A 57,671-nucleotide genomic window follows, 5' to 3' on the forward strand; every position below is an offset into this window, starting at 1 on the left:
GGAGTTGTGCCCTGAAAAAGGAAATCGTTCAAATAGTAAACTGAATCAGGGTTTGAAGCTCAAACTGGCCGCTGGCGCGGCCTTGATTGCGACGGAGCTGGGTATTGGTGAAACATCCGGGCTAGTCTGTTGCGCTGCCTTGTTTATCGGTCGCTAAAATTCTGTGCGGAAACACAAGCAGATTAAACACAGAGAGGCGCTTTAAAAGCGCCTCTCTGTTTGGTTCATCCGCCTGGTTCAGCGGACGTTAGTTTGATTCGCCTGAACGCTTACTGCTCGTCGATGAAGCCGCGCAGGTGATCGGAGCGCGAGGGGTGGCGCAGTTTGCGCAGCGCCTTGGCTTCGATTTGACGAATACGCTCACGAGTGACATCGAACTGCTTGCCCACTTCTTCCAGGGTGTGGTCAGTGTTCATGTTGATGCCGAAACGCATGCGCAGCACTTTGGCTTCCCGAGCGGTGAGGCCGGCCAGCACTTCTTTAGTAGCTTCTTCCAGACCCTGAGAGGTCGCGGACTCCACGGGTGAAGTGATGGTGTTGTCTTCGATGAAGTCGCCCAGATGTGAATCTTCGTCATCACCGATCGGGGTTTCCATGGAGATGGGCTCTTTGGCGATTTTCAGTACCTTGCGAACCTTGTCTTCCGGCATTTCCATCCGCTCGCCCAGTTCTTCCGGAGTCGGCTCACGGCCCATCTCCTGAAGCATCTGGCGGGACACTCGGTTCAGCTTGTTGATGGTTTCAATCATGTGCACCGGAATACGGATGGTGCGCGCCTGATCCGCAATGGAGCGGGTGATGGCCTGACGAATCCACCAGGTGGCGTAGGTTGAAAACTTGTAACCGCGGCGGTATTCAAATTTGTCGACGGCCTTCATCAGGCCGATGTTGCCTTCCTGAATCAGATCGAGGAACTGCAGGCCGCGGTTGGTGTATTTTTTCGCAATTGAAATCACCAGACGCAGGTTGGCCTCGACCATTTCTTTCTTGGCGCGGCGGGCGCGAGCTTCGCCAATCGACATGCGACGGTTGATCTCTTTGATTGAGCTCAGGTCCAGTTGTGCTTCTTCTTCCAGCTGCTTCAGCTTGCGCTGCGCACGGAGAATTTCGTCACACACGGTTTTGATGGAATCGGAGTAGTCGCGTTTTTTGGCGATGATGTCCGGGATCCAGTCTTCATTGATTTCGTTGCCAGGAAACTCTTTGATGAAGGTTTTGCGTGGCATTTTCGCAGTGCGAACACACAGGCTCATGATGCGGCGCTCTTCAGTGCGCACACGATCCAAGACGCCGCGAACACGGTTGTAAAGTGGATCAAACTGACGTGGCGGCAGCTTGAAGAACTTAAACACTTCGCCTTGCTCTTCCAGCGCCTGAGCAGCCTGCTTGCTCTCGCGGCCGTATTTTTCGAAGGCCTGGTTGGCCGCCTCAACAACTTTCACCAGTTCGGCAACGCGGGCTTTGGCTTCTTCGGGGTCTACGCCGCCGGTGCTTTCTTCATCGTCGTCGGCATCGGCGTCATCGCTCTCGCTTTTCTCCGCGGCCGCCTTGCTTTGGTCCAGGGCGGAAGGAACGTCTTCAGCAGGATCGAGCCAGCCAGCAATCACGTCCGGCATGCGACGTTCTTCTTGCTCGATCAGATTGTACTCATTGATAAAGGTTTGCACGGTGCCTGGCCAATAGGACATGGCGTGCATCAATTCACGGGTGCCTTCTTCGATGCGCTTGGCAATGGCGATTTCGCCTTCACGGGTCAGCAGCTCAACGGTGCCCATTTCACGCATGTACATGCGCACGGGGTCGGTGGTGCGGCCGGCTTCAGTTTCTACGGCGGCCAGGGCGGCTGCGGCTTCGGCTGCGGCGATTTCATCGGCGGAGGAGTCACCGTCAGCCATCAGCAGGGTGTCTGCGTCCGGTGCGGTTTCAAAGACCTGAATGCCCATGTCGTTGATCATCTGGATGATGTCTTCGACCTGATCCGGATCGGAAATGTCCTCGGGCAAATGGTCGTTCACCTCGGAGTAAGTCAGGTAGCCTTGCTCCTTACCGCGGGCGATCAATTCTTTGATGCGAGACTGTTGCTGCTGAGCGTGTTCAGACATTCGAGAACCTGTAAGCTTGCTTGATGTTTAAAAGACGGGAAAACATGAAATTATAGCCTATATGTTGAGCCATGTTCTAGAAATTCAACCTTGAGGTGTGAAATTTACCGATAAAACAGCTCTTTGTTCGGACGCCGGGCATTTTCCTGATCATTTTTACAGAGTTAGGTCCGATTCGGGGCTGGATTGGTGTGCAATTCCCGAATCTGTTGTTTCTCTGATTCGCTCAGCTCATTAAAGTTCTTGGCGCTGAGCTTTTCCAGTGTCTGCTTCTGTTTTTGTTTGGCCAGATGGCTTTCGAGGCGGGTCAGGCAGTCCAGGTATTCCTGTTGGGCGTTGTAAGCGCCTCTCTGGCGAGCATCGTTGAGCAGCTCCACGGTGGCCAGCTTGGCGAGCTCATCGGTGGCTTCAGCCCCTTTGGTGCCGCGCCAGTGGCCCAAAACCCGCGGCAGGCTGTAGCTGGGGCGCTGCCTGAGAAATTGCAGCAGTTCCAGGTAAAGCTTCAGGTCGCGGTCCTCACTCTTCTGGATGTTGGGGGTGTCCGGGGTTGTGGGCACCAGCTCCGGGTGTTGCAAGATCAGGGCGCAGAGTAATTTGCTGGGCGGCAGTTTGATGGGGCCGCGGTAGCCCATAGCGGGTTTTGGTGTGAGCGATTGCGTGGGTGTGGCGTAGTAGCCCGGCTCTTCATGGGGAGGGGGGGCATTGTCATCGTCAGGGCCAAGGTCAAAGCCATAGTCGTTCGCGTCTGGGAATGCCCGGTGCACGGGCGGGGTGGGGGTGTGACGACCCTGCGCTGCGGGAGTGACGGCGGGAGGCTCGTCATGGGGCGCTGAAAGGTCATGCCCGCGTTGCGAGCTGGGGTGCCCGGGGTATTCTTTAGGCTGGAGGGGCGGTGCGGGCCTTTCTGCCGGCGCATCGACCAGCTCCATGAGTGTGTCTATGGGCAGCCCGGTGCGCTGGGCCAGGTTGGCAAACATCAATTCCCGAAACACCCCGGCGGGCAGTTTGTGCAGCAGGGGCGCCGAGCGCTTGCTGAGGCGCGCGCGTCCTTCCATGGATTGTATGTCAATGCCGTCGGCCACGCTGTCGAACAGAAAATCTTCCAGCGGCACGGCCAAGTCAATCATGGCCGTGAACTTGTCGGTGCCGACCTGGCGCACCAGGGTGTCCGGGTCTTCGCCGTCGGGCAGAAACAGGAATTTCACCTGGCGCCCGTCCTGCATCGAACTGAGGCTGTTTTCCAGTGCGCGTCTGGCGGCATTGCGACCGGCTTCATCGCCGTCGAAACAAAACACCACTTCCTGGGTGTATTTGAAGGCGAGGGCGAGGTGATCTTCGCCACAGGCAGTGCCGAGTGTGGCGACGCCGTAGCGGATACCGAACTGGGCCAGGGCCACCACGTCCATATAGCCTTCAACCACCAGCAGGCGCGGCAGCTGCCGATAGGCCTGGCGGGCCTCAAACAGGCCGTAAAGCTCCCGGCCCTTGTGGAACACCGGGGTCTCCGGGGAGTTCAGGTATTTGGGTTTGTCGTCTCCCAGTACCCGGCCGCCAAAGCCAATGACCCGCCCGCGAGTGTCGCGAATGGGGAACATGATGCGGTTGCGGAAGCGGTCGTAGCGTCGACCGTCTTCGGGGCGTTCAATCAGCATGCCGCCTTCGGCGAGCAGGTGTTTATCTTCGTCGGTCAGGCCAATGGCCTTGAGCAGATTGTCCCAGCCGGGTGGCGCGTAGCCGATGCCGAAGTCACGGGCAATCTCACCGCTCAGCCCCCGCTGTTGCAGGTAGTTGATGGCGTGCTGTCGCGCCGGACTGTGACGCAGTTGCTGACGAAAGAACTGGTCGGCTTTTTCCAGCAACTGATAAAGGTTTTTACGCTCTTGCTGGCGCGGTGAGTCATCGCGGGCTTCACGGGGAACTTCCAGCCCCACCATCTTGGCCAGCTCTTCGACGGCGTCGGGGAAGTTGAGGCGGTCGTGTTCCAGCACAAAGCCCAGTGCGGTGCCGCTGGCGCCGCAGCCAAAGCAGTAGTAGAACTGCTTATCGGGGCTGACGGTAAAGGAGGGGGTTTTTTCTTCGTGAAAAGGGCAGCAGGCGCTGTAGTTTTTACCGGTCTTTTTCAGTTTGACGCGGGCGTCCACCACATCGACGATATCGATGCGATCCAGAAGATCGTCAATGAATGTTTGGGGAATTAAGCCGGCCATGTACCGAGTTTACCGTGTCTGCGAGAAAGCGGATACTGTTTAGAAAACTCGATTTCAGTCAATCGGGCGGTATTTGTGGTCGGTAGAGAGTGGCGCTGTTGTGGTGGTGGCCATGCGGGCTTTAGCCCAGCTTGGCTTTGACCAGCTTGCTCACTGCGCCGACGTCAGCGCGGCCTTGAACCTGAGGTTTGATCAGCCCCATCACCTTGCCCATATCGCGAGCGCTTTCCGCGCCGCTGTCGGCAATAGCTTTGACGATGATCTGATCCAGTTCTTCATCGCTCAGGGCTTCGGGGAGAAACTCCTGAATCACGACCATTTCGGCGCGTTCGATGTCTGCCAATTCTTCACGCCCAGCGTCTACATACTGGGTGATGGAGTCGCGTCGCTGCTTGCACATCTTGTCGAGAATGACCAGCAGGCGGGCGTCATCGACTTCAATGCGCTCATCTACCTCAATGCGTTTGATCTCGGCTTGAATCATGCGGATGGTGCCCAGGCGCTGTTTTTCTTTCGCGCGCATGGCGGCCTTCATGGCATCTTTAAGCTGATCTTTCAGGGCAGTTGACACGTTTTTGCTCCATATTTCACACGGCTGTGCCGCGAGAGGTCTCGCGGCACACGGTGAATTGCAAGGGGGTTCGAGTGGAAGTCCGGGCTTAACGTTAAAGCTGTATCAGGCTTCGTGTCTGAACCGATTTACCAAGCGCTCTTAGTACAGGCGCTGGAACTTGCGGGATTCGCGCTGAACCTTTTTGGCGTGACGCTTAACAGCGGCAGCGGCAGCACGCTTACGAACAGTAGTTGGCTTCTCGTAGAATTCACGACGACGTACTTCGGCCAGAACGCCGGCTTTTTCACAAGAACGCTTGAAGCGACGCAGTGCAATATCAAATGGCTCGTTTTCTTTAAGTTTTACTGAAGGCATCTTTTTACCTGTTAAGTTGTCAATTCACCGAGAGAAACACCAGTATCCGGACAGCCCGAACAAAGGAATATTTCTCATAATCCAAGGGGCGCAAATTCTATACACTTCACTTTAAGACTGCAATACGAATATGTGCTTGAAATTGATGTTTTGACTGGCTCTTGGGCCTCAGGCTGATTATCATGCCCGCCTTCGAGAGGCATTTTACGATAATGGGGCAGTGAAAACCGCCCAGAAGCCGCAAAAAAGGCCTCAAAACGACTATCGACGCGATTCTCACGATGAAGCGCGATCAAACTCTTTGAAATAGGCATTTTCCATGCGTGTGTTGGGCATCGAGACCTCCTGTGATGAAACGGGCATAGCACTCTATGACAGCGAACAGGGTTTGTTGGGGCACAGTCTTTACAGTCAGATCGCCGTCCACAGTGAGTACGGCGGTGTGGTGCCAGAGCTGGCGTCACGGGATCATGTGCGCAAAACCCTGCCTCTGATTAATGAGGTGCTGGCCAATACGGGTCTGACCAAGCAGGATATTGACGCGGTGGCCTATACCTCTGGCCCCGGACTGGTGGGGGCCCTTATGGTCGGCGCCTGTATCGGTCGGTCGCTGGCCTATGGCTGGAACGTCCCCGCGGTGGGTGTTCACCATATGGAGGGACACCTGTTGGCCCCGATGCTGGAAGCTGAGCCTCCCGAATTTCCGTTTGTGGCCCTGCTGGTCTCTGGTGGTCACACCCAATTGGTGCAGGTGGATGGCATTGGTCGCTATACCTTACTGGGTGAATCACTCGATGACGCCGCCGGAGAAGCCTTCGATAAAGCGGCTAAAATGCTCGATCTGGATTACCCGGGGGGGCCCGAGGTGGCCAAATTGGCCGAACAGGGTAATCCTGAGCGATTTACGTTCCCACGACCGATGGTGGATCGCCCGGGGCTCGACTTCAGCTTCAGTGGGCTGAAAACGTTCACCCTCAATACCGTGGCCGAGCACGCCCTGGAAGATGGCCTGCCGGACGATCAGACCTGTGCGGACATCGCCTGTGCGTTTCAGGAGGCGGTGGTGGACACGCTGGTGATCAAGTGTCGCCGGGCGTTGCAGCAGTCCGGTTTCAAAACCCTGGTGATTGCCGGCGGGGTTTCCGCCAATACCCGCTTGCGGGAAAGGCTGGAAGCGGCTTTGGCAAAAATTGGTGCCAAAGTGTTTTACGCACGCCACGAATTCTGTACCGACAATGGCGCCATGATTGCCTATGCCGGCTGTCAGCGTTTGCTGGCGGGGCAGGGCGAGGCGCTGGGTGTGACCGTGACGCCGCGCTGGCCGCTGGACACTCTGCAACCCGTCGAGACGTCAGGGGATTAGGTTTTGCGAAGGCGTTTGTTCGGGTATTCCGAGCATCGCCTGGCTGGCCCGGGGCACTGCCTTGCGGTCTCTTTTTAATGGCTCCACTTAACGCTTCCGGGGATCATCACTATGGACATCGTTTTCATCAACGACCTGCGCATCGATACCATTATTGGTATTTATGATTGGGAGCGAGAGGTTCGGCAGACGGTCAGTCTGGATCTGGAGATGTCCTCGGATATCCGCCAGGCGGCGGCGACCGATGATATACAATACGCACTCAATTATAAGTCCGTGGCCAAGCGCTTGATCGAGTTCATTGAGGGCAGTGAGTTTTTATTGGTCGAAACCATGGCGGAGCAGGTCTGCGACATTGTTCGCAGTGAGTTTGGGGTGGCGTGGGTAAAACTGTGTTTGCGAAAGCCCGGGGCTTTGCGCCATTCCCGCGATGTGGGATTGATCATTGAGCGCGGAGAGCGGTTCTGATGGCCAGGGTATATTTGAGTTTGGGGAGCAATATTGAGCCCCGGACTTACATCGCTGCCGGTTTGGATGCGCTGGCGGATCGGTTTGGCGAGTTGGTGATTTCGCCGGTGTACGAGAGTGAGGCGGTGGGATTTGATGGCGATAACTTTCTTAATCTGGTGGTGGGGGTTGAGACCGCCCTGTCCGTGGGGGAGTTGTCGCTGCAGCTTAAGGCCATAGAAGACGCCAACGGGCGTGAGCGCAGCGGCCCCAAGTACAGCGGACGGACGCTGGATATTGATATCCTGACTTACGACGACGTTTGTGGTGTGGTGGACGGTATTACCCTGCCCCGTGGCGAAGTGCTGAGAAACGCCTTTGTGCTGCAGCCCTTGTCGGACATTGCTCCGCAACAGAGGCATGCCAAAACCGGAGAGTCCTTTGCCGATCTGTGGCAGAGGTACGACCGGGATCAAAAATTATGGAAGATCGATTTCCACTGGCAACGCCAACAGATTTCTTGCGCTGACTGAGTTCTTGACTTGAAGTTGTCCCCCGCTCACATTCTTGTGTTTGATTCCGGCCTGGGCGGTTCCACCGTTATGCAGGCGATTCAGGCGCGCCTGCCATATTGCCGTTTCAGTTATGCGCTGGATGATGCCTGGTTTCCTTTTGGTGAAAAAAGCGACGCACAGTTGCTGCCCCGTATTCTCGCCTATTTTGAGGCGTTGCTTGAGCAGGCTCGACCCGACCTGGTCGTGATCGCCTGCAATACCGCCAGCACTTTGGCCCTGGATCATTTGCGACAGCGCTTTGAGGTGCCCTTTGTCGGGGTAGTGCCTGCGATCAAGCCTGCGCTTGAGCTTAGTCGTTCCGGTGTGGTGGGCTTGCTGGCAACCCCTGCGACCGTCAGGCGAGATTATGTGGATCGCCTGTGGGCGGAGCTGGCGTTAACCCAGTCGGGGCTGGAAGCACAGGGGCGCCGCCAGTTGATTAAATTTTCCTGCCCGGCATTGGTGACGCTGGCGGAGGCCCGCTTGCGAGGTAAGGCCTTTGATGAGCTGGAGTTTGAGCGAGCGGTGGCGGCCATCAAAGCTCAGGCGGGGGCTGCCGGGGTCGATGTGTTTGTCCTGGGTTGCACGCACTTTCCGGCGTTAACGGATCGCTTGTCGGCCTGCTGGCCTGAAGACGTACAATGGCTGGACTCTGGTGACGCCATTGCTCGGCGAGTGGAGTTTTTATTGCGCAGCGGCGGGTTGCCGAATGGGGGGCTGTATCACGAAAGCTTGAGGCCGCAGCCGGGCCGCGCCGCATCAATGGGGGCCGCATCGGGGGTGTTGTACCAAACCGGTCGACTCGATGTTGAAGGCGCGGGCAAAAACGCGGCCCTGCCCGAGGTGCTGGTACAGTCTGGCGTAAAACACCGCAAGCCATTATGCCTTCAGGCAGTGGCGGCAGCGTTATAGCGTTCGGTATCAAGCCTTTCGAGAGAGCGTGTTCTTAAACTCTGGCCAAAACTGGCTCTGCTGGCCGGTGACGGCTTGCAAAGCCAGTTGGCGCACAGTTATCAGTGGATATCGATGCGACGACTGCTGGCCGTTTTGGTTTCGGATTTTGGCACGGTAAGCGTCAAAATACCGTTCTTGAAGGTAGCATCGATGTCGCCTTGTTCAATATCACTGCCCAAATTGAAGCTGCGAACAAACTTGCCATAGCGCCTTTCCTGGCGAATGATCCGTCCGTCTTTTTCTTCTTTATCTTCCTGGTGGCTTTCGGCTTCAATGCTCAGTACCCCGTCTTCCAGTGTCACCTGTACATCGTTCTTGTCGATGCCCGGAAGCTCGGCGCTGATGAGGTATTGATTGTCCTTTTCCCTGACTTCAATGCGGGGCGAGAAGGTACTCCCTTGCTTGCCATTAAAGGTGTCACTTAACAGCTCGGGTGTGCGGAAACGTTCTAACAGATTGTCAAAATCAAATATGGAGTTGCGTGGTATTAAGCTCATGGTAGCCTCCATTATCTGCGGTGTATGAGCATATTGATTATAGAACCGAAATCGTATTTCTACAGCCTGCCTCGCAATGCTCGTTGAGCTGGCCTCTCAGTGCATTTGATTGGCGCAGCGAATACAAAGTTCGGCACTGGGCAGGGCTTTCAGCCGTTGCTGGCCGATGGCTTCGCCGCAATTGCTGCAGGTGCCGTAGGTGTTGGCGCCCAGTTTTTTCAGGACGTGCTGTATCTGCAGCAGTTCGTTGGCGGTCTGGTTGGCAATGCGCAACAGCACTTCATCGTTTTCCCGCTCCTGCGCTTGTTCCTGCCAGTCGCGGCTGTGCGATTGCTGCAGGTCCGTTTCCAGCGCGGTGAGCTGCTGGGAGAGTTCCATTTGTCGACGCAGTAATTGCTTGCGTGCTTGTAGCTGGTTCATACGCCCTTCCTGTCTGCAGTGCTTTTGTCATAGTGTTTGTCGAGGTGATGAGGCCGCCTCTCAAGCTGCCTATCAGGCGTCTACACCCCTGTTTAGTTAAGTATGTAAGGAAAAATGGAAATGACTATTGAGCCAGATCAATAAAATGTCGGGATGTGGGGGTATTTGTCAGCGGGTGGGGCTAATGATCAGTGGCTGGGAGAGCGGTTGCGTGGGATCGTGGGGAAAAGGGTCGAGAGAAATGATCGTTATAAAACGTGGCAAAAAACGGTAGCCGGGCGGTCAGATACGGGGTCAGCTCACACCGCCGGCCGGGTCGGCCGCTGTGTGAGCTGATGTCTTTTAACTCTTCATTAACTCTTCAGTTTTTTATACTGCATCCGGTGTGGTTGAGCGTCATCCCCTTTGCGGTCCACCAGGTCTTCGTGGTATTCCGTGTAGTTGCCTTCAAAGAATTCGATGTTGCCGTCATCTTCGTAGGCCAGGATGTGGGTGGCTACCCGATCCAGGAACCAGCGGTCGTGCGAGATGACCAGGGCGCAGCCGGGGAAGTTCAGCAGGGCTTCTTCCAGGGCCCGCAGGGTTTCGACGTCCAGGTCGTTGGAGGGTTCATCGAGCAGCAGCACGTTGGCGCCCTGTTTCAGGGTGTGGGCCAGGTGTAAGCGGCCGCGCTCACCGCCGGACAGTTCGCCCACGCGTTTCTGCTGGTCACTGCCTTTGAAGTTAAAGCGACCCACGTAGGAGCGGGAGCTGACTTCGTAGTTGCCAATGCGGATGATGTCCTGACCGTCGGAAATTTCTTCCCACACCGTCTTGTTGTCGTCCAGGTTTTCGCGGCTTTGTTCCACGAAGGCCACGTTGACGGTATCGCCCAGTTCCACTTCACCGTTGTCCGGCTGTTCGGCGCCGGCAATCATTCGAAACAAGGTGGATTTACCGGCGCCGTTGGCTCCGACAATACCGACGATGGCGCCTTTGGGGATGCTGAAGCTCAGGTCGTCGATCAGCATGCGATCGCCAAAGCTTTTACTGACGTGATTAAAGTTAATGACTTTGTCGCCCAGGCGCTCGCCGGGTGGTATATAGATTTCGTTGGTTTCGTTGCGAGCCTGAAAATCCTGGGACTGCATTTCTTCAAAGCGGGCCAGGCGGGCCTTGTTCTTCGCCTGACGACCTTTGGGGTTCTGGCGTACCCACTCCAGTTCCGCCTTGATGGCTTTCTGGTGTGAGGCCTCGGATCGCTGCTCTTGTTCCAGGCGGGCTTCTTTCTGCTCCAGCCAGCTGGAGTAGTTGCCTTCATAGGGAATGCCGCGACCGCGGTCCAGTTCCAGGATCCAGCCAGCGGCGTTGTCGAGGAAGTAGCGATCGTGGGTAATGGCCACGACGGTGCCGGGGAAGTCCACCAGAAAGCGCTCCAGCCAGTACACGGATTCGGCATCCAGGTGGTTGGTGGGTTCGTCCAGCAGCAGCATGTCCGGGCGCGACAGCAGCAGGCGACACAGGGCAACGCGGCGGCGCTCACCACCGGAGAGTTTGGTGACGTCGGCATCCCAGGGTGGCAGGCGCAGAGCGTCAGCCGCCGCTTCCAGTTTGTGGTCCAGATTGTGGGCATCCCAGGCCTGGATGATGTCCTCCAGCTGGCCTTGTTTTTTGGCCAGTGCGTCAAAGTCGGCGTCGGGCTCGGCGTAATCCGCGTAGACCTGCTCCAGGGCGGCCAGAGCATCAAGGGCTTCCCTGACGCCGTCTTCCACATTGCCGCGCACGTCTTTTTCCGGGTCCAGCTGCGGTTCCTGGGGCAGGTAGCCCACCTTGATGCCCGGCATGGCGCGAGCTTCGCCGTTGATGTCCGTATCAATACCCGCCATGATGCGCAGCAGGGTGGATTTACCCGAGCCGTTCAGGCCGAGCACACCAATTTTGGCGCCAGGAAAGAAGGACAGGGAAATGTCTTTAAGGATTTCACGTTTGGGTGGGACGATTTTGCCCACTCGGTTCATGGAGTAAACGTACTGTGCCATATGGCTGGAGACCTCAGTGCGGGTTGAAAACAAGTTGAATGGCAGCGCCGTTGTGGTGAATGCCATTGAATGGGCGCAAGTGTGGGAAAAAGCCGCCACAGAGTCAAATGCAATCCCCATAAAAGTCGCTTTTAGGTCTATTTGCTGTATGGATGATGGGCTATAGAAAGCTTTGCCATAACCGCTGGGTGCGGTGGCGCGAAAGTCGGTTTCTCTTTCTATACTGTGGGTATTGGGGGCGACGATGTGTCGATCGCCCGCCCCTGAGCGGGGAAACTTGGACGTTACCCAAATGCGCGATAGCGACGATAACGAGAAACAACACGGCGTTCTGGTACCGGTGAATGAGGTGAGCTGGCCCTGAAGCTTGAGTTGAGAGCGTAGCGAGGGGACGTTGTGTGACAGCTGAGAAGCCACGGCATGAACAACTGAAGGGCGAGCACTCTGCGGCTGATCCGACTCAGGGTGGGCGAGTTCCGTGTGAGCAAGCGGGCCATCAGAGCCTGGTGGAGTCGGTCTCTGAAGGTCATTTGCTGGCGCAGGTTGCCGATCGCCTCAGTGATCTGGTGTTGGGGGTGAGTTTCGATGGCGCGCTTTACTATGTCAGTCCATCAGTAGAGGAATTGCTGGGATACAGCAGTCAGGTGTTTTTAAGACTCTATAACCAATCCCTGGCCTATCAGGAAATGAGTTGCGAGGACGATCAGCGTTTTGCCGCTTTGCAGGCCTATTTGCGTCGTCAGGCTTTGGCGGTGACTTCCCGAGCTGGTCGAGAGGGGATGGGGGAGCCGGAAACGCTTCAGGTGAATCACCGTGACGGTTTTCATTTGTATGTGAGCGCTCAGTGCCTGCCGGCGCATGCGGTTGATGGTGGCATTGAAGGGGTGGTGTGTATCTGTCATGACCTCTCGACGCGCAAGCACAGTTCCGACGCTATGGCGCTGGCTTTTAAGGTCTTTGAAAACAGCTTAACCGCTATTTACATCACCAACGGTCAGGGTCTCATTGTTCAGGCGAATAAGGCTTTTGTGCGTCTGACGGGCTATAGCCTGGAGGAGGTCATTGGCGAATCCCCCAAGCTGATGGATGTGGACCGCTATTCGAAGGCCTATTTTCAGGCCATCAGTGACCATCTGGAGCGTAAAGATTACTGGGAAGGTGAAATTCACCATCGCCGCAAGGATGGACAGGTGTTCCCTGCCTGGGCGGCGATCTCGGTGTTGCGCGATGCGAATCAAAACGTCACCAACACCATCAGCTATTTTGCGGACGTTACGGAACGCAGGCACAGTGACACTCAAATACACCAGCTTGCGTATTTTGATGCGTTAACCGGATTGCCCAACCGCAGTTTGTTTGCGGACCGCGTGCTGCAAGCCGCCCGCCGGGCGAAGCGGTCTGATCAGTGGTTGGCGGTGCTGTTGCTGGACGTGATCAGGCTGACACACATTAATGATATCTATGGACACAGCGTCGGCGATGCCCTGCTGTGTGAGTTCAGCCGGCGGCTGCAGGACTGTGTGCGCAACGAAGATACCGTAGCCCGCACCGGGGGCGATGAGCTGGGTCTGTTGTTGTCCGGGATGTCCGACCGCGCTCAGACGGTCACGATCGCAGCGCAAATTGCTGAGAAAATTTGTCATCACTTGGCGCAACCGGTGGTGATTGGGCGCCACCGGGTGTTGGCCGGGGTGTGTGTGGGTATCGCCCTTTATCCCGCCGATGGCAGTGAAACTCACACCTTATTGCACCACGCTGAAATCGCGCTGCAAGGCGCCAGACAAGCCGGGAAGCACCACTACCGATTTTATAATGAGGCGATGACGGTCAGTGTCAAGGCGCGGCTGGCGAGTGAAAACGCGCTGTTTCAGGCGCTCAGGTTGGAGCAGTTTGAAATCTACTACCAGCCGCTGCTGTCGACGCAAGATGGTACGGTGACGGCGGTTGAGGCGCTGCTGCGCTGGAATCATCCGGACAAGGGCGTGCTGCTGCCGATCGAGTTCCTGTCGGTGGCGCAAGCCAGCGGGTTGATCCGGCCGATCGGAGACTGGGTGTTAAAACGGGTTTGTGAGCAATGGTGGTGCTGGCGTCATCAGGGAGTTTCGGTAGGGCGGGTAGCGGTGAATGTCGCCCCTGAACAGTTCGCCAAGGGCCACCTGTTGTCGGAGCTGCGAAGCGTTTTGCGGCAGACGCGCATTCCGGCCGGCACCCTGGAGCTGGAGCTGAGCGAGGAAGCTCTGAACCTTTACCCATCCGACATGCCGGGTTGGCTGGAGGAGATGCGGCGCATGGGGGTGAGTTTGTGCCTCGATCACTTTGGTGCCGGGTATTCATCAATGCAGGAGTTAAAGAGTTTGCCGCTGGACCGTCTCAAGGTGGATCGCCGCTTTATCGGGGCCTGGCCAGCCGTGGAGGATCGGCGAGCCGTACGGGCGATGGTGGCACTGGCCAAAAGTCTGGAGTTAAACATTGCCGTAGAAGGGATTGAAACCCGGGCGCAGCTGGAATTTGTCCAGCAGTTGGGGTGTGATGAGGTGCAGGGGTATTTCCTGGGGCGGCCAGAGCGCTCTCAACATTTGCCGTGGGTATGATATAGTACGACACTGTTGATTAGATAGAGCGTTGGGGAGCAGTGCCGTGAGGCCACAATGGGCCCAGCTCCAACACCGACCTTGCTGTATTTTTTCCGCAATATAGTCCATTTGGTGCGCAATATAGTCAATTGGCCTTTGCCGGCCGGGTGTCTATTCTGCTCTGGATAATGAACTGCATACATTAATCATAATAAGTCGTTGAGCAGGTCGTTTGTTTCAAAGGCTCAATAGCCCGTTATGAGCGACAGATTACAGATTGAGAGGATTACTCATGGCCCTTGAAAAGCCAATTGCTGATACTGATGATGCCCGCGAAATCGCTGCCATGATCACCAGAGCCCGTGCGGCTCAAGCCCAGATTGAAAATTACACCCAGCAGCAGGTCGATGAGCTGATTACGGCTATGGTCTGGTCCTGCTGTCAGCCCGGAGTGGCTGAACACCTTGCTCAGCACACGCTGGATGAGACCCAGCTGGGCGATTACAACGGCAAGTTTGCCAAGATCTCCGTCAAGACCCGTGCGGCCCTGATGGATATTATCGACGACAAGTCCGTGGGCGTGATTGAAGAAGACGCTGAGCGCAATATTATCAAAATTGCCAAGCCGGTAGGTGTTATCGGGGCCTTGTCGCCCTCCACCAACCCGGAAGCGACGCCAGTGATTAAGGCCATCAATGCCGTGAAAGGCCGCAATGCGATTATTGTCGCCCCGCACCCCCGTGCCAAGATCACCAACAAAATGATCGTTGACAACATGCGTGCGGCCCTCGAAAAAATGGGGGCTCCGGCGGATCTGGTGCAAGCCATTGAGCTGCCCTCCCTGGAAAAAACCAACGAGCTGATGAAGCAGTGCGACCTGATTCTGGCCACCGGTGGTCCGGCGATGGTGTCTTCGGCCTATTCCAGTGGTACACCAGCGCTGGGGGTGGGTGCGGGCAATGCGGTGATCACCGTGGACGAGACCGCAGACCTGGACGACGCAGCAGAGAAAATCCGCATCTCCAAGACGCTGGATCTGGCGGCGTCCTGTTCTTCCGATAACGCGGTGATTGCGGTCGAGGCGGTGTATGACCAGCTGCTGGAAAAACTGATTGCGCAAGGCGGCTACCTTGCCAACGCCGACGATTACAAAAAAATCGCCGACGTGCTGTGGGAAGACGGTCACCTGAACGCCAAGGTGGTGGTGAAACCCGCTCCGGTGCTGGGTGAATTGGCGGGTGTGAATATCCCGTCAGACCGAACCTTCATCATCATGCCCGAAACCGGTACCGGTCCCGAGCATCCGTACTCCGGCGAAAAACTGTCGGTGATCATGGCCTTTTACAAAGTCAAAGACATGGATGAGGCGGTGGCACTGACCAACGAAATCCAGGCGTATCAGGGTATGGGTCACTCCTGTGGTATCTACTCCAACAGCGACGAGAACATTCTCAAGCTGGCACTGGCCACCAAAACTTCCCGTGTCATGGTCAACCAGCCGCAGGCACCGTCCAATTCCGGCAACCTTTGGAACGGTATGCGCCAGACCTTCTCGCTGGGATGTGGTACCTGGGGCGGTAACTCCACCAACGAAAACATTAACTGGAAGCATCTGGTTAACGTGACCTGGGTGTCCAAGCCATTGGCGACCCCCAAAGTCCTGCCCGCGGACGAAGAACTGTTTGGTGCTGTGATCGACAAACTGAAGTAAGCATTACGTCAGTTGCGATAAGAAAAAGCCCATTTCACCTGGTGTGAAATGGGCTTTTTTGTGGGTTGGTGTTTCTCGGCTTATCCTCTTGCGGGGGCCCCAAAATGGATGCCAGCTGCGATCATCCGCAAAGTATTGTCAGGCCCTGGCAGCCTGAGACCATTTGCGCATCCGGATCAGTTGGAAAACCACAATCGACGCCAAAATCAATCCACAGCCCATCCATTGATTGATCAGCATGACTTCGTTGAGGATGAAAACCCCCATCAGTGTCGTCCATACCGGCTCCAGCACCAGAATCATCCCGGCGTTGGTGGCGGTGGTCAGTTTCATGGCGTAGATCTGCAAGGCAAAACGCACCAGTGACGTGAACAAGCTGCAGACGATGATCCAGCCCCAGGCTTCCTGGCCCCAGTTAAGCGTCAGCGTTTCCTGACGGTAGAGCGCCGCAATCACCGCGGCCGTGCAGCCGATGATGCCTACCGTGGTGAGCTGAATGGCGGTCAATGCCATTGGCGGGATGTTGGCAACATGGCGAGAGGTCATCACAAACTGCAGCGCAAACATCAAGGCCGCGGCTAACAGATACAGGTGGGAAATTTCCAACTGGATCTCTTCGCCGAGCGTCAGTAGGCCAAGGCCAGAGACGGCCATTGCCAGCGGCAGTAACAATTGTCGGGATATCCGGTCTCCGTAGACGATACGGCCGGCTACAGGGATCATAATGACCGCCAGGCTCATGATAAAAGAGGCTTCCCCGACGCGATCACTGTGCAGCAGGCCTTGCACCCACAGCAACAAGGCGACTGCGAACAGGAGTCCGGTTTTGACCGAGATAATCCATTGTGGCCGGCTAAGTTTTATCAGTGACCGGTAAACGATCATCCCCAATAAGAGGCCTGCTATCAGCGAGCGCAGGCCGATAAACCAAAAGGCTGGGACGTACTCAAGAGCGGCTTTGGAAAATAGCCAGCCGACGGCGGCGATAAGGGTAACCAGAATCAGGATTCCGTCACCTTTGAGTCTGCTGGACATGTGTATCCTTGTGAGGCCCGTTTTCCGGGGGAGGGCTGAATGAGCGATTGGCGCGTTATCCCATAATGTGTGAACCGCAGTGTCCGGCCACAATACATGGCTACAGATGACAAAATGGGAGCGCGCATTATAGAGTGTATTCAGCTTTTCAACAGCCCGCTTTGCCACTGCGTTTACTCGACGGGTTAACCGGTCTGCTGTGGGCAAAATTGCAGCTGAATCTGAATAATCCGGTGAATGCTCTGGCGGACATTCCTCTCAAGCAGGAGTTGGATCAGCGGGACTAGCGCCGGGTAGTGGCGGCAGCGATGGATGAACTGCTTGCGGTGGCAAAAGCCAAGGGCATCTTGTTGCCCCAGTTGGGGCCGCAGCCGCCACATCGCATACCGACCTTCCTGAGACTGCCCAACTGGCTGTATTCCCGGCTGGGGCACAAGATCGACCCCCAGGCGCGCTCATCCATGTGGCAGGACTTGTGTGATGGACGCGAGACGGAAATTGAATTCCTTAACGGCGCCGTGGTCCGGCTGGGTGAAGCGGCGCGGGTGCCGTGACCGGTCAATCAGGCCTTGACTCGATTAATTCATGAGGTCGAAGCCGGCAAGCGCAGCCGCGGTATTCCGGCGAAAGAGTTGTCGCTACTGGTTCGCTGAGGCGCGCTTATTGGGGGCATTCTCGGTCCCTATTCGGGCGCATTGGTTTTACCGCCATGCACTTTCTCCCTTAGTGTCTGGAATATTTTGAAGAAAACAGGCACCAACAGAGTCCCGCCAATTACCCCGGCAATCGTACCGCCGAAGATGGACAGCCCCAAAGACACCCTGGCCGCTGATCCGGCTCCGCTGGCAATCACCAGCGGGAACACCCCGACCAGGAAAGACAGGGCGGTCATGGTGACGGGCCGGAAACGCAGTCGGGCAGCTTCGACAGTGGCCTCATGCAGCCCCCGGTTCTCGGCTTCGCGCAGCGATTTGGCAAACTCCACAATCAAAATCGCCGTTTTGGCGGACATGCCAATCAACAGCACCAGTCCGATTTGTCCATAGAGGCTGAGTGACTCTCCCGTGATTAACATGCCGATCAGTGCGCCAATCATGGCCACAGGAACGGAGAGAATGATTGAGATGGGGGTGATCATGGACTCATACAATGCCGCTAAAAATAAATAGGTAAACAGCAGGGATAGCCCCATGGCGATCGGTGCCATGTTGCCGGATTTGCGCTCCTCGAAGCTGGAGCCGGTCCAGTCGTATCTGAAACCGCTGGGCAGTGAGTCGAATGATAATGTATCGATGGCGGCCATGGTCTCGCCGGAGCTGTAGCCGCCCGCGTCATTGGGGCGGCCGTTGATAATCGCCGAGTCGTAGGTGTTGTAGCGATAGAGGATGTCCGCTCCCTGCACCAGAGACGTGCTGACGAAGGTACGCATGGACACCATTTCGCCTTGGGCATTGGCGACATACAAGTTGGCCAGGTCGTTTTCGGTCTGGCGAAATTGTGAATCGGCCTGAACCATGACCCGGTAGGTCTTGCCGTACAAATTGAAATCATTGACGTAATAGCCGCCCAGCTGGGTTTGCAGGGTCAGGAATATATCGCTGATCGAAACGCCCAGGGTTTTGGCCTTGATGCGGTCAATGGTCAATTCAATTTGGGGGTAATCTGCACGGAAAGTCGAAAAGGCAACGCTGACTTCGGGCAGGCCGTTCATGTCGCCAATCAATTTCCCCAGAGCGCGAGCCATGTTTTGAGCCCCCTGGCTTTGGGTGTCCTCCAGCACATAGGAAAAACCGGCCACCGCCCCCATGCCCGGCAGCGCCGGGGCCCCAAACACGGTTACCCGACCACCGGGTATTTGGCTGAACAGGGCTTTGTACTTTTGTTGCAGGGCAAACTGGTGTTGATCGGGGGCTGTTCGCTCTCCCCAGGGTTTCAGCTTAACGATGATCATGCCGGCGTTGGGTTGCAGGGCTGCATTTAAAATGCTGAAACCATTGACCGAGAGGATTGTTTCAATGGCGGGATCATTTTCCAGAGTGGCATACAGTTTATCGACATAGTCGGACGTGCGGTTTAAGGAGGCCGCAGGTGGTAACTGCACCTCAACCATGAAGAAGCCCTTGTCTTCTTCCGGAATGAAACTGGTGGGCACTAAGGTGAACAGGAAAACCAGCCCGGCAAACAGGGCCACAATCAACAGCGAGCTGATTAGCAGGTGTGAGGCCAGCCAGCCAACCAGGTTGACATAACCGCGGGTAATGCTTGAAAACACGGCATTAAAACCGCGAATTAACGGGTTGGGTTTATGGTGTGATTGTTTCAGCAGCAGTGAGCAAAGGGCGGGGCTGAGCGACAGCGCGTTAATCATGGAGATGATCACGGCGACGACCAGAGTAATGCCAAACTGGGCAAACATTTCTCCGGTGATACCCGGTAATAACAGGGTGGGTCCAAACACGGCTAAGAGTACCGTCGACGTAGCGAAAATGGGGGCCGCCACTTCTCGCATGGCCTGTTGGGTCGCCGGACGGGCCTCCAGGCCCTCGTCGTGCATTAACCGCTCGACGTTTTCCACCACGATGATGGCATCGTCCACGACCAGACCAATGGCCAGGATTAACGCAAACAAGGTTACCGTGTTAATGGTCAAACCGAGCAGTTGCAAGACCGCCAGTGTGCCGATAATGGATACGGGGACGGCAATGGTCGGTACCAGGGTGGCGCGCACGCTGCCGAGAAATAAATAGGTTACAAAAATAACCAGCGCGATGGTGAAGAACAGCGTCAGGACAGTTTCTTCGAGTGAGGCTTCAATGAAGAGTGTGGTGTCGTGCCCGATGATATGACCGACACCATCCGGGAAAAACTGACTCAATTCATCCATTTTGGTCCGCACTGATTCCGCCACTTCCAATGAATTGGCGTCGGACAGTTTATACACGGCAAGCAGTACACCGGGCTTGTTGTTGTATTCTCCAAAACCCTTGTAGACTTCGGAGCCCAGCTCCAGTCGTGCCACATCTTTCAGCCGTAAAATGGAACCCAGAGGATCGCTGCGTAAAATAATGTTGCCAAATTCCTCTTCTGACACCAGCCTGCCCTTGGTTTTGAGCACGTATTGAAATTGCGTCTGCGGCGGACTGGGCGCGGCTCCCAGCTGACCCACGGCCGCCTGCACGTTTTGCTCCTGCAGGGCCGCCAGTACCTGTGACACGGAAATTTTGTTATTGGCCAGCTTGACGGGGTCCAGCCAGAGGCGCATGCCGTAATTGAGAGCTCCAATGATACGAGCGTCACCCACCCCATCAAGGCGGGCGATTTCCGGAAGGACATTCAAACTGGTGTAGTTGGAGAGGTAGACGCCATCCACCGTGTCGTCCGGTGAAAACAGGCTGACCACCATCAACATGTCTGAAGAGGTTTTGCGAACCTTGATGCCGCGCTTCAGCACTTCCGCCGGCAGTCTTGGCTCGGCCAGCGCGACGCGGTTTTGAATGTCCACCTGAGCCAGTGACGCATCGACACCGGTCTCGAACGTTACCTGCAAGGTGTAGCTGCCGTCACTGGCGGAATTGGATTGCATGTAGATCATACCTTCCGCGCCATTGACCTGATCTTCAATCGGACCCGCGACGGTTTCTTTCACCGTTTCGGCACTGGCACCCGGGTAGTTGGCAAACACCCGGACTTTAGGTGGTGCGATTTCCGGGTACTGGTCAACCGGCATGACAATCGCTGCCAAGAGTCCAAAGATCGTAATGAGTATCGAGATGACAAACGCAAAGCGCGGACGTTTGATAAAAAACTGTGGTCCCATAGGGATCTCCAGTGATCGGTGCTGAAGTCAATGGCGTGGGCACCCCTCAAAAGAGACGGCCGCGTATGTGGTTCGTGTGGATTGTGTGTGGGGGTGACCGCTATTCCCCCAGGGTCACCGCCAGGCCGGGTTTGAGTCCTTGCAAACCGGGAGATACGATCCGGTCGCCGTCGCTGAGCCCTTCTTTGACGGCCCAGTCCTGACCGTCGCGGACACCCACCTCAATGTTTCTTCGCTGAATGACAAGATCCTGATCCAGCAACAGCACATAGTGACCCTGTTGGTCTTGGCGGATAAAATTTTGCGGGACCATGACTCGGGAGACTTTTTGTTGGGCTTTTCCGTTCACGATGACATTCTGCCCGGGCAGCAACAACCCATCGGGGTTGGGAAACAGGGCACGTGCGGTGATCATGCCGGTGGACTCTGAAGATTCATGGGACCAGTTCTGAAATTTACCTTTATGGGGGTAATCAACATTGCCCGCCAGTTTCAGGGTCACGACAAACTCGGGGATTTCGAGGCCGGACTTTTCCAATTTGGTGCGCAGCATCACCAACGCGTTATAACGGCTGAGCTCGACACTGGTGGACACATAGATGGGATTGAGTTGCACCAGTTCAAACAGGGGGTTACTTGAAGGGCCGACATTGTCGCCATTGGCGTAGCCGGGTTTACTGATTCGACCGGAAAAGGGGGCCTTGATTTTGGTGTGGGAAATATCCAGCTCGGCCTTTTCCAGTTGGGCTTCCGCTTTGCTGACCGAGGCTTCGGCCACGGCCAGGTTGGCCTTGGCCGTGTCGTAGTCCAGTTGGGAAATAAACCCCTTGGGCATCAGAGATTCAGCGCGTTTCCAGTTGGCTTTTGCCTGCAGGGCACTGGCTTGTGCGGCTTCCACTTCGGCTTTGGCCGCATGCAGGGCGCTGCGATAATTCTCATCATTGAGCTCAATCAGTAGGTCGCCCTTAGTGACGAGATCACCCGCTGCGAAATGATTTTTGAGGAGCGTCGCGGTGACTTCCGGGCGGACTTCGGCCGTCTGTATGGCTTCGATAACCGCGGGCAACGAAAAGGCTGGCTGTAAATCCCGACTGGCGGCCCTGGCAATTTCACTGCTGGGAATGGTGGGTTTTGCAACCGCGGGTGGCGGCTGATTGTCAGTTTCTGATTTGCCACATCCTGCAAGCACGAATGTCACAATTATCACGCTGTACAGCGATCCCAATTTCATTCCGATATCCCTTGTTGGGTTAGGGGCAAAGTGTTCCTTAAGAGCGCCTGTCTTTAGTCAGACTCATTTTCATAGTGTTAGGTATAGCAGATGGTGGTTGCGACGCGAGGTAAGGGCGTGGGTTGTCGTTTGAAATTAGATTTGAGAAGTATTGGGTGACAGAATGCGTGTGAAGAGAGGAGCAGTTCGAGGGCGTGCTGCTCCCGAGACGCTCGTTTTATGCAAAAAATTAACGGTGTTTACTCTTTCGGTATTGATCCGGAGAAAGGCCAATGACTTTTTTAAACAGGCGGGAGAAATAATAGGCGTCATCATACCCCAGCGCCGCGGCCACCTGCTTGACCGACTGGGCACTGGCATCTAACAAGTAACAGGCGTGTTGCATTTTTAAATTGATGAAAAACTGAATTGGTGAATGCCCGGTGAGCGCCTTAAAGCGTTTGGAAAAATGATACTTTGACAGCTTGCTGTGAGCCGCCAGTGAATCCAGATCCATTTGTCCGTGCAGGTGCTCATTCATGTAGGCGCGGGCTGAATCCAGATCAATCTGTTTGCCGCTTTTGGAGCGCTGCTGCCGCACCAGCAGCGCCAGGTGGCTCATGATTTGTTGCAGTTGGTGGCAGCCATGAACAAACGACGCGGTGTTGTAGCCGGAGTGACGCAGGCTGAACAACTCTTCAAAATCCGCAATGAGGCGTGGCTGGACGCCCAGTGACTGAATGGGGGCGTTGAGGTCCAGATGTCGGCAGAAGTCCGCACTGAGCAGGCCCTCAAAATGAATCCAGTAAATCGACCAGGGGTAGTTGCTGTGTGAGCTGTAGCTGTGGCTGACTCCTTTGGGCAGCAGAATCAGGTCGCCGGGACGAATGCGGTGCGGCTGTCCTTCCAGCATGAGGGTGCCGCGTCCGGCGGTGCAGTAGATTATCAGGTTGTTGTTGTGGGATTCTCGCACCATCTGGTGATGTTCCGCCTGTGGGTAGTAGCCCATAGCGACCGGATACAGGCCCCGGGTGAGGGGGTTGGCGGCCAGCTGGTCGATGAGGAATTGGGGGGTTAAAAACCTAATTCCTTTGGGGGGGAGCGGCCAGTTGGAGGTGAGCTGCATGTTAACTCTTTGAATTTTAAGGTTATGTTGATTTTTTTGTTTTTGACTAAACTTTATTTAGGCCGCAAGATGATCCATCATAATGCCAACATCGTCAATCCACAGGGTGTTGATGACTGTGTTCTACTCATGCCTCTGAGTGAGCACAACAGCAAAAATATAAAAATATCCGGATCTGCAGGTCTGACAAAGGCCAGGAGGCTTCTTTCGCAGTGGCCTTGTGCCAGGGGCTCCGGCATCTATCGAAACATGAGAGATCACTATGGACTTTAATTTAAGTGATGAGCAGTTGGCATTCCAGGACGCCGCACGCGCCTTTGCCCAGGGTGAAATGGCACCACTGGCGGCCGAATGGGATGAAAAGAAAATCTTCCCCAAAGACGTGATTGCCAAGGCGGGCGAACTGGGCTTTTGTGGCATGTATTGCCCGGAAGAAACCGGGGGAATGGGCTTGTCCCGCCTGGATACCGTCATCATCCTGGAAGAGTTGGCGGCTGGTTGCACCTCTACGGCCGCGTTTATTTCCATTCACAATATGGCCACCTGGATGGTTGCGACCTGGGCGACTGACGCGGTCAAAGCCGAATGGTGCGGCGACCTGACGTCGGGCCAGAAGCTGGCCTCCTATTGCCTGACAGAGCCCGGTGCCGGCAGTGACGCCGGTTCGTTGCGCACCAGCGCCAAAAGAGACGGCGATGAATACGTCATTAATGGCAGCAAGATGTTCATCAGTGGTGCCGGCAGCACGGATGTGCTGCTGTTGATGGCGCGCACTGGCTCTCAGCAGGACGGCGCCAGGGGCATCAGTGCTTTTGTGGTACCCGCGGACTTACCCGGCATTCACTACGGTAAAAATGAAGATAAAATGGGTTGGAATTCTCAGCCCACCCGAGCCATTACGTTTGAAGACGTGCGTATCCCCGCGGCCAACCTGCTGGGAAGTGAAGGTGAGGGCTTTAAAATTGCCATGAAGGGGCTGGACGGCGGGCGCATTAATATCGCCACCTGCTCCATCGGTGCGGCCCAGGCTTGCCTCAACCACACCCAGGTTTACATGCGCGAGCGCAAGCAGTTCGGTCAGGCCATCGCCAGCTTTCAGGCGCTGCAGTTTAAGCTGGCGGATATGGTGACGGAACTGGTGGCCGCCCGGCAAATGATTCGTCTGGCGGCGTGCAAGCTGGACGCCAACAGTGGTGATAAAACCACCTACTGCGCGATGGCCAAACGCTTTGCCACCGATGTCGGCTTTGAAGTGTGCAACAACGCGATTCAATTGCACGGGGGTTACGGTTACATCAAGGAATACCCCATCGAACGCTACATGCGCGACGCGCGCGTGCATCAAATCCTGGAAGGCACCAACGAAGTGATGCGGCTGTTGACCGCGCGTCGTATTTTGGAAGACGGTGCTACCGACGCGATACGATAGCTGTTTGGGTGAAACGATTGTGGCTGCCAGCCAGTGATGTGAGCAACTGAACTGGTGATGGCGGGTGTCGGGCCTCGCAGCGCTCCGGTACCCTGACTTTTAACGATAAGAATGATAACCCGGGTGCTGTTGTGCAGCCTGCCCTCAAGGAGCAAATGATGAGCGAATTACTCAAACTCGAAAAGCGTGGTCACACGGCCATTATCACCTTTAACAACCCCCCCGCGAATACCTGGACGCCGGAAAGCTTGCGCTATTTGCAACAGCTGGTGGTCGAGTTGAATGACGACAAAGACAACTACGCTCTGATTCTGACCAGTGACAGTGAGAAATTTTTCAGCGCCGGCGCCGATTTAAATCAGTTTAATCACGATGATAAAGGTCAGTCGTTTGCCGCGTCTCTGGCGTTTGGTGAAGCGTTTGAAGCGCTGTCGAATTATCAGGGCGTTTCCATTGCCGCCATCACCGGTTACGCCATGGGCGGAGGCCTGGAAGTGGCGCTGTCGTGCGACGTTCGTATCTGTGAAGAGCAGGCGCAAATGGCCTTGCCGGAGGCGGCAGTAGGCTTGTTGCCCTGTGGGTTGGGGTCACAGCAATTGTCCTGGCTGGTGGGCGAGCAGTGGGCCAAACGCATGATTTTGCTGGGAGAGCGATTGAAGGCGCCAAAAGCCGAACAAATTGGTTTGGTCTCCGAAGTGGTGCCCACGGGTACCGTGCTGGAAAAAGCCCTGCAGCTGGCCGCACAAGTGGAAGGGCAGTCGCCAACGTCGGTGCGCTTCTGTAAAGAGCTGATCATGGAAGCCCGCCGTGGTGACATCGTTGCCAGTTACGCCAGGGAGCGCGAAATGTTTGTCAAGCTCTGGGACACCCAGGATCAGAAAGAAGGTGTGAGTGCGTTTTTGGAAAAGCGCAAACCCGAGTGGAAAAATAAATAACAATACTGGGTGACTGTCGGGAACAACAGTAAAGAGAGTGCGTTGCGCCTCGATGAGTAGGACTTAGATGATGAGTAGGACTTAGATGATGAGCAGGTTTTGATATGAGTGATGTCGTGTTGTTTGAAGAGCGCCCGGCGGCGGGTGGTAAAAAGCTGGGTGTGGCCATGCTGAATTCGGAGAAGTCTCTGAATTCGCTGTCGCATGCGATGGTGGAATTGTTGCTGCCCAAGTTGCAACAATGGCAGGCGGACGATGCAATCTCGGCGGTTTTTTTGCACAGCGCGGGTGACAAATCGTTTTGTGCGGGTGGCGATGTGGTGGCCTTGCACGCGGGTTCGGCGGCTTACGGTGAAGAGCTGCCCGATGACAGCTGCACCGATTTTTTTGCCGAAGAATACCGTCTCGATTATTTGATTCATACCTTCGGTAAGCCCTTTATCGTGTGGGGCACCGGTTTTGTGATGGGCGGCGGCGTGGGCTTGTTGAGCGGTGCTTCCCATCGAGTGGTGACCGATACCACGCGGATGGCGATGCCTGAAATCACCATTGGTCTGTACCCGGATGTGGGCGGGACCTGGTTTTTGAATCGTACCCCGGGTCAAACAGGGCTGTTTCTCGGTTTGACCGGCGCCAACATTAACGGCACGGATGTGGAATACATCGGCCTGGCGGATTATTTCATCACTCAGGATCTGAAAGACGAAGTGATGACGGCTCTGACGGAAGTGAAGTGTGAGAGGGGCATTGGCGGTGTGCTGGACCATTTCAGCAAGCTGGTGGCGCCGCAGAAACCGCAGGGCAACATAGAAGCGCACCTGGATTGGATCAACCGGGTATGTGACGGTGCCGATGTGCCGACGATTGTCGCTCAGATTACGGCTTACGACGGGGATGACAAGTGGTGTGCCAAAGCCGCTAAGACTTTGGCCGCTGGCTGTCCGGTGACGCCGTACCTGGTGTGGGAGCAGTTGCAGCGCGGCAAAGACCTGTCGCTGGAAGACGTCTTCCGGCTGGAGCTGACGATGTCCGTGAACTGCGCCAAACGCGGCCATTTTAAAGAGGGGGTGCGGGCGTTACTGATCGATAAAGACCGCAACCCACAGTGGACACCTGCCGCGGTAGCGGATGTGTCCGCGGAAGAAATTCAGGCGTTTTTCGTCGAGCCATGGGCAACGAACCCGCTGGCAGATCTCTGAGACTTATTTCAGGGGCTTAATCTCTGATTTCAGGGGGTTAGCCTCTGATGCTAAACAATAATCACATGGCGGCTACAGCCGCTGACGTTGAGGGAGTGGTCACATGAGCAAAACAGTTGCCTTTATCGGCCTCGGAAATATGGGTGGCGGCATGGCCGCCAATCTGGTGAAAGCCGGGTTTAAGGTCAATGCGTTTGATTTGATGGCCGCCAATTTAAAGGCGGCGGCTGAGGCTGGCTGCACACCGGTGGAGTGTGCCAAAGCCGCAGTCAAGGGGGTCGATTATGTGGTGTCCATGCTGCCCAATGGGGCGATTGTGGAAAGTGTCTACCTCGGTGCTTCCGGCAATGGGGACGCCTCCGAACCGCTGTTGGATTATATCCCCAAGTCGGCCCTGATTCTCGATTGCTCCACCGTCGCGCCGGCCAATTCGCGCCGTGTGGGTGCCGAGGCGGACAAGCGCGGCATGCAGTTTGTGGACGCGCCGGTATCCGGGGGGGTGGCGGCCGCGGCAGCGGGTACGCTGGCGTTTATGGTGGGTGGCTCCGAATCGAATTTCGACGCCGCTAAGCCCGTTCTGAACGCCATGGGCGCCAATGTCTTCCGTGCCGGTGATGTGGGGGCGGGACAAGTGGCCAAAATCTGTAACAACATGTTACTGGCGATCCACATGACCGGCACCGCCGAAGCCCTGCAGCTGGGTATGGATAATGGCCTCGATCCGAAAGTGCTGTCGGACATCATGCTGAAAAGCTCCGGCTGCAACTGGTCGCTGGAAAAGTACAACCCGGTGCCTGGCGTGATGGACAATGTGCCTTCCAGTAATGACTACCAGCCCGGTTTTATGGTGGATCTGATGCTGAAGGACCTGAGTCTGGCGATGGAAGCCAGCGTGGGCAGTCAGTCGTCCATTCCCATGGGGACTGCCGCCCGCAACCTCTTCAATCTGCATAAAAACAGTGGTGAGGAGGACAAGGGGCTCAAGGATTTCTCCAGCATCCAGCAGTTTTACGCCAAACCCGCCCCATAGAGCCCTGGCGGAGGCATCCCGGTGACAAGGCCCGGGGCGCAAGCGCTCCGCCCCGGCTTTGCCGGTCAGCCCGAGGGAGGATCTTCGCCACTGTTCGCAACCTGTCGATTTTCGTCACTGTTCGCAATCCAGAGCGCCTTCGCGGCCGGTATTCCTGCCGCCATTTCGTCATTCCTCCCGCAAACTGGCCATCGCTTTCCTGTGAAGTGGTTTTTCAGTCATGGAATCTGTCTTTTTGGGGATTGAATAGTGTACAATTCGCGCCCTTGAAAGTTTGTCAAATTCTTACAGCAGTCCCACTAAGCGTTGCCCAACGGTTTTACGTTGCCTAACGGTTGAATTGCCTAACTATTTAACATTGCCTAACTATTTAACATTGCCTAACTACACAGGGTTATCCCATGTTTGATAAATCACAAACCATTGAAAACTTTGATCCAGAGCTCTGGGCCGCTATTCAGGAAGAAGAGCGTCGTCAGGAAGAGCATATCGAACTGATCGCGTCTGAAAACTACACCAGCCCAATGGTGATGGTGGCTCAGGGGACCAAGTTGACCAATAAATACGCCGAAGGTTACCCCGGCAAGCGTTATTACGGTGGTTGTGAGTACGTAGACAAAGCCGAAAGTCTGGCCATTGAGCGCGCTAAAACCCTGTTTGGCGCCGATTACGCCAACGTTCAGCCACACTCCGGCTCCCAGGCAAACGCGGCGGTGTATCAGGCTCTGTGTGTGCCTGGCGATACCATTTTGGGCATGAGCCTGGCTCACGGTGGCCACCTGACGCACGGTGCGTCTGTCAGTTTCTCTGGCAAAACCTATAACGCCGTTCAGTATGGCCTCAACACCGAGACCGGTGAAGTGGACTACGACGAAGTTGAGCGTCTGGCGGTGGAGCACAAGCCGAAAATGATCATTGCCGGTTTCTCTGCTTACTCGCAGATCATGGATTGGTCCCGCTTCCGTGAGATCGCCGATAAGGTTGGCGCTTATTTGTTCGTGGACATGGCGCACGTAGCCGGTCTGGTTGCCGCGGGCGAATACCCTAACCCGGTACCTGTCGCGGACGTTGTGACCTCTACCACGCACAAGACTCTGCGCGGGCCGCGTGGCGGGATTATCCTGGCCAAGGCCAATGAAGAGATTGAAAAGAAACTGAACTCGGCGGTTTTCCCGGGTGGTCAGGGCGGTCCTTTGATGCACGTCATTGCCGCCAAAGCGGTCGCTTTCAAAGAAGCCATGTCCGATGACTACAAGGCTTACCAGAAGCAGGTTGTGGTGAACGCCAAAGCGATGGCGGCGACGTTCATTGAGCGCGGGATCAAGATCGTTTCTGGCGGGACTGAAAATCATCTGATGCTGGTCGACCTGATTGGTAAAGAGTACACCGGTAAAGACGCCGATGCCGCTCTGGGTGCCGCCAACATCACCGTCAACAAGAACTCGGTACCCAATGATCCGCGTTCTCCGTTTGTCACCTCCGGTCTGCGTGTCGGTACGCCGGCGATCACCACCCGTGGTTTTGGCACCGAAGAAACCGTGCAGTTGACCCACTGGATGTGTGACGTGCTGGAAAGCCTGGAAAACGGCAATTCCGAGCAGGTGATTGGTGAGGTAAAAGGCAAGGTGCTGGAACTGTGCCAACGCTTCCCGGTATACGCTGACTGATTGCTCAGTTGATGCGGCCTTGAAAAACCGGAGCTTGTCTCCGGTTTTTTTATGCCGGATGATAATTGACAGGTGACAGGTGACAGGTGACAGGTGACAGGTGACAGGCAGCCTGCAGCTTGTATGAGCGGTCGATGATGTTAGAGTCTGTTAAGTTTTTTTGATGAGCCGCGATGGGTTTTGAATGAGTCGTTTGTCTAGAATGACGACGTTTGTATTGGAATTGCGAAGGAGCTACCTGTGAAAATTGTGGTTGTCGATGGGCACACCCTGAATCCTGGGGATCTTTCCTGGGAGGGTATTGGCGCTTTGGGGGACTGTACTGTCTATGCCCGTTCAACGGCAGAAGAGGTGATAGAGCGCTGCGCCGGGGCTGAGGTGGTGCTCACCAACAAGGTGGTGTTCAGCGATGAGGTGATGGCGGCTTTGCCGGCCTTGCGTTACCTCGGTGTGACCGCCACCGGCTACAACGTGGTGGATGCGCAGGCGGCGGCACGGCGCGGGATTGTGGTGACCAATACGCCATCCTATGGTACCGCTTCGGTGGCGCAATTTGTGTTCGCGCAGTTATTGCAGTGGGCTCAGCCGGTGACCTACTACGATCAGACGGTGAAAGCGCGGCGCTGGTCGCAGTCAGAAGACTTTTGTTATTACGATCACAACATGCTGGAGCTGGCGGGCAAAACACTGGGTGTGATCGGTTATGGTGAAATCGGTCGCCAGGTTGCCAGCATTGCACTGGCTTTTGGTATGACGGTGCTGGTGCACACCCGCACACCGCCCGAGACTGTTCAGGAGAATGTCCGTTGTGTGACGTTGGATGAACTGGCGTCGAACAGCGATGTGATCAGCCTGCACTGTCCGCTGACGGAGACCAACACACGCTTTATTGATAAAGCTTTTTTGGCCCGCATGAAGCCCGACGCCTATTTGATCAATACCGGAAGGGGTCCCTTAATTGATGAGGCGGCTTTGTTTGACGCCCTCACGACCGGTACTATTGCCGGGGCAGCTCTGGACGTGTTGACGGTGGAGCCACCTTCGAAAGACAACCCGTTGTTCTCCTTGGCGAATTGCACGATTACCCCGCACATCGCCTGGGCTACCCAAGACGCTCGCCAGCGTTTAATGGACATTGCGGTGGGGAATTTGCAGAAATTTTTGGCGGGCGAGCCGGTAAATTGTGTATAAAACGGCGGGATGTCTGCGGCCAGTCGGGTGCCGGTTCATCAATGAATACAGGTTAAAAGCAGCGTGAGAGGATATTGAAGCGTGCAGATTGAAAACAGCAGAGATCTTCGTTGGTACGCGATACCGGATGACCGCTTTCGGCGGCACGGTTTGCCCGCGTGTTCACACGGTTACAGTCGTTTACCGATGGCCGCACGTGCTGCGGTGCCTCAGGCGGTAGCGGAACAGTCGCAATATGCGGCGGGGGCTCGCCTGCGTTTTGCCACCAATTCCTCGCGCCTGGTGTTGCGTTGTCAGGCGTTGTCCAAGTCCAAGGGACACGGTATTGATTGTCTGGTGGATGGGGTTTACTGGAAAACACTGTTGCTATCGCGGGGCGACTTGAATGACGTCATGGTGTTTCGCGACCTGCCCACCGAGATGCGCAGCATTGAATTGTACCTACCGCATGAACAGGAAGTTGATGTGTGTGCGGTGGGTTTGCAGGCAGGTGCGGACATTGCGCCGGCCAGGCCTTACCGGGATGATTTACCGTTAGTGTTTTACGGTTCCTCCATCGTGCAGGGGGCGGGTGTGAATTTGTCCTGCATGAGCTACCCGGCGATCATTGCGCGTGAGTTGAACAGCGATTTTATCAATTGGGGGTTTTATGGCGCTGGCCGGGGCGAGCCCGAGGTGATTGACTTGGTGGCGGGCTGCCCGGCGAAGGCTTTTATCCTGGACCTGGGTAAATCTTACGGGATACAGCCCGCTGACGTGTACCTGAGGATGCTGAAGCAATTGCGACAAGCGCAGCCGGCGGTGCCGCTGGTGGTGATTACGCCGGTGTTTTCCTCCCGGGAGTGTTTTGATTCCGGCTTTCGCACCCGCACGCAGCGGACTCGCCAAATCATGCGCGAGGCTGTCGAGGCGTTGGAGGGGGTGCTTTTGGTTGAGGGTGAAACCCTGCTGGGTGAGCGCGATTGGCCGGGTTTGTCCCCTGATGGCCTGCACCCTAATGAAAAAGGCTGCGCAGAGACGGCCAAACGACTGTTGCCCGTGATACAGGCATTCTATTGCTAAGCTACAGGCACTCTATTGCTAAACTGCAGGAGCTCTATTGCCAAACTGCAGGAGCTCTATTGCCAAATTACAGGCACTCTTATTGCCAAACTACAGGCACTCTTATTGCCAAACTAAAGGCATTCCTTTGCCACAGGTACTGGTTAAGAGTGGTGCTGGGCGCATCGGTTGATCCGTGCGCTGCAGCGACCTGACTCGCGAGTGTTTGCGGCTGGCTTCAGCCGCTGGTGGCATCAAGGCTTTCTCAGGCTGCCAGGCTTGGTTACCTGGCATTGATCATGCGCAAACTTTCGTCCGCAAAGCCGGTGCCGGCTTCGGTGTAAAAGTTAAACACCTTATCGATACCGGATTCCAGTAACTGCATGCGTTCATCTTCGTAGCGGGCAATGGCGGCAATCTGGCCGCAATAGATAGCAGACTGCAGTTGTCGGCAGACGTTGATGCTGTCTTCAATCGTGGGCAGGGCCAGCAAAATCAGTTTAATGGACGAGGTGTCCAGCGTTTCCCACAAATCGGCGTCTTCACCGTCACCAAAAAAAACGTGCATGCCCTGTTCTTTTTGCTTTCTGATGCGCTCTCTGTCGGCATCCATGCCCCACACCCGGTCGCCGACTTCCTGGTACAGGGATTGATAGGCGCCACTGCCGACCCGCCCCAGGCCGATCACCAGAATTTCGGCGCTGGTGGGTTGCACAATGATATCTTCGGGCAGTCGGGTCGAGCGCTCCAGGCGCCTGAATTTATCCTTGTGCCGGCGGTAAATGTTGTGGGAAGAGCGGTAGACGGTGCTGGTGAAGACGAACGAAATCGACACCGCCAGCGCCAGGATCACCAGCCACTGCTTATCGAGCCAGCCATTGCTGACACTGATGGCGGCAACAATCAGACCGAACTCGCTGTAGTTGGCTAGCGCCAGGGAGGTCAGATAGGCGGTGCGGGCCCGCAGCTTGAGTCCTGACAACAGCGTGAAAAACAGCGCGAACTTTAGTGGCAGCAGCAACGTCAGGCACAGGGCGATCCCCAGCATCGACCAGTCGGGCAAGGCGGTGAAACCGATGGATAAAAAGAAGCCGATTAAAAACAAATCCTTAAAGCTCATCAGCGACTTGACCAGTTCGGCCGCTTTGGTGTGCTGGCTGAGCAGGATACCCGCAATCAGCGCCCCCAGGTCGCCCTTGATGTTGACCAGCGCGAACAGTTCATAGCCCCCCAGCGCGAGGAAGAACCCGGTCAGTGGCAGTAGCTCGCCGTGACCGGCACTGTTGAGCAGGCGGCCAATCAGCGGCCTTGCCGGGATTAAGGCAAACAGCAACAGTGCCCAGGCGCTGGGCAGTTCGCCGGTGGCAAACACCAGAAACAGTACCGCGATGATGTCCTGCATCACCAGCACACCAATGGCCAAACGCCCGTGTCGAGTGCGCGTTTCGCCGCTGTCTTCCAGCATTTTCACCACGCACACGGTGCTCGAGAAGCTGCTGGCAAACGCGATGAGTGCAGCGCTGGTGGGGGTCAGGCCCGTGAAGATAGAAACGCTTATGGCGCCAACGCCGAGCAGGATGCCGCCAAACAGCAAGATCCAGACGCCCATCATGATGTTTGTGCCAGCCCAGATTTCAGGTTTGAGTAGATCGCGGATACTCAGCTTGAGGCCGATGGTAAACAGCATCAGGGTAATGCCGAGGTCCGCCAGGGTCTGCAGCGTATGGTCCGGTTCGACGCCCATGAAATTGAGCCCAAATCCAGCTATCAGATAACCCACTAGCGGTGGAAGTGACAGCAACCGAACACCCAGTCCACAGGCAAAGGCGAAGAGAATCCAGATAAAATCCATAGTAGTATTGCGTTAATCCTTACTGAGTCTTGGCGGCCATCTTACTCGACGCAACCGTGGTTAGGCCACATGGAATCCCAGCCATGGTGAACATCTGTTTCTGATAGCCGTGGCAGCGGTGCACATGAGGAACCTGCAGATTTGGGGGCCGGCCCCGATTTAGGTGTGCCCAGCTACTCAGCGAGCCGTGGCTGGGTATAGTAAATGGTGAGATCGCTGAACAACTGAGGGTTAGCTTAAAAACTCATAGCTGAGCTCAATCTGGAGCGGCTCAAATTGCTCCTGTTCGGCGTCCAGGTCGTTGCTGAACAATTCCTGCCGATCGTTCCAGATGCTGTGAAAGCGGACGGTGAGTGTGCGCTCCGTCGCTGAAACTCCAAAGCTGTCGAGGGTGTCGCTCTGACGGAATTGATTGAGGCGAATGGCGAGGCGCAAGAGCAGAATGATTTTCAGGGTCTTGGTCTCGTTATACACCTCGAACGCTGGCAGGCTTTCGAGCTTCAGGGACTTTCGTTGCGACAACAACATAAAGGCCAGAATGCTTTGCTGCTCGGCGTTAAAGCCCGCCATGGCTGAGTTATTGACAATGTAAGCGGCGTGTTTGTGGCAGCTGAGGTGGTTGATCTGGTGACCGACTTCATGCAGCTGGCAGGCCCAGTGCAGAAATTGTCGATAATCCGGGTTGTTAATTTCCCAGGAGGCGGCCACGGCATCAAACATGGACAGGGCGGTTTTACTGACTTTCTGGGCCTGGTGTTGGTCACTGGCAAAGCGCTTGGCCAAAAGCGCCACACTGTGGTGACGGATGTCGTGGTGCTTCAGTCGATCCTGGACTTCCAGCAGCAGCCCTTCACGCAGGGCGGCATCGCTGTAACTCATGGACGTGACTTCCAGGATGTCGAACACGGCAATCAAAATGGCCAGGCCACTGCAGATGATCGATCTTCGATCTTCGCTCAAGCCGGGAATGTCCAGGTGATCTATATGCCCTGCGGCAATAAAGCGATGGCGCAAATCTTTCAGAATATCGAGGGTCAGGGAGCCGTCAGACAGTTCCAGGCTCTGGGCACACTGGCTCAGTGACTTGATGGTGCCGGAAGAGCCCAGGGCCATTTGCCAGCCCTGCGCCAGATAGCGAACCCGGATGCTTTCCAGTTGCTGCGAGGAAAATAAACAGGCGCGCTCGAAGCTGCGGGCCGAAATCTCGCCACTGGGGAAAAAGCGCTCGCTCAGGCTCACACAGCCCATATTGCAGCTGTGCAGGAGTTTAGCCTCAGTGGTCTTGCCGATGATCAGCTCGGTACTGCCACCGCCAATGTCGACCACCAGGGTGTTGTCCGGCAAATGCTGGTCGTGGCTGACACCTTGATAAATCAGACGCGCCTCTTCGGTTCCGGACAGAATTTCAATTGGATAGGGCAGCAGCTTTAAGGCTTGTTGCGTCAGGCTGTGAATGTTGACAGCGGTGCGAAAGGTAAAGGTGCCGACGGCGCGGACGTCATCCGGCTGGAACTCCTCCAGAATCTGCCCAAAAATTCCCAGGGTTTCCAGCGCCCGGGCTTGGGCCGCTTGATCCAGTTGGTTGGCGTCATTCAATCCGGAGGCCAGGCGCACTTTGCGCTTCTCCCGATGGTAGGTTTTGATGCCATGGGGGCCCAATTCCGCCAATGTCATGTGGAAACTGTTGGATCCAAGGTCAATGGCGGCTATTCGGCGTGGGCGTTCCGGCACAAGGCTTCCTGTTTTAATCAGTGGTTGCGTTCATCGCCACCCCAGACGGGGCGGGACGCCAAGATTGTCCAGCCAGTAAGGTCGGCATGGATGTTTTATCCACGGCCTTATACAGGCTGTGGAGACTCACCTCGGCGAGTAATCGTACCCCGGTTTTCATCCTACACCGGTCTCTAGTCATAGTCGCTTTCGATGTTCTCTTTTTCAATTCTACTCAGATACTGGTGTATGGCAATTTGTGAGCGCACTTTTTTGCTGCCGGTGGGCTGCACATAGGGGTTACTTTGCTTTTTGTTCAAGATGCGGGCCTTGGTGTTGTCGCTCATCTGCAGGTTAAAAATATCGATGATCTGGCGCTTTAAATAGGTGTTGTAAATGGGAACGCCCACTTCGACTCGGTGGTCAATGTTGCGCTTCATCAGGTCGGCGGAAGTGATAAACACTTTGGGGTCGCCCTTGTTGCCAAACACAAACACGCGAGCGTGTTCCAGAAAGCGGTCAACGATGCTGTGCACTTCCATGTGATCGCTGATGCCTTTGTCACCCGTTTGCAGCGAGCACATGCCCCGGATCAGCATTTTAATCTCGACACCGCTCTGGTCGGCTTGGCACAACAGCTCGGCGATGTCGTTATCACACAAATTATTCACTTTGATGTAAATCGACGCGGGCCTGCCTGCGCGGGCTTCGCGGATTTCTTTTTTAATCAGATTTTTGATCACGTTGCGGCTGTTCAGGGGCGAGACGATCAGGTGATTAAACGTGAACGGGCGGTAGGTGTATTTGATGAACTCAAACACCTGGGCGACTTCGGCGGTAATTTCCGGGTGGGCGGTAAAATAGCTGAAATCGGTGTAAATCTTGGCGTTGCCTTCGTGAAAGTTTCCGGTGCCGATGTGGGCGTAGAGTTTGCTTTCCTCGCCTTCGCGGCGCTCGATAAGGCACAGTTTGGAATGCACTTTCAGCGTGGGAATACCAAAGTCCACGTGAATGCCCGCCGCTTCCAGCTGCTTTGATAATTCTATGTTATTGAACTCGTCAAAGCGGGCTTGCAGCTCGACCACCACAGTGACTTTTTTACCGTTGCGGGCTGCGTCACACAGGGCATGCAGAACCCGTGAGTTTTTAGCCACCCGGTAAATGTTGATGGTGATGCGGCTGACCCGCGGGTCAAAAGCGGCCTGGCGCAGCAGCTCGGTGAAATACCCAAACGAGTGGTAGGGGTAGTACAGCAAGATGTCTTCTTTGGCGATGGCGTCGAGGGCGTTATCGTTGCTGTCAAACGCGTGGCAGGGCACGGGGGCCAGCTTGCGGTGTTCCAGCGAGACGCCGCCAACGTTTGGAAAACTGATGAAATCGCGGAAATTACGATAGGGGCCACTGGGAATCATGGAATCGTGAGACGAAAATTTCAGCCGCTTGGTGAGCATTTTCAACAGCGATTCCGGCATGTCCTGATCGTAGACCAGGCGCACCGGCTCGGCTTGCAGTCGGCGCCGCAAGCCTTTGGACATTTTGTCGAGCACGCTCTGGTCAATGTCGTCACTGAGGTTCAGCTCGGCGTCGCGGGTCATTTTAAAGGAGAAGGCTTTGATGCTGTCATAGACAAAGACCGCGCCAAAGATCTCATCGAGGCAATGTTTAATGGCGTCATCCAGCAAGATAAATTGCTGTTGACGGCTGTTGTTGGGCAGCAAAATAAAGCGTGAGGTCTCTTTGGTGGGCACCTCGATCAAGGCGTGCTCGATACTCTCCCCATGTTCCATTTCCACCGCGAGGTAGAAGTCGTCATCGCTGAGGCGCGAGCCGAGGTCCATGTCCCGGTGCACAATGATCGGGCAGATAAACGAGCGCACGGACTTGCGGAAATACTGTTTGAGCCAGGTCGACTGGTCATCGCTCATGGCCTGGTGGTTGGGCAGGATGTAGATGTTGCTTTCTTGCAGGTCCTTGGACACCTGCTGATAGAGTTTGTCGAACTGCTTGTTGAGTTTAACCACCTTGTCCTGAATCTCTTGCATCAGGGGTTCATCATCGACGTAATCATCGGATGGCTCATGGGGCAGGTGCGGGAGCAGGATGCGGCGCCGGACTTCAGCCACCCGGACCCGGAAGAATTCGTCCATGTTGTTGGAGAAGATGCCGAGGAAGCGCATTCGCTCAATGATTGGCGTGTTGGAATCGGCGGCTTCCTGCATCACCCGCTCATTAAATGACAGCCAGCTGAGCTCGCGGGGGACAATGTTGATCTTGGGGCCACTTTTGGCGTTTAACTCGGGGGTGTTCTTATCCATTGAACGGTCGTCTCGCAACATCGCTGGCGGTCTCTCAATCGGGGGTAATAGCATTGGACTAGGCATGATATGACAATCCAATGACAATTATGTGTCAGCTGGTTAGGTCGGGGGCGTGCTTCAAGCGCTTGAGGGTCAGTAAAAGATACATTTCCCATACTCGCATTGTTACACAAGACGATGTTACACAACATGATATTGTCGCCTAATGGCTTAAAGGTTTGTTGTGGTCTGATGTGTCAGTTCCCGGCAAGAAGCACCGACAAAAAACCGACAAGAACCACCATAAAGGGCCATAATGCCCTTTACTGTAGTGCAAAATGGTAGTGAAAAGTGGGTCATACTCAGGTAATGAAACGGCTTGGGCTGGCCTGCGCCGGAGTTATTTTATAAAGTTGCCGTTGGTTGTGCTCGTTGATCATTACATTAATGTCCAGGGATGACAGCTTGAGCAAGGGTATGGGGCTCGCCGTTTAGGAAAGTCCCTGTAGCTTAAGCAAACCTCCTGTACTTTAGCTTATGCACACCTAAAGTAACGGTGACATCGAAGTTCACAGAAGTGTTAAGGAAGATTTATGGCAAGTCCACAGTCAGGCATTCTCGCCTCTGTACCCACACACGGTTGTTATCTCTCGTTTAATCGCGCAGCGGGCGTTAAGCCTGATGTGATTCGTTCCCTGCTGGTTCGTCTGGCACCAGAAGTCGATGGGGAATCGCTGGTGCTTGGCCTGGGGGCGCCATTAATGCAGGCGCTCGACGCTCAGGTACCGGGGTTAAAGACGTTTCCGTCGTTGATGTTTTCTGGCGTGAGTGTGCCGGTTACCCAGTGTGACCTGTGGTTATGGTTGCGCGAGGGGGATGATGGCGAATTGTTTCATCGCGCAGCCGGATTGATAGCCCTGTTGGCTGACGGGTTTGATATGATGCATCGGGTTGATGGCTTTAAGCATCGCGGCGGGCGTGATTTGACCGGGTATGTGGACGGCACTGAAAACCCCACCGGGGACGATGCGCTGGCGGCGGCGGTGACGGACGAAGCCGTACCGGGCTTGCAGGGCTCCAGCTTTGTGGCGGTGCAATTGTGGCAGCACGATTTCGACGCGTTTCATCGCCTGGGGGCCGCGGAAAAAGACAACCTGGTTGGACGCCGCCTGAAAGACAATGTGGAGTTTGATGCTCCGCCCTCAGCCCACGTCAAGCGCACGGCCCAGGAGGACTTCGCTCCTGAGGCGTTTGTGTTAAGGCGTTCCACCTCCTGGCGGGAAGGTACCGATGGCGGTCTTCACTTTGTGGCTTTTGGCTGTTCCTTTTACGCCTTCGAGGCGCAGATGAAGCGGATGATGGGGGCAGACGACGGCATCGTCGACGGTATGTTCCAGATCTCCCGTCCGCTGACCGGAGAGTATTACTGGTGTCCCCCCATGACTGGCCAACAACTGGATTTATCACTGCTCGGGCTGTAATTTTCAGGTTTGGCCCTGATTAAGTCCCCTGGCCAATGTCCCCCAAGGCGCTTCAGCGAGCGTCTTAGGGGGGGGCGTCTGATCGCGCTTCCCCTCTGCCTGGCTGATTCCCACCCTTGATTCAGTGATTCAGTCACCCATGCTGCCTGCCTTTCGCAACACCTTCTTAGAGACTCCTTCTAGCGACACCTTCGGGTGTGGTGGTCCCCACAGCGGGATTGCCCTTCTTGAGTAAGGCTCGGCGCGATCACGGAAATGCCGTATATGTGCCATGTTAACCGCTTTTATTATGTTTTTTTGGTTGAACCCACCCAAAATGATGCGACAAAAGCGCCAATGTGTATAATCTGCCACTCCTTGCATCGGGGAATGGGCAATGAGCGAAGAGTTTCCAGTCATAAAAGTCGCGGTTCTGGCGACCGATAATGTCTATGGCGGCAATTTAATGACCTGCCGTGACATTCTTTACGGCATTAAATGGCGGGCAGAGCGTTTGCCGGGCCCCAAATTGGACTTTGAGCTGATTTCTATCAACGGCGCCGACGTAGTGACCTACAGCGGTGCGACCATCAGTTGCGATGGCGAGATGGACGATCGTGCGTGGGATGTGATCATTCTGCCGCACTTGTGGATGGGGATAAACGAGCTGGCGGAATTGCATCGGCAGATCGGCCCCTGGCTGGAGCCTTATTTACGCAACCGCAAGCTGGTTCTGTCGATGGGCTGTGGCGTCTACTGGGTCGCTGCCGCCGGGTATCTGAATGGCTCAGAGGCAACGACCTATTGGCGCCAGCACGATGATTTTGCCCAGCTTTTTCCTGAGGTGTCCTGGCAGAAAGACAAGGCCATCACGGAAAGCGATAACATCTACTGCGCCGCCGGTGGCAATTCCATGGGCGACTTGATGCTGAATTTGGCGATACGTCTGTTTGGGGAAAGTGTGGCGCGCGGCATTAGCCGTGACATCCTTTTCGATATTCGCCGCAGCTACGATTTTGCCCCGTTGCGCATGGGCAGCCAGCGCAGTCATGGCGATCGCCTGATTGAGCAGGTCCAGGCCTGGCTGGAAAGCCGTTATTCCGAAGAGGTGCGATTGGCGGATGTGGCGAAAAACCATGGCATGAGCCTGCGAAATTTTGCCCGGCGCTTTTCTTCGGCTACCGGTGAAAAGCCGCTGGCGTACCTGCAGCGAGTTCGCCTGGAAGCCGCCCGTGATTTGTTGGTACACAGCGATAAGAGCATTAAGCACATCTCGCTGGATGTGGGTTACAGTGACAGCAGCTATTTTTGTCGCCTGTTTCGCACCCAGATTGGCCAGACGCCGGCAGCGTATCGCAAGCAGTTCAGCGATTAGCGGCATGGTGTCAAAGTGCCGGGGTGATTGGCAGGTCGTTTCAGCGCTGATAAACGACCTGGTAAACATTATGAACAAAGATATGAACACGATTCAGAGAATAGGTCCGCGCGCGAGTCTGAACCGCAGCACGCACCTTCAAGCAGCGGGTGTGATAACATTCGCGCAAAAATTAGCCTTGGGGTTATAACCTATGCATTGTCCATTTTGCAGTGCCGAAGATACCAAAGTCATCGATTCCCGACTGGTTGCAGAGGGTGACCAGGTGCGACGTCGGCGGGAGTGTTTGTCCTGTCATGAGCGTTTTACCACCTACGAAACCGCCGAGTTACTGCTGCCCCGCGTGATCAAGCAGGATGGCACCCGGGAGCCGTTTGATGAGGAGAAACTGCGCGCGGGTATCTTGCGGGCTTTAGAGAAGCGCCCGGTCAGCATGGAGGATATTGAGTCCTCGATCAGCCAGCTCAAGCATGCTTTGCAAGCGACCGGCGAGCGCGAAATACCCGCGCTGATGATCGGTGAAAAAGTCATGGAACAATTGCGGGCGCTGGACGAAGTGGCCTACGTGCGTTTTGCGTCCGTTTACCGGCGCTTTAAAGACCTGAATGAATTCCGGGAAGAAATTGATCGGCTGGAAAATCAGCCCGGCTAACCGCTTTTGGTTGAAAGCTGTGAGCCAGATACCGCTTCTGAGGAGGCTGTGTATCTGGCTTTGTTTATTGTCTGCTTTATGAAAAACACACAACGGCTGCGCTATGTCTAAAAACACAGGGTCTAACTTCGCTATGCCGAGTCTTGATGTTGCCGATCGACGTCACATGGCTCGTGCGATTCATCTGGCGCAAGAGGGGGTATACAGCACCATGCCAAACCCGAGGGTGGGGTGTGTGCTGGTGCGTGATGGTGTGGTGGTGGGTGAGGGTTGGCACGAACGTGCCGGCCAAGGCCACGCTGAAGTGAATGCCCTGGCCCAGGCGGGGACCTGCGCACAGGGGGCTACGGCCTATGTGACCCTGGAGCCTTGCAGCCATACCGGTAAGACCGGTCCCTGTTGTGAGGCCCTGGCCGCTGCGGGTATTGCGCGGGTGGTGTACGGCATGGAAGATCCGAATCCGCAGGTGGCCGGTCGAGGGTTGGCGTATCTGCAAGCGGCTGGTGTGGTGGTCGCCGGCCCGTTGCTGGAAGACGAGGCGTGGGCATTAAATCCGGGTTTTATCCGTCGTATGGAAGGCGGTCGGCCCTGGGTCAGATGCAAAATGGCCATGAGTCTGGACGGTCGAACGGCCATGGCCAGCGGTGAAAGCAAGTGGGTCACCGGGCCATCGGCGCGGGCGGATGTGCAGCGTTTGCGAGCGAGAAGTTGTGCCATTATCACCGGAATTGGCTCAATTCTTCACGATGACTCTGCATTAACGGTGCGTGAACATGAGCTAAAACTGCCAAACGCGGGACTGGCAGCGTCGATACAGCCTTTACGGGTGGTTTTAGACTCCAATCAACAGCTACTGGCGAGTGCGAAAGTGGTACAATCGCCGCCCCGGACTCTGGTGGTTTCGGCGCAGGCACAAGCCAGCCCGGCGCTGGCTGAAACCGCTGTTGAGCAAATCTCCCTGCCAGGCGCGGATGGCAAGGTGGATTTGGAAAAATTGCTGCATGAACTGGGGCGGCGTCAATGCAATGAAGTGCTGGTCGAGGCGGGTGCGAATTTGGCGGCGGCGTTCCTGCGGCGTGGCCTGCTCGATGAGCTGGTGATTTACATGGCGCCCAAGCTGATGGGCAGTGAGGCCCGGCCGCTGTTTGACTTGCCGCTGCAGCGAATGTCGGCTCAGCTGCCCCTAACCATCACCGACATGCGGGCGGTGGGCAACGATTGGCGCATTACCGCACGCCCCGATCCGGATGCGTAGGGCTGTTTGGCCGATGTTAAGACCGCCAGTGGTGGCTTGGAATTAAGCCGTTATGAGCGGACAGCCTTAGGGCATAAACCCGGGACAGAGTGCAGTCGCTGTTGGTTTAAAGGCTTGCTGAATTGCAGCAGGTCTGAATTAAAGCGCTACGTGCCAAGAGTATGGCCGAAGCCGTATTTACATCATCACAAAAAAGAAATTGAGCGTATGTTTACAGGCATTATTGAAGCAGTGGGTGACATCGTCGCGGTTCAGCCAAGTGGTGGCGACCTGCGTTTGCGTGTAAAAACCAACACTCTGGATTTGGCCGACGTGGTATTGGGGGACTCCATCGCCACCAATGGCGTCTGCCTGACGGTGGTCGAATTGCCCGGTGACGGTTATTGGGCCGATGTCTCGGTAGAGACGCTGGACAATACCACCTTGCGCGACTGGAAAGTCGGCATGTCGGTCAATCTGGAAAAGGCGCTGACTCCGCAAACCCGTCTGGGGGGGCATATGGTCAGCGGCCATGTGGATGGCGTGGGTGAAGTGGTCAGCCGTCAGGCCGATGCCCGTTCTGAGCGCTTCCGCATTAAAGCGCCGGCGGCTCTGGCTCGCTACATTGCGCACAAGGGATCCATCACCGTCGATGGCACCAGCCTGACCGTGAACGCCGTGGACGGGGACGAGTTTGAACTGAACATCGTGCCGCACACCATCGAAAAGACCGTAATTGGCACCTATCAGACCGGGACCAAGGTCAATCTGGAGGTGGATGTCATTGCCCGTTACCTGGAACGTCTATTATTGGGTGACAAGGCGGCGACGGCCTCGGCTGGATCCGGTATTGATCTGGCGTTTTTGGCGGAAAACGGTTTTTACAAAGGCTAGCGTTCGGCCGACAGAGGGACAGCCTTGGGCCAATGCTTGCCCGTCAGCTGCCCGGCCTCACTAACCCTTATCGAGTCACAGGATATGCAATACCGGCTGACAGACTGCCGGTCAACAATGAAGCAGGTTGGTTATGAAATTGAACAGCATTGAAGAGCTGATTGACGATATTCGTCAGGGCAAGATGGTCATTTTGATGGATGACGAAGATCGCGAAAATGAAGGTGATATCGTGATGGCCGCTGAGCAGGTTCGCCCGGAAGATATTAACTTTATGGCGACCCACGCGCGGGGATTGATTTGTCTGACCCTGTCACCAGCCCGCTGTAAACAGCTGGATTTGCCGTTGATGGTCACCGACAACCTGGCTCAGCACTCGACCAATTTTACCGTCTCCATTGAAGCGGCCGAAGGTGTTACCACCGGTATCTCCGCGGCCGACCGCGCTCGTACCATTCGCGCGGCGGTTGCCCGCGATGCCAAGGCCACGGACATCGTCCAGCCTGGCCATATCTTTCCGCTGATGGCTCAGCCCGGTGGGGTGTTAAGCCGCGCCGGTCATACAGAGGCTGGCTGTGACCTGTCGCGCTTGGCGGGTTTTGAAGGGGCGGCGGCAATTGTTGAAATTATGAATGAAGACGGCACCATGGCGCGTCGTCCAGACCTTGAAGTCTTCGCCAAGCAGCACAATTTGAAGATCGGCACGATTGCGGATTTGATCCAGTATCGTTCCATTAATGAAAAAACCGTTGAGTGCATCAACGAGCGCAAGATAAACACCCAGTATGGTGAATTTGATCTGCACACGTACCTGGACAAGGCGCGGCAGGAAAAGCACTTTGCCTTGACCATGGGCAACCTGCGTGATGGTGAGCCGGCGTTGGTGCGCGTGCATGTGGGCAGTACCGCCCGGGACGTGTTTAAAATCCAGCGTGAAACCGATAAACAATTCAAACCCTGGACCTTCGATCGTGCCATTGAAATGGTGGCCAAAGAGGGGCGTGGTGCGGTGGTGATGATTTGCCACAACGAAAGTGCCAATGATATTGAAGACAGCATCGACTGGATGTTGTCCGGTAAGCAGGAGCGACCCAGTCAGGATCTGGTTTATAAGCAGGTCGGCACCGGCTCACAAATTTTGTGTGACCTGGGGGTGAAAAAAATGCGCTTGATGAGTGCACCTTTTCGCTTCAATGCGATCTCGGGCTTTGACCTGGAGGTCTCCGAGTACATTGATAACCGGGTTAAAGACGAAGCGACCGAAATACAAGACGTGTAAGGTCGCCGCACGCGTCTGTGCGTCAGACAAGCACCGTGTGTTAGACCGCAGCCAACGTGTGTTAAGCAGCAACAGTTTAGAGTAGACAAGAGAGACACTATTGATGAGCCAAATTAATGTAATCGAAGGGGATTTCACCAACTGCAAGGGCAAGTACGCGCTGATCGTCAGTCGTTGGAACAGTTTTGTGGTGGAAAGCCTGAAAGAGGGCGCACTGGATACGCTGCGTCGTCATGGTATCGGTGACGATCAGGTGAGTATTTATTACGCTCCGGGCGCGTTTGAATTCCCAATTTTGGCTCAGCGATTGGCCAACAAGGGTGAGTTTGATGCCATCATTGCCCTGGGTGCCGTGATTCGCGGTGGCACTCCTCACTTTGAATACGTGGCCGGTGAGTGTACCAAAGGGTTGGCGCAGGTATCTCTGAACACGGACACGGTTGTGACCTTTGGTGTCCTCACCGTTGACTCCATTGAGCAAGCGATTGAGCGCTCGGGCACGAAGGCCGGCAACAAAGGTGAAGAGGCGGCCATCACCGCATTGGAAATGGTTTCTCTGCTGGCCAAGGTGTAAGCCTCCAGCCAGGAATTTTACCGACGTCTCAACTCAGCAATTGCTGAAGCTGGGGCCGATCAGATTTCATATCTGAATTATTAAATTGGATACACCGGAATGACAGTTTCTCCAGCGGCTCGCCGCAAAGCCCGACATTACGCCATGCAAGCCCTGTATCAGTGGAGCATGACATCCGCCGCCATCAATGTGATTGAGGCTGAGTTTCATGCCGATAATGATATGAGCAAAGCGGATATCGCTTACTTTCGCGAAATTCTCCACGGTGTCCCCAAGCAACTCTCCGAATTGGACACGGCCTACTCGGCGCACCTGAAAGAGCGGGAACAGAATGAGCTCGACCCGGTGACCCAGGCGCTGTTGCGGATGTCCACTTATGAGTTGATGTCTCGCCTTGATGTCCCTTACAAGGTGGTGATTAACGAAGCGGTATCGCTGGCGAAAAAATTCGGCGCAACGGACAGTCACAAATTCATTAACGGTGTACTCGATAAGGTGGCGGCCGAGCATCGTGCCGTTGAAGTTAAGGCCACCCGTTGAATGATTCATGGCCAATACCTGCGGTCAGTCAGGCAAGATAATGTCGCTGGGTGAATTTGAATTAATTAAACAGTATTTCCAGCAGCAGTCCGGCGCCCCGGGAGTGGCTCTGGGGATTGGTGATGATTGCGCCCTGTTGACTGTTCCGCTGGGTCAGCAGTTGGCGGTGTCCATGGATACCTCGATTGCCGATGTGCATTTCCCCGCAGACGGGGAGCCGGACTTGATCGCTGAACGGGCGTTGCGGGTGAACATCAGCGACCTGGCGGCGATGGGGGCAGAGCCTCTGTGGTTTACTCTGGGGCTGACCTTGCCTGACGCCGACCCTCAATGGCTGCAGGCGTTTTCGCAAGGGCTGTTTCGCGTAGCCCGTGAGTACGGTATTGCCCTTGTTGGTGGTGACACGACACGCGGCAAGTTGAGCATTACGATTCAGGTTCATGGTGCGGTCGCCGAGGGTAAAGCGCTGCTGCGCAGCCGGGCGTCAGAGGGTGATCAGATTTTTGTCACCGGTCCTGTGGGGGATGGAGCTGCGGCCCTGGCGGTTATGAAGCAACAGCTGTCGGCGGCAAGCATGATGACGGACTATCTTATGGAGCGTTATTACCGCCCTCAGCCGCAGGTGGTTGCGGGTCAGTTGCTGACGAATTTTTGCGCCGCCGCGATTGATATTTCCGACGGACTGGTGGCGGATCTTGGCCATATTTGTGAACAAAGCGGGGTGGGGGCCGATTTGCATCTGGAGCGGATTCCCTTGTCCGAGGCGGTGAGGCAGCTGGTGTCCTTCGAGCAGGGCATCGACTGGGCGTTGAGTGGTGGTGATGATTATCAGCTGTGTTTCACGGTGCCGAAGGCCCAGGTTCAGCAACTCGAGACGCTGGTCAGCACGGGCAAGATCGTTGCTCATCACATCGGTGAGATTACGGCTGGCAACGGGGTCAGCTGTTGGCACAACAGCAACCCGGTTGTCCCCAGTGGCAAGGGTTTCCAGCACTTTGGTGGACAGGAGGCCTTGTCGTGACTCGCGCACTGACTTTTGCTGACTTGATCGTCCGGCCGGTGCACTGGTTGGCGTTTGGTTTCGGTTCCGGGTTGTCTCCCAAGGCACCGGGAACTGCGGGTACGGTAGTGGCAATTCCACTGTACTTGCTGTTGTCGCAATTGCCGTTGGCGGGTTACCTGCTGGTGGTGCTGGCGACCTTTGCGTTGGGGGTCTACCTGTGTGATAAAACCTCCCGTGATTTGGGCGTGCACGATCACCCGGGCATTGTTTGGGATGAGTTTGTCGGCTACTGGATAACCATGATCGCCGCTCCCGCAGGTTGGGTCTGGGTGGTGATCGGTTTTCTCTGGTTTCGTCTGTTTGATGTGCTCAAGCCCTGGCCCATTCGCTGGTTGGACGAGCATGTTCACGGGGGCTTTGGCATTATGATTGATGATGTTCTGGCTGGTGTGATGGCGTTGGTCTGTGTCCAGTTGTGTTACTGGTGGTGGGTCTGAGGTGCTGACACAGGGTTTTCGGCAGGGATTGATGTCGCTCCTTCTGTCGGTGAATCTGCTGGCTGGGGCTGCGAATGTTGTGGCGGCCGCTGCCGAGGCTGTCAGTGTTGAGGTTAAGGGATTGTTTTCCGGCAGTGCGCTGTTGGTGATTGATGGACAGCAAAAGTTGCTGAAGGTTGGCAAAGGCTACCGGGGGGTGACTCTGGTTTCTGCCAGCAGTAAGGGCGCGGTAATCGACATCGAAGGCAAGCAGCATACGCTGGGGTTAAGCAGGCGCATCGCGTCCAGCTTTCAATCGGCCGACATTCATGAGGTGCGTTTGCAGCCTGGAAGAGGCGGGCACTATGTCACGCCGGCACGCATTAATAACCGCCCTGTGTCGGTGATGGTGGATACCGGAGCGACGGCTGTTGCGATGAGCCTGCCGCAGGCCAGGGCACTGGGAATCGATTACCGCAATGGCGAACTGGTACCGGTCAGTACCGCCAATGGGATTGTGAATGGTTACCGAGTGACATTGAGCAGCGTCACTGTGGGTACGGTAAAGGTGAATAACGTTGCAGCGCTCGTCAGTATGAGTGATTTTCCCGGTGAGATATTGTTGGGCAACAGCTACTTGAGCCGGGTCAAAATGTTTAAAGAAAATGGTGTGCTGGTTTTTCAAAACTAGTATGAAACGCGCAGCAGTAAGCCGCCGCCGAGGTGTATGCCCTTGACAGGGCATCCATTTCAGTTGTTGGCTGGCGCGACAGTAAGAGGTTGTATTGTGACCGTCCGATACGTTGAATCTTCAAAGTTACCCACCTCGTGGGGGATCTTTGATATGCACGGTTTTGAAGATACCGAAACCAGTAAAGAGCATGTTGTACTGAGCATGGGGCAGATCGATAACGGTGAGCCTGTGCTCGCCCGCATTCATTCTGAGTGCCTGACTGGAGATGCTCTGTTCAGTTTGCGCTGTGATTGCGGCGCGCAACTGCAGTCAGCGATGCATCGCATTGCCATGGAGGGGCGGGGTGTGATCTTCTACCTGCGCCAGGAGGGGCGTGGTATAGGTCTGATGAATAAGATTAAGGCCTATCGCCTGCAGGACAAGGGCGCTGACACCGTGGAAGCCAATGAGCAGCTGGGCTTTGGTGCGGATATGCGCGATTACTCCATTTTGCAGCCGATGCTGGAACACATGAACATCCATGAGATCCGGCTGATGACCAATAACCCGCGCAAAGTGAAGGCGCTGCAGGAGCTGGGAATTAATGTGGTCGAGCGGGTAGCCCACGAAAGTGGCCGCAATCCGCACAATGCAAAATACCTGGAAACCAAAAAAGGTAAGTTGGGGCATTTGCTGGAAGATCAGGACGACGGCGAAAGCTAGGCTTGCGCGTCTCAGAGGCATAAAAAAACCGCGGTGCTGTTAAGCAGCCGCGGTTTTTTTTGAAGCGAAAAAGCTGAATTTACAGCCCTAACTTCTTCTCAAGGTAGTGGATGTTAACGCCACCTTTGGCAAAGCCTGCATCGCGAACCAGATCCTTTTGCAGGGGGATGTTGGTGCGAATGCCGTCAACCACCAGCTCGTCCAGAGCGTGACGCATACGCGCCAGCGCTTCGTCACGGGTATCACCATAGGTGATGACCTTGGCGATCATGGAATCATAAGTGGGTGGGACGGTGTAGCCACTGTAGAGGTGAGAGTCGACACGAACCCCGAGGCCACCGGGGGTGTGAAATTGATTCACGGTACCAGGGCATGGCATAAAGGTTTTCGGGTCTTCGGCGTTGATCCGACACTCAAAAGAATGGCCTCTGATGGTGATGTCGTCCTGGGTGACCGAGAGTTTTTCACCGGCGCAGACGCGGATCTGCTCTTTGATCAGGTCAAAGTTTGTGACCATTTCCGTGACCGGGTGCTCCACCTGAATGCGGGTGTTCATTTCGATGAAGTAGTAGTGGCCGTCTTCATAGAGGAACTCGAACGTACCGGCACCGCGATAGCCGATTTTAATACAGGCGTTCACGCACGACTCGTAGACCTTCTCGCGGGCTTCGGGGTCAATACCGGGAGCAGGCGCTTCCTCCAGAACTTTCTGGTGTCGGCGCTGCAGCGAACAATCGCGGTCACCCAGGTGGATCGCATTGCCCTGACCGTCTGACAGCACCTGCACTTCGACGTGGCGGGGGTTTTGCAGGTATTTCTCCATGTACACCGTATCATCGCCAAAACCGGAGAGAGCTTCCGCTTTGGTTACACGAATGGAGTTCATCAGGGCTGATTCAGTATGCACCACGCGCATGCCTCGCCCGCCGCCACCGGCAGCGGCCTTGATGATGACCGGGTAGCCGATTTCTCGGCCGTGCTTCAGGCACACTTCCGCATCATCAGGCAGCGGGCCGTTGGACCCGGGTACTGTGGGTACACCAGCCTCTTTCATGGCCCTGATGGCCGAGACTTTGTCGCCCATCAGGCGGATAACGTCCGGGTCAGGTCCGATAAACGTAAAACCACTTTTTTGAACCTGCTCGGCAAAGTCGGCGTTTTCAGCCAAAAAACCATAGCCGGGGTGCACCGCCACAGAGTCGGTAATTTCCATGGCGCTGATGATGCGTGGAATGTTGAGGTAGCTCTCGGTCGACGAATTGGGGCCAATGCACACCGATTCGTCAGCCAGGCGCACGTGCTTGAGATCGCGGTCAATCTGCGAATGCACGGCGACGGTTTTAATGCCCATTTCTTTACAAGCGCGCAACACGCGCAGCGCAATCTCGCCACGGTTGGCGATCAGAATTTTTTCAAACATGCCCAGATCCTCTGTTTGTGTGCATCCTTAAACGATGGTGACCAGAGGCTGGTCAAATTCAACCGGCTCGCCGTCCTCAACCAGAATGGCTTCTACGACACCGGCTTTATCGGCTTCGATTTGGTTCATCATTTTCATGGCTTCGACAATGCAGATGACGTCGCCGGGTTTAACGTGCTGACCGACCTGGACAAAAGCCGGGGAGCCTGGGCTCGGGGCTGAATAGTAAGTGCCCACCATGGGAGATTTAATCACGTGACCGCTGAACGTATCTTTTTTCTCTTCGGGGGCCGCGGCTGCCGGAGCGGGTGCTGCTGCAGGCGCCGGGGCCGGAGCTGCCATCATCTGCGGCGCGGCGTAGGTCGCCGGGCTGTTGCGGCTGATGCGCACAGACTCTTCACCTTCTTTAATCTCCAGTTCACCGATGTCGGATTCTTCCAGCAGTTCGATGAGTTTTTTAATTTTGCGAATGTCCATAAGTTTTTCCACCATTGAGTCAGTGGCCTTATTGGCCTTGTAATTGTTTAGGGTTGTGAAGTGATTGTGGTTTGTGTCATGTAAGTTGGGTTCATCAAACTGCTGCGTTAAGCGAGCTGGCTGAAGGCGGCGCTGAGCGCCAGGTCATAACTCTGGGCGCCGAAGCCGCAGATGACGCCCTGGGCGATGTCCGACAAATACGAGTGCTGGCGAAACGCTTCGCGACTGTGCACGTTGGACAAGTGCAGCTCAATAAACGGAATCTCTACTCCCGCCAGTGCGTCGCGAATGGCGACGCTGGTGTGTGTGAAGGCGGCGGGGTTGATCAGGATGAAATCGACGCCTTCGGTTTTGGCGCTGTGAATACGGTCAATCAATTCGTGCTCGGCGTTGCTTTGCAGGCACTGGAGTTGGTGCCCGGCGCTTTGGCAGCGCTCGCTCAGTTGAAGATTGATGTCCGCCAGGGTGGTGGCGCCGTAAATTTCTGGCTCACGAGTGCCGAGTAAGTTTAGGTTGGGTCCGTGAAGAACCAGAATTGTCGCCATAAAGCTAGGTTTCCTGGATAAAATGCTTAAGTTAGCGCGGATCTTTATAGAATAGAGTAATTTTACCAACTAGATAGGGTGAGTGTGCCCCAAAAAATATAACGCGTCTAGTCAATTGCTGAAAAATGTGAAATTGACAGATTTTAGCGTCAAGATTGCCGAAGTTAGAGTGTTAAACGCTTGTTTTTATTTTAGGAAGGCGACCTGTTTGACGATGTTTAACGCCGATGGCGTCCCTTTCAAGGTCTTATATTCGAAGTTTTTCGAAATTGCGGCTATTTTCAAGGTAAATAGCCGCAATTTGCAGTTATCTTGAGGCTTTTAAGCGATCGATGGCGCTTATGATCGTTTGTTCGCGCAAAAGTTGGGGCAAGATGACCGGTGGGTCATTCGGATTGCCCGAATACAAAAGGTAGAGTGGCACGCCATTGCGGTCGAATTGCGACAGCAGGTGGGTGATTTCCGGGTTGTAGTGAGTCCAGTCGCCTTTTAATTTGACGATGCCGGCATCTTCGAAGGCAATGAGGGTTTTTTCCGTATCCAGAGCAATCTTTTCGTTGGCCAGGCAGGTGATGCACCAGTCGGCGGTTAAATTGACAAAGGTCGGGGTACCTTGGTTGAGCAGTTGCGTCAGTCGGGCCTGAGTATAGGGTTGCCAGTTATTCTCCAGGCGGGCTGTGGACGCTGAGGCGGCCTGAGTTTTCCCCTCGATCTGCGTCACAGGCCAGACCGCACTGCAGACAACCATGAGGGCAATGACTTTTTGCCAGCGGCGGGCCGGTTGATGCTGCCAAAGCCAGGCGGCAAAGGCCAGTCCAATGGCTCCGGCAACTAAAGCCACCAGAGTGTCGCTGTCGGTTTGACGGCTGACTACCCAAAGCAACCACAAGGCGGTGAAATACAGGGGAAAGGCCAGCAGCTGTTTCAGGGTTTCCATCCATTGCCCGGGTTTAGGCAGCTTTTGTGACAGGCTCGGGAAGTAGGTGAGCAGCAGGAATGGCAGGGCCATGCCAAAGCCCAGCGAGACAAAAATGGTGAGGGCGATGAATGTGGGCTGTGTGACGGCGAAGCCCAGGGCGCCACCCATCATAGGGGCTGTGCAAGGGCTGGCCACGACCGTCGCCAGCGCCCCGGTAAAGAACGAGGAGCGATAGCGGTGACCTTCGGTGAGGGCTTGACCGCTGCCACTCAATGACGACCCTAGGTTAAGCAAGCCTGACAGGGCCAGCCCCATGGCGAAAAAAAGATACGCCAGGAGCGCGACAATGACCGGTGACTGCAGCTGAAAGCCCCAGCCGATGGCCTGCCCGGCTTGGCGCAGTGACAACATGATGGCGGCAATCAGGACAAAGGTGGCAATAACCCCGGCGGTGTAAGCCCAGCCGTGCCAGTGTTGCTGGTGGGGGTTCTCCCGGCTGCGTGCCAGGCTCAGCGCTTTTAAAGACAGTACCGGAAAGACACAAGGCATCAGGTTCAGCAGCATTCCCCCGAGCAGGGCACCGAAGGCGGCCAGGAAGATCTTGCTGACGGAGCTGGGGCTTGTTGGCAGCACCGCCTGATCGGGTGGGGCAGTGGGTTGCGGCGATTGAATCAGGGTCACATTCCCTTGTTCAAGTCTCAGTGTTTGCTGCTGGGGGGGATAGCAAAGGCCGGCATCGGCGCAGCCCTGGGAGTGAACAATGATGTCCAGGCTCTGGGCGACGCTGAGTTCGGGAAGCGCCAGGGTAATGTCTAACGTGTTGTAATAGACCTCAAGCTGCTGCTCAAAGTAATCGTCGTATTTTTCAATTCCAGTTGGCAGGTCGACGGTTTGAGGGTTGCCATTGAGCACAAACTTCAATTTGTGCTGATATAAGTAGTAGCCGTCGGCAATGTCCCAGTGAATCAGCAGTTGTTGATTGTGGAGGGTGCCGCTCAGTTGATAGGCCTGATTTACCGGTAAAAAGCTGACGCTAAGCGAAGAGTCGAGTGATGTCGGATTGAGCGAGACCGGGTTTGCGCTGCTGGAGGTCGAGGGCTCAAAGGCGAATTGATCCCTATTGGGTAAGGGAGTTGACGGGCCGCCACTCAGTTGGGGGACACTCGCAACAGAATTAGAATCCAGGGGCGCTTGCTCTTGCACTGCCAGCCCGGCACTGCTCCACAATGACAGTATGAATAGGGTAAGCGTGGTCAGAGAGGTTAGTTTTGGAGGCATGGGTTAATGGATCCGTTTTGTCATCAAGGGTCGTTGCCGAAACCGCGAGTGGGTCGTGGTAATCCTCTGCGTTGATTTGACTGTGGTTATCAGGCAGAGTTTCGGGCATTGTACAGAAGAATTGGATGAAAGCATGATATCGATAAGGGGTGTAAACCTCATGGGGTCATATTTAAGCCTGCAACCGGTGTTGATGGTGGCCAGGTTATTGATTGCTGCGTCATTGGGGGCTGCCCTGTTGTCTGGCTGCTCAACTCAGGTTGCAGAGCCGAAAAGCCTTCCCGCAGAGTCTTTGGCTGCGGCCGCTCCCCTGCCGGAAAAGCCACGCGGCCCTACGTTGCAAGAGCAGGTCGAGGAATTGTTGCGCGACGCGGAGCGCGCTATGAGCGCCGATCGGTTAATGAGCCCGGAAAATGACAATGCCTATGACCGTTATAAAGCTGTCTTGCTGTTGCAGCCGTCTAATGAGCAGGCAAGGTCGGGGCTGCAGCAAATGGTGGTCCGCTATGTGCAATTGGGCCGGGGAGCCCTGCGTGCCAGTCAGATTTCACAAGCAAAAATCTATGCGTCGCGAGCTCATTATCTTGACGCCGACAACCGCCTGCTGCACGAGTTGGAGCGCGAAATTGGCCTGGCATCGGAGCGGGCTTTGGTGGCCCTCGCGAGTGTTGACGCAGGAGAGCCGGCCTCAGAGAATGAATACCCGCTCAATATATCGGCTTTGAATCGTCGTGATGATGAGGTCAAGGAGGTACTGAGTGAGGTGGCCAGCCGGGTCAAACTCAGCGATGAGGCGTTACTGATTGTGGCCCGCAATGATGCTGAAGGGCGCTGGCTGTATAAAGAAATGAAAAAAGCCGCCGGTGGCTACCGGATACGCGGTGATATTAAAGTGGGCAAGCGCCCTAAAATCGTGGTGTTCCCGCCGATTCAGTAAGCTCCTTTATGTGGCCGCTGCGATACCGAAAAAAACCGAAGGGCTGGGTATCTATCGTGTTCATCAAGCCGTTAAACGATCGGGCTCATGGTGAAGTTGAAGATGCAGCTCTAAAAGAGGGTGTCGATAGCCGGTGGAGCCCCCCTTTGAGCGTCATGCTGTTATGCTGATCAGTAAACAGCGACGATAATAGCGTGTCGAGTCGATCATAGTGTGTAACCATTATCATGGGCACTGAGAGGATAAAAGGAAGGTATTCGTGAAAGAAGGAATGATGTCGTATTGCCGCCACTCGTTACTGACTGGGTGGAAGGCCGGGTTGGTGATGATCCTGTGCAGTTTTTTATCGGTGTTTGTGGATGCCGCCGAGCTGGCTTCGGGGTCAGGAAAGGCCCAGGTGCTGGAGAATGTTCACATTGAGGAGGCACGCATTCGCTTGCCGCTGCCCGGTCAAAGCACGGCAGTGGTGTATTTAACGCTGCTCAATTTATCGTCCCAGGAGCTGGTGATTAAAGGCGTTAAGGTAGAAGGTGCACAATTCGCAGAACTGCATCAACATTTGCATCGCGATGGCATGATGCAGATGCGTGCGGTGCCGCAGGTTGATGTTTCCGCTGGCGGGGCTTTGGAATTTAAACCCGGAGGCTACCATATCATGGCGTTTCGGATGCAGCCTGGGGCCGCTGAGGACGCCACTTATCAGGTCTCGTTAATGTTGACCAGCGGGCTGACGTTGACAGCCCAGGCAACGGTCATACGCTGACTGAGCCGCCTTGGCCGGGAATCGACCGCTGCGGATTGAATTCGGACATACGTTTTAAAATTCAGGGCGCGAGGTTGTGATTCTTGCAAATCACGCTAATAGTTAGGGCCTGGACAGGGTTTACACCTGGCCAAGGTCAAGATCTAAAAAACTTAAGAGTTAAAAAGGTTAAAGTCTGAAATGGAAAAGCTCGCAAATATGAAGCAGGGAATACGAGAGCGTTGGAATGACTGGCGTGAGGATGTGCAGACCGGAGGTTGGGCGATGCGCACGGTCATGATCGGTGTGCTTGTCTATCTTTTGCTCACGACAGCGTTGGGCTTTTTCTGGAGTTCGGAGCCGGATCGTTTTACGGTGCGAGAGTCGGTGGCAACCAATGCTGCCGGGCAGCCCATGTTGGTCGGCGTGGCGACCACATCGACGTTGATCAAGGTCATGGAAACGGTCCTGGATAAGCCCGGAGGCTTTCTGTCCAATGACATTTTTCCGCCGGGGGTGTGGATGGACAATGTCCCCAGCTGGGAATACGGGGTCATGATCCAGGTGCGTGATATGAGTAAAGCGATGCGCGAAGCCTTTAGCCGCTCCCAGTCCCAATCCACGGAGGACATTTCCCTGGCGCGAGCCGAGTCGCGATTTAATTTTGATCACCGCAGTTGGGCCATTCCCGCGTCGGAATCCGAGTATCGGGACGGTATTAAATCCATGCAGAATTATCTCGTGCGGTTGACCGATGAAGATCGCCACAATGCGCAATTCTTCGCCCGGGCTGATAACCTGCGTTACTGGTTAAAGACCGTGGAAAGCCGAATGGGGAGCTTGTCTCAGCGCTTGAGCGCCAGTGTCGGGCAGCGCCGTCTGAACACTGATCTGGCCGGCGATACCAGTGCCCGGCAATCAACCTCAACCCCCAAAGAAATGGAAGTGAAAACGCCTTGGTCAGAGATTGACGATGTCTTTTATGAGACTCGTGGCAGTGCCTGGGCGCTGTTGCATTTCCTGCGTGCTATTGAGGTGGACTTTGCGGATATTCTGGAGAAAAAGAACGCCTTGGTGAGTTTGCAGCAAATCATTCGCGAGCTGGAAGCCACCCAGGAAAATGTCTACAGCCCGATGATTTTGAACGGCGGTGGCTTTGGTATGCTGGCCAATCATTCTCTGGTGATGGCGTCGTATATCTCCCGGGCGAACGCCGGCATCACTGACCTGCGGGAACTGTTGTCTCAGGGCTAAGCCCCGGACAACTTGCCGAGCGGTGACACCGTGAAGACAGCGGCCCTCCCGGGCCGCTGTCTCTTCGTTACCCCTGACTGGCGCGCTTACCCCAATACTTCTTGCAAAATTTCCTGGTGTTGCTCTGGTCTTAGGCGCGGGCCAAACTGGCTGACCACCTGGGCCGAGGCGCGACTGGCCAATTGACCGGCTTGCTCGCAGCTATAGCCATGTGTGATGGCGTAGATGAACGCCCCGGCAAACATGTCGCCCGCCCCGTTGGTGTCGATGGCCTCCACCTGGTGTGGATTGATGTTCCAGGCGTTTTCTCCGTTCACGATCAACGCCCCTTCCGCGCCCAAGGTAATGGCAAAGGTTTTGGCGATGTCTTTCAGTGCGGCAACCGCTTCATCCAGGGTTTGCGTGCGAGTGAAGCCCAGCGCTTCGGCGCGGTTGCAGAACAGCAGATCCACGCCGTCACCGAGCATTTCTTTCAACCCATCGTGAAAAAACTCCACCATGGCCGGGTCTGACAGGCTGAGGGCTGTTTTGACCCCGTTGGCTTCTGCTTGCCGGCGCAGATCGATCGCCGCAGCGCGGCCGCTTTCCGAGGAGACCAGATAGCCTTCGAGGTAGGCGTACTGGGACGATGCGATGGCGTCGGGGTGGAGCTCTCTGCTGGAGACCGATTCGCTGGCGCCAAGAAAGGTATTCATGGTGCGCTCGGCATCCGGGGTGATCATCACCAGGCACTTGCCGGTTACGCCATTTTCCCGTTTCAGCTCCTGATGGTAGGTCACGCCGGCGTTGTTTAAATCCTGTAAATAGAAATCACCGTTGCTGTCGTTGGCAACTTTACAGCTGTAAAAAGCCTTTGCTCCAAAATAGCTTGCGGCGATGATGGTATTGGCGGCGGAGCCGCCACTGGCGCGCTTCGAGGCGACCAGGTGGTCAGACAGATGCTCAATGATTTCCTGCTGTCGCTGTTCATCGACCAGCGTCATAACACCTTTATCAATATTGAGTTCGGCCAGGTTGTGATCGTTTACTTCAATTTCCGTGTCGACCAGCGCCGCGCCAATGCCGTAAATGTGGTATTCAGCCATAGTGTTTGTTGCCTTGTTAATTGGAGTGAGTCTGGTGGTCCGCACAGGTTTTGTTGAGGTGGTGGCCCAGCCATATTCGGGTTGTGTCTCGGACCGGGTCCGCAAGTAGAGTCCACGGGCTTGCGCGGCGGTTCATGATTCATGAACCGGTACACATTTCGCTTAGGTGAAAAGTACTTTCACCGCAAATTGTGGAAATATAGCCAAAATGGCGCACGGCCCGAGTCGAAGGCTCTATTATGCCTTGTCTACCCTGTCAGAGTCAGTACACTTCCGCCCTATGAGCCGACAACGTAAATCCAAACGCACCAAAAAATCTCCCCCGCCCTCTTTTCTCAGCCGCCTTTGGCGCTGGGTTCGATGGCCCATGGCTGCTCTTCTGGGGCTTTTGGTGCTGTGGGTCATCTATCTGGACATAGAAGTCAGAAGCAAGTTTGATGGCCGCAAGTGGGCCATGCCGGCGCAAGTGTATGCTCAGCCATTAGAGCTGTATCAGGGCAAACAATTGTCTCAAGCCAGTCTCGAGGAAGAGCTCAAGGCGCTGGAATATCAGCCGGTGAGCCGCCCGACACGAGCGGGCCAGTGGCGTCGTCAGGGCCGTGTTGTGGAAATCATGACCCGCAGCCACAACACCGGGGGCCGGCAAGAGCCCGAGCGCACGCTGAGGCTGGAATTTCAGCAGGACCGCATTGCTCATTTTGAAGTCACCCGGGGGGATTCGACGTCACTGTTAGCCCTGGAGCCGGTGCTGATCGGCGGCATTTACCCCAAGCGTCAGGAAGATCGTGAACTGGTGCAATTGTCAGAGGTCCCGCCAC

Annotated in this window: 50 protein-coding genes (1 of these 50 running past the window's edge); 31 read left to right on the forward strand and 19 right to left on the reverse strand. The window is 55.4% G+C overall.

What is annotated here, in order from left to right:
* Positions 1 to 269: 269 nt before the first annotated feature.
* The 4 genes from rpoD to rpsU all read right to left on the reverse strand — a co-directional run bounded on the left by rpoD (position 270) and on the right by rpsU (position 5,237).
* Positions 270 to 2,102, reverse strand: coding sequence for an RNA polymerase sigma factor RpoD (gene rpoD, locus G8770_RS21505; protein ID WP_167191850.1), 1,833 nt, complete (start codon positions 2,100 to 2,102; stop codon positions 270 to 272).
* A 164-nt stretch (positions 2,103 to 2,266) separates the two neighbouring features.
* Positions 2,267 to 4,309 carry a DNA primase gene (dnaG, locus tag G8770_RS21510; RefSeq protein WP_167191852.1) on the reverse strand — a complete coding sequence of 681 codons (2,043 nt, stop codon included), beginning with the start codon at positions 4,307 to 4,309 and terminating at the stop codon, positions 2,267 to 2,269.
* Positions 4,310 to 4,430: 121 nt separating this feature from the next.
* The gene (locus G8770_RS21515; protein ID WP_167191854.1) at positions 4,431 to 4,880 is read right to left on the reverse strand and encodes a GatB/YqeY domain-containing protein; all 450 of its coding nucleotides are present in this window, start codon (positions 4,878 to 4,880) and stop codon (positions 4,431 to 4,433) included.
* A gap of 141 nt (positions 4,881 to 5,021) precedes the next feature.
* The gene (gene rpsU / locus G8770_RS21520; protein WP_167191856.1) at positions 5,022 to 5,237 is read right to left on the reverse strand and encodes a 30S ribosomal protein S21; all 216 of its coding nucleotides are present in this window, start codon (positions 5,235 to 5,237) and stop codon (positions 5,022 to 5,024) included.
* 319 nt (positions 5,238 to 5,556) lie between these two features.
* On the opposite strand from rpsU, the gene tsaD reads away from it, so the two are divergent.
* The 4 genes from tsaD to murI all read left to right on the forward strand — a co-directional run bounded on the left by tsaD (position 5,557) and on the right by murI (position 8,513).
* On the forward strand, positions 5,557 to 6,600 hold the full coding sequence (gene tsaD / locus G8770_RS21525) for a tRNA (adenosine(37)-N6)-threonylcarbamoyltransferase complex transferase subunit TsaD (RefSeq protein ID WP_167191858.1): 1,044 nt from the start codon (positions 5,557 to 5,559) through the stop codon (positions 6,598 to 6,600).
* Positions 6,601 to 6,711: 111 nt separating this feature from the next.
* Positions 6,712 to 7,068 (forward strand): dihydroneopterin aldolase, encoded by a 357-nt coding sequence (folB, locus tag G8770_RS21530; protein WP_167191860.1) that lies wholly within the window; start codon positions 6,712 to 6,714, stop codon positions 7,066 to 7,068.
* Positions 7,068 to 7,580 carry a 2-amino-4-hydroxy-6-hydroxymethyldihydropteridine diphosphokinase gene (gene folK / locus G8770_RS21535; protein ID WP_167191862.1) on the forward strand — a complete coding sequence of 171 codons (513 nt, stop codon included), beginning with the start codon at positions 7,068 to 7,070 and terminating at the stop codon, positions 7,578 to 7,580. Before folB ends, folK begins: the two co-directional genes overlap by 1 nt.
* A 9-nt stretch (positions 7,581 to 7,589) precedes the next feature.
* Complete coding sequence (gene murI / locus G8770_RS21540) at positions 7,590 to 8,513, forward strand: glutamate racemase (RefSeq protein ID WP_167191864.1); 924 nt, start codon at positions 7,590 to 7,592, stop codon at positions 8,511 to 8,513.
* Positions 8,514 to 8,614: 101 nt separating this feature from the next.
* On the opposite strand, the gene G8770_RS21545 is transcribed toward murI, so the two are convergent.
* The 3 genes from G8770_RS21545 to ettA form a co-directional block, all read right to left on the reverse strand.
* The gene (locus G8770_RS21545; RefSeq protein ID WP_167191866.1) at positions 8,615 to 9,052 is read right to left on the reverse strand and encodes an Hsp20/alpha crystallin family protein; all 438 of its coding nucleotides are present in this window, start codon (positions 9,050 to 9,052) and stop codon (positions 8,615 to 8,617) included.
* Positions 9,053 to 9,148: 96 nt separating this feature from the next.
* The gene (locus tag G8770_RS21550; RefSeq protein WP_167191868.1) at positions 9,149 to 9,472 is read right to left on the reverse strand and encodes a TraR/DksA family transcriptional regulator; all 324 of its coding nucleotides are present in this window, start codon (positions 9,470 to 9,472) and stop codon (positions 9,149 to 9,151) included.
* Positions 9,473 to 9,825: 353 nt separating this feature from the next.
* On the reverse strand, positions 9,826 to 11,490 hold the full coding sequence (gene ettA / locus G8770_RS21555; RefSeq protein ID WP_167191956.1) for an energy-dependent translational throttle protein EttA: 1,665 nt from the start codon (positions 11,488 to 11,490) through the stop codon (positions 9,826 to 9,828).
* Between the two features lie 398 nt (positions 11,491 to 11,888).
* Here ettA and G8770_RS21560 point away from each other — a divergent pair, with 398 nt between their 5' ends.
* Positions 11,889 to 14,081, forward strand: coding sequence for an EAL domain-containing protein (locus G8770_RS21560; protein ID WP_167191869.1), 2,193 nt, complete (start codon positions 11,889 to 11,891; stop codon positions 14,079 to 14,081).
* A 274-nt stretch (positions 14,082 to 14,355) separates the two neighbouring features.
* Positions 14,356 to 15,774, forward strand: coding sequence for an aldehyde dehydrogenase family protein (locus G8770_RS21565; RefSeq protein ID WP_167191871.1), 1,419 nt, complete (start codon positions 14,356 to 14,358; stop codon positions 15,772 to 15,774).
* 138 nt (positions 15,775 to 15,912) lie between these two features.
* On the opposite strand, the gene G8770_RS21570 is transcribed toward G8770_RS21565, so the two are convergent.
* Positions 15,913 to 16,809 carry a DMT family transporter gene (locus G8770_RS21570; protein ID WP_167191872.1) on the reverse strand — a complete coding sequence of 299 codons (897 nt, stop codon included), beginning with the start codon at positions 16,807 to 16,809 and terminating at the stop codon, positions 15,913 to 15,915.
* 134 nt (positions 16,810 to 16,943) lie between these two features.
* Here G8770_RS21570 and G8770_RS21575 point away from each other — a divergent pair, with 134 nt between their 5' ends.
* Positions 16,944 to 17,096, forward strand: a complete 153-nt coding sequence (locus tag G8770_RS21575; protein ID WP_167191873.1) for a hypothetical protein — start codon at positions 16,944 to 16,946, stop codon at positions 17,094 to 17,096.
* Between the two features lie 9 nt (positions 17,097 to 17,105).
* A complete protein-coding gene (locus tag G8770_RS21580) occupies positions 17,106 to 17,363 on the forward strand; it encodes a ketopantoate reductase C-terminal domain-containing protein (RefSeq protein WP_341771187.1) in 258 nt (85 codons plus the stop codon).
* A gap of 128 nt (positions 17,364 to 17,491) precedes the next feature.
* Here G8770_RS21580 and G8770_RS21585 read toward each other — a convergent pair whose 3' ends face one another.
* The 3 genes from G8770_RS21585 to G8770_RS21595 form a co-directional block, all read right to left on the reverse strand.
* Positions 17,492 to 20,626 carry an efflux RND transporter permease subunit gene (locus G8770_RS21585; protein WP_167191875.1) on the reverse strand — a complete coding sequence of 1,045 codons (3,135 nt, stop codon included), beginning with the start codon at positions 20,624 to 20,626 and terminating at the stop codon, positions 17,492 to 17,494.
* A 100-nt stretch (positions 20,627 to 20,726) separates the two neighbouring features.
* Positions 20,727 to 21,857: an efflux RND transporter periplasmic adaptor subunit gene (locus tag G8770_RS21590; RefSeq protein WP_167191876.1), complete on the reverse strand. Its 1,131-nt coding sequence runs from the start codon at positions 21,855 to 21,857 to the stop codon at positions 20,727 to 20,729.
* 229 nt (positions 21,858 to 22,086) lie between these two features.
* A complete protein-coding gene (locus G8770_RS21595) occupies positions 22,087 to 22,962 on the reverse strand; it encodes an AraC family transcriptional regulator (protein ID WP_167191877.1) in 876 nt (291 codons plus the stop codon).
* A gap of 262 nt (positions 22,963 to 23,224) precedes the next feature.
* On the opposite strand from G8770_RS21595, the gene G8770_RS21600 reads away from it, so the two are divergent.
* From G8770_RS21600 to G8770_RS24585, 7 genes are all read left to right on the forward strand, one after another.
* On the forward strand, positions 23,225 to 24,391 hold the full coding sequence (locus G8770_RS21600; RefSeq protein ID WP_167191878.1) for an acyl-CoA dehydrogenase family protein: 1,167 nt from the start codon (positions 23,225 to 23,227) through the stop codon (positions 24,389 to 24,391).
* A 158-nt stretch (positions 24,392 to 24,549) separates the two neighbouring features.
* On the forward strand, positions 24,550 to 25,326 hold the full coding sequence (locus G8770_RS21605; protein WP_167191879.1) for an enoyl-CoA hydratase: 777 nt from the start codon (positions 24,550 to 24,552) through the stop codon (positions 25,324 to 25,326).
* Positions 25,327 to 25,430: 104 nt separating this feature from the next.
* The gene (locus G8770_RS21610) at positions 25,431 to 26,525 is read left to right on the forward strand and encodes an enoyl-CoA hydratase/isomerase family protein (protein ID WP_167191881.1); all 1,095 of its coding nucleotides are present in this window, start codon (positions 25,431 to 25,433) and stop codon (positions 26,523 to 26,525) included.
* 103 nt (positions 26,526 to 26,628) lie between these two features.
* Entirely contained in the window at positions 26,629 to 27,555 is a 927-nt protein-coding gene (gene mmsB / locus G8770_RS21615) for a 3-hydroxyisobutyrate dehydrogenase (protein ID WP_167191883.1), read from the forward strand.
* Positions 27,556 to 27,956: 401 nt separating this feature from the next.
* On the forward strand, positions 27,957 to 29,222 hold the full coding sequence (glyA, locus tag G8770_RS21620; protein ID WP_167191885.1) for a serine hydroxymethyltransferase: 1,266 nt from the start codon (positions 27,957 to 27,959) through the stop codon (positions 29,220 to 29,222).
* Positions 29,223 to 29,462: 240 nt separating this feature from the next.
* Entirely contained in the window at positions 29,463 to 30,413 is a 951-nt protein-coding gene (locus G8770_RS21625; RefSeq protein WP_167191887.1) for an NAD(P)-dependent oxidoreductase, read from the forward strand.
* 81 nt (positions 30,414 to 30,494) lie between these two features.
* Positions 30,495 to 31,475, forward strand: coding sequence for an SGNH/GDSL hydrolase family protein (locus tag G8770_RS24585; protein WP_167191889.1), 981 nt, complete (start codon positions 30,495 to 30,497; stop codon positions 31,473 to 31,475).
* Positions 31,476 to 31,737: 262 nt separating this feature from the next.
* On the opposite strand, the gene G8770_RS21635 is transcribed toward G8770_RS24585, so the two are convergent.
* The 3 genes from G8770_RS21635 to ppk1 form a co-directional block, all read right to left on the reverse strand.
* Complete coding sequence (locus G8770_RS21635) at positions 31,738 to 33,306, reverse strand: cation:proton antiporter family protein (RefSeq protein WP_167191891.1); 1,569 nt, start codon at positions 33,304 to 33,306, stop codon at positions 31,738 to 31,740.
* Positions 33,307 to 33,537: 231 nt separating this feature from the next.
* Complete coding sequence (locus G8770_RS21640; RefSeq protein ID WP_167191893.1) at positions 33,538 to 35,037, reverse strand: Ppx/GppA phosphatase family protein; 1,500 nt, start codon at positions 35,035 to 35,037, stop codon at positions 33,538 to 33,540.
* Between the two features lie 173 nt (positions 35,038 to 35,210).
* On the reverse strand, positions 35,211 to 37,331 hold the full coding sequence (gene ppk1 / locus G8770_RS21645; protein WP_167191895.1) for a polyphosphate kinase 1: 2,121 nt from the start codon (positions 37,329 to 37,331) through the stop codon (positions 35,211 to 35,213).
* A gap of 575 nt (positions 37,332 to 37,906) precedes the next feature.
* On the opposite strand from ppk1, the gene G8770_RS21650 reads away from it, so the two are divergent.
* The 12 genes from G8770_RS21650 to ribA all read left to right on the forward strand — a co-directional run bounded on the left by G8770_RS21650 (position 37,907) and on the right by ribA (position 48,196).
* Positions 37,907 to 38,794 (forward strand): Dyp-type peroxidase, encoded by an 888-nt coding sequence (locus tag G8770_RS21650; protein ID WP_167191897.1) that lies wholly within the window; start codon positions 37,907 to 37,909, stop codon positions 38,792 to 38,794.
* 376 nt (positions 38,795 to 39,170) lie between these two features.
* Positions 39,171 to 40,148, forward strand: coding sequence for a GlxA family transcriptional regulator (locus tag G8770_RS21655; protein WP_167191899.1), 978 nt, complete (start codon positions 39,171 to 39,173; stop codon positions 40,146 to 40,148).
* A 193-nt stretch (positions 40,149 to 40,341) separates the two neighbouring features.
* Complete coding sequence (gene nrdR / locus G8770_RS21660; protein ID WP_167191901.1) at positions 40,342 to 40,800, forward strand: transcriptional regulator NrdR; 459 nt, start codon at positions 40,342 to 40,344, stop codon at positions 40,798 to 40,800.
* A gap of 133 nt (positions 40,801 to 40,933) precedes the next feature.
* Positions 40,934 to 42,055 carry a bifunctional diaminohydroxyphosphoribosylaminopyrimidine deaminase/5-amino-6-(5-phosphoribosylamino)uracil reductase RibD gene (ribD, locus tag G8770_RS21665; RefSeq protein WP_167191958.1) on the forward strand — a complete coding sequence of 374 codons (1,122 nt, stop codon included), beginning with the start codon at positions 40,934 to 40,936 and terminating at the stop codon, positions 42,053 to 42,055.
* 207 nt (positions 42,056 to 42,262) lie between these two features.
* The gene (locus G8770_RS21670) at positions 42,263 to 42,928 is read left to right on the forward strand and encodes a riboflavin synthase (RefSeq protein ID WP_167191903.1); all 666 of its coding nucleotides are present in this window, start codon (positions 42,263 to 42,265) and stop codon (positions 42,926 to 42,928) included.
* Between the two features lie 133 nt (positions 42,929 to 43,061).
* Entirely contained in the window at positions 43,062 to 44,207 is a 1,146-nt protein-coding gene (gene ribBA / locus G8770_RS21675; protein ID WP_167191904.1) for a bifunctional 3,4-dihydroxy-2-butanone-4-phosphate synthase/GTP cyclohydrolase II, read from the forward strand.
* Positions 44,208 to 44,310: 103 nt separating this feature from the next.
* Positions 44,311 to 44,781, forward strand: coding sequence for a 6,7-dimethyl-8-ribityllumazine synthase (gene ribH / locus G8770_RS21680; RefSeq protein WP_167191906.1), 471 nt, complete (start codon positions 44,311 to 44,313; stop codon positions 44,779 to 44,781).
* Between the two features lie 99 nt (positions 44,782 to 44,880).
* Positions 44,881 to 45,321, forward strand: coding sequence for a transcription antitermination factor NusB (gene nusB, locus G8770_RS21685; RefSeq protein ID WP_167191908.1), 441 nt, complete (start codon positions 44,881 to 44,883; stop codon positions 45,319 to 45,321).
* A gap of 40 nt (positions 45,322 to 45,361) precedes the next feature.
* Positions 45,362 to 46,342 carry a thiamine-phosphate kinase gene (gene thiL, locus G8770_RS21690; protein WP_167191960.1) on the forward strand — a complete coding sequence of 327 codons (981 nt, stop codon included), beginning with the start codon at positions 45,362 to 45,364 and terminating at the stop codon, positions 46,340 to 46,342.
* Positions 46,339 to 46,821: a phosphatidylglycerophosphatase A gene (locus tag G8770_RS21695; RefSeq protein ID WP_167191910.1), complete on the forward strand. Its 483-nt coding sequence runs from the start codon at positions 46,339 to 46,341 to the stop codon at positions 46,819 to 46,821. The genes thiL and G8770_RS21695 overlap by 4 nt, the downstream gene beginning before the upstream one ends.
* 31 nt (positions 46,822 to 46,852) lie before the next feature.
* Complete coding sequence (locus G8770_RS21700; protein WP_167191912.1) at positions 46,853 to 47,491, forward strand: retropepsin-like aspartic protease family protein; 639 nt, start codon at positions 46,853 to 46,855, stop codon at positions 47,489 to 47,491.
* Between the two features lie 96 nt (positions 47,492 to 47,587).
* Entirely contained in the window at positions 47,588 to 48,196 is a 609-nt protein-coding gene (gene ribA / locus G8770_RS21705; protein ID WP_167191914.1) for a GTP cyclohydrolase II, read from the forward strand.
* 79 nt (positions 48,197 to 48,275) lie between these two features.
* On the opposite strand, the gene accC is transcribed toward ribA, so the two are convergent.
* The 4 genes from accC to G8770_RS21725 all read right to left on the reverse strand — a co-directional run bounded on the left by accC (position 48,276) and on the right by G8770_RS21725 (position 52,835).
* On the reverse strand, positions 48,276 to 49,616 hold the full coding sequence (gene accC, locus G8770_RS21710; RefSeq protein WP_167191915.1) for an acetyl-CoA carboxylase biotin carboxylase subunit: 1,341 nt from the start codon (positions 49,614 to 49,616) through the stop codon (positions 48,276 to 48,278).
* A gap of 27 nt (positions 49,617 to 49,643) precedes the next feature.
* Positions 49,644 to 50,093, reverse strand: coding sequence for an acetyl-CoA carboxylase biotin carboxyl carrier protein (gene accB / locus G8770_RS21715; protein WP_167191918.1), 450 nt, complete (start codon positions 50,091 to 50,093; stop codon positions 49,644 to 49,646).
* Between the two features lie 107 nt (positions 50,094 to 50,200).
* The gene (gene aroQ, locus G8770_RS21720) at positions 50,201 to 50,638 is read right to left on the reverse strand and encodes a type II 3-dehydroquinate dehydratase (RefSeq protein ID WP_167191920.1); all 438 of its coding nucleotides are present in this window, start codon (positions 50,636 to 50,638) and stop codon (positions 50,201 to 50,203) included.
* 307 nt (positions 50,639 to 50,945) lie between these two features.
* On the reverse strand, positions 50,946 to 52,835 hold the full coding sequence (locus G8770_RS21725) for a protein-disulfide reductase DsbD family protein (protein WP_167191922.1): 1,890 nt from the start codon (positions 52,833 to 52,835) through the stop codon (positions 50,946 to 50,948).
* Positions 52,836 to 52,995: 160 nt separating this feature from the next.
* Between G8770_RS21725 and G8770_RS21730 the strand changes: the two genes are divergently transcribed.
* The 3 genes from G8770_RS21730 to G8770_RS21740 all read left to right on the forward strand — a co-directional run bounded on the left by G8770_RS21730 (position 52,996) and on the right by G8770_RS21740 (position 55,768).
* Positions 52,996 to 53,772, forward strand: coding sequence for an N-acetylglucosaminyltransferase (locus tag G8770_RS21730; protein ID WP_167191924.1), 777 nt, complete (start codon positions 52,996 to 52,998; stop codon positions 53,770 to 53,772).
* Between the two features lie 259 nt (positions 53,773 to 54,031).
* On the forward strand, positions 54,032 to 54,535 hold the full coding sequence (locus G8770_RS21735; RefSeq protein ID WP_167191925.1) for a copper chaperone PCu(A)C domain-containing protein: 504 nt from the start codon (positions 54,032 to 54,034) through the stop codon (positions 54,533 to 54,535).
* Between the two features lie 180 nt (positions 54,536 to 54,715).
* A complete protein-coding gene (locus G8770_RS21740) occupies positions 54,716 to 55,768 on the forward strand; it encodes a DUF2333 family protein (RefSeq protein ID WP_425050958.1) in 1,053 nt (350 codons plus the stop codon).
* Positions 55,769 to 55,854: 86 nt separating this feature from the next.
* Here the strand turns inward: G8770_RS21740 and G8770_RS21745 are convergent, their stop codons facing one another.
* A complete protein-coding gene (locus G8770_RS21745) occupies positions 55,855 to 56,853 on the reverse strand; it encodes an adenosine kinase (protein WP_167191927.1) in 999 nt (332 codons plus the stop codon).
* 367 nt (positions 56,854 to 57,220) lie between these two features.
* Here G8770_RS21745 and mrcB point away from each other — a divergent pair, with 367 nt between their 5' ends.
* Positions 57,221 to 57,671, forward strand: the beginning of a protein-coding gene (gene mrcB, locus G8770_RS21750; protein WP_208022442.1) for a penicillin-binding protein 1B. 1,781 nt of this gene lie beyond the right edge of the window; 451 of the gene's 2,232 nt are visible here — the first part of the coding sequence; it begins with the start codon at positions 57,221 to 57,223; the stop codon falls past the right edge of the window.

The organism is Pseudomaricurvus hydrocarbonicus, assembly GCF_011602365.1.
In the GTDB taxonomy this organism is placed as follows: Bacteria; Pseudomonadota; Gammaproteobacteria; order Pseudomonadales; family Cellvibrionaceae; genus Pseudomaricurvus; species Pseudomaricurvus hydrocarbonicus.

Coding starts and splice junctions, on each gene's coding strand:
- rpoD (WP_167191850.1), bottom strand. CDS start 2,102: ATGTCTGAACACGCTCAGCAGCAACAGTCTCGCATCAAAGAATTGATC.
- dnaG (WP_167191852.1), bottom strand. CDS start 4,309: ATGGCCGGCTTAATTCCCCAAACATTCATTGACGATCTTCTGGATCGC.
- rpsU (WP_167191856.1), bottom strand. CDS start 5,237: ATGCCTTCAGTAAAACTTAAAGAAAACGAGCCATTTGATATTGCACTG.
- tsaD (WP_167191858.1), top strand. CDS start 5,557: ATGCGTGTGTTGGGCATCGAGACCTCCTGTGATGAAACGGGCATAGCA.
- folB (WP_167191860.1), top strand. CDS start 6,712: ATGGACATCGTTTTCATCAACGACCTGCGCATCGATACCATTATTGGT.
- folK (WP_167191862.1), top strand. CDS start 7,068: ATGGCCAGGGTATATTTGAGTTTGGGGAGCAATATTGAGCCCCGGACT.
- G8770_RS21545 (WP_167191866.1), bottom strand. CDS start 9,052: ATGAGCTTAATACCACGCAACTCCATATTTGATTTTGACAATCTGTTA.
- G8770_RS21550 (WP_167191868.1), bottom strand. CDS start 9,472: ATGAACCAGCTACAAGCACGCAAGCAATTACTGCGTCGACAAATGGAA.
- ettA (WP_167191956.1), bottom strand. CDS start 11,490: ATGGCACAGTACGTTTACTCCATGAACCGAGTGGGCAAAATCGTCCCA.
- G8770_RS21565 (WP_167191871.1), top strand. CDS start 14,356: ATGGCCCTTGAAAAGCCAATTGCTGATACTGATGATGCCCGCGAAATC.
- G8770_RS21570 (WP_167191872.1), bottom strand. CDS start 16,809: ATGTCCAGCAGACTCAAAGGTGACGGAATCCTGATTCTGGTTACCCTT.
- G8770_RS21585 (WP_167191875.1), bottom strand. CDS start 20,626: ATGGGACCACAGTTTTTTATCAAACGTCCGCGCTTTGCGTTTGTCATC.
- G8770_RS21590 (WP_167191876.1), bottom strand. CDS start 21,857: ATGAAATTGGGATCGCTGTACAGCGTGATAATTGTGACATTCGTGCTT.
- G8770_RS21595 (WP_167191877.1), bottom strand. CDS start 22,962: ATGCAGCTCACCTCCAACTGGCCGCTCCCCCCCAAAGGAATTAGGTTT.
- G8770_RS21600 (WP_167191878.1), top strand. CDS start 23,225: ATGGACTTTAATTTAAGTGATGAGCAGTTGGCATTCCAGGACGCCGCA.
- G8770_RS21605 (WP_167191879.1), top strand. CDS start 24,550: ATGAGCGAATTACTCAAACTCGAAAAGCGTGGTCACACGGCCATTATC.
- G8770_RS21610 (WP_167191881.1), top strand. CDS start 25,431: ATGAGTGATGTCGTGTTGTTTGAAGAGCGCCCGGCGGCGGGTGGTAAA.
- mmsB (WP_167191883.1), top strand. CDS start 26,629: ATGAGCAAAACAGTTGCCTTTATCGGCCTCGGAAATATGGGTGGCGGC.
- glyA (WP_167191885.1), top strand. CDS start 27,957: ATGTTTGATAAATCACAAACCATTGAAAACTTTGATCCAGAGCTCTGG.
- G8770_RS21635 (WP_167191891.1), bottom strand. CDS start 33,306: ATGGATTTTATCTGGATTCTCTTCGCCTTTGCCTGTGGACTGGGTGTT.
- ppk1 (WP_167191895.1), bottom strand. CDS start 37,331: ATGGATAAGAACACCCCCGAGTTAAACGCCAAAAGTGGCCCCAAGATC.
- G8770_RS21650 (WP_167191897.1), top strand. CDS start 37,907: ATGGCAAGTCCACAGTCAGGCATTCTCGCCTCTGTACCCACACACGGT.
- G8770_RS21655 (WP_167191899.1), top strand. CDS start 39,171: ATGAGCGAAGAGTTTCCAGTCATAAAAGTCGCGGTTCTGGCGACCGAT.
- nrdR (WP_167191901.1), top strand. CDS start 40,342: ATGCATTGTCCATTTTGCAGTGCCGAAGATACCAAAGTCATCGATTCC.
- ribD (WP_167191958.1), top strand. CDS start 40,934: ATGCCGAGTCTTGATGTTGCCGATCGACGTCACATGGCTCGTGCGATT.
- G8770_RS21670 (WP_167191903.1), top strand. CDS start 42,263: ATGTTTACAGGCATTATTGAAGCAGTGGGTGACATCGTCGCGGTTCAG.
- ribBA (WP_167191904.1), top strand. CDS start 43,062: ATGAAATTGAACAGCATTGAAGAGCTGATTGACGATATTCGTCAGGGC.
- ribH (WP_167191906.1), top strand. CDS start 44,311: ATGAGCCAAATTAATGTAATCGAAGGGGATTTCACCAACTGCAAGGGC.
- nusB (WP_167191908.1), top strand. CDS start 44,881: ATGACAGTTTCTCCAGCGGCTCGCCGCAAAGCCCGACATTACGCCATG.
- thiL (WP_167191960.1), top strand. CDS start 45,362: ATGTCGCTGGGTGAATTTGAATTAATTAAACAGTATTTCCAGCAGCAG.
- G8770_RS21700 (WP_167191912.1), top strand. CDS start 46,853: ATGTCGCTCCTTCTGTCGGTGAATCTGCTGGCTGGGGCTGCGAATGTT.
- accC (WP_167191915.1), bottom strand. CDS start 49,616: ATGTTTGAAAAAATTCTGATCGCCAACCGTGGCGAGATTGCGCTGCGC.
- accB (WP_167191918.1), bottom strand. CDS start 50,093: ATGGACATTCGCAAAATTAAAAAACTCATCGAACTGCTGGAAGAATCC.
- aroQ (WP_167191920.1), bottom strand. CDS start 50,638: ATGGCGACAATTCTGGTTCTTCACGGACCCAACCTAAACTTACTCGGC.
- G8770_RS21725 (WP_167191922.1), bottom strand. CDS start 52,835: ATGCCTCCAAAACTAACCTCTCTGACCACGCTTACCCTATTCATACTG.
- G8770_RS21730 (WP_167191924.1), top strand. CDS start 52,996: ATGGGGTCATATTTAAGCCTGCAACCGGTGTTGATGGTGGCCAGGTTA.
- G8770_RS21740 (WP_425050958.1), top strand. CDS start 54,716: ATGGAAAAGCTCGCAAATATGAAGCAGGGAATACGAGAGCGTTGGAAT.
- G8770_RS21745 (WP_167191927.1), bottom strand. CDS start 56,853: ATGGCTGAATACCACATTTACGGCATTGGCGCGGCGCTGGTCGACACG.